We start from the raw sequence: 54,685 nt of genomic DNA on the forward strand, positions 1-54,685 counted from the left end.
AGATGCCGGGATCCCGCCCCTTGGCAAGGTGTTGCTGCAGACGCTGGCTGCGTTGGTGGTGGTAGCGCTGGCGGCCCAGCTGTTTGTCCATCAGCTGGAGAGCATGGGCGAGCTGTTTGGTCTCTCGCCGGTGCTGGCAGCCCTGCTGTTGAGTCCGGTGGCGACCGAGATGCCGGAGCTGATGAACGTGCTGATCTGGGTGCGGCAGGGCAAGAACCGGCTGGCGCTGGCCAATATCTCCGGGGCCATGATGATCCAGGGCACTATCCCCAAGGCGTTCTGCTTGCTCTTTACCCCCTGGTTGCTGGATGGCGCCATGATGGCTTCCTCGCTGGTGACGTTGCTGGCGGTCGGGTTGCTCTGGTGGGGGTTCAGAAAGGGAACCATGACCGCCGGGCGGTTGGCACTGGTGGGCTTGCTCTATCTCGGTTTTTGCGGCTGGCTGCTGGTGAGCTGAAACGGGAAGCGCGGATATGAAAAAGCCCCCTTGGCAGGGGGCTTTGTTGTATCGGTTGGGGCGGTGCTTACAGCGCGGCGATTTCGGCCTGCTGGGCTTCCAGCTTGGTCAGCTGGAGACGGTAATCTTCCAGCTTCTCGCGCTCTTTGGTGATGACCGCTTCCGGCGCCTTGGCGACGAAGGCTTCGTTGCCGAGTTTGCCTTCGATACGGCCGCACTCGCCCACCAGACGGGCAACCTCTTTGGCCAGACGGGCCAGTTCGGCATCCTTGTCGATGAGACCGGCCATCGGGATCATCAGCTCGGTGGCACCGATCAGCTTCTTCACTGACAGCGGGGCGGTTTCACCGTCCGCCAGTACGCGGATAGATTCCAGACGGGCCAGCGACTTGAGGAAGGCCTCGTTGTCAGCGGCGCGCTGGGCATCCTTGGCATCGCACTGGAGCAGCACGTTGAGAGGTACGCTCGGGGCCACGTTCATCTCGGCGCGGATGTTGCGGATGCTGACGATGAACTCCTTCACCCACTCCTGATCCGCCATCGCGGCTTCGTCCACCTTGGCGGCGTCGAACTCCGGGAAGGCCTGAATCATGATGGTGTCGGCGTGTACGCCAGCCAGCGGGGCGACCGATTTCCAGATGGTCTCGGTGATGAACGGGATGATCGGGTGCGCCAGACGCAACAGGGTTTCCAGCACGGTCACGAGGGTGTGGCGGGCAGCGCGCTGCTCGGCCTCGGAACCCTTGGTCAGCACCGGCTTGGTCAGCTCCAGATACCAGTCACAGAACTGGTTCCAGATAAATTCGTACAGCACGCCAGCCGCGATGTCGAAGCGGTAGGTATCGAGGGCGGTACGGAAGTCACGGATGGCCACTTGCAGCTGGGACTGGATCCAGCGATCCGCCAGACTGAACTGCATTTCGCCGTCGGCAAAACCGCAATCCTGATCTTCGGTGTTCATCAGCACATAGCGGGAGGCGTTCCACAACTTGTTGCAGAAGTTGTTGTAGCCATCCAGGCGCTTCATGTCCCAGTTGATGTCACGACCGGTAGAGGCCAGCGCGGCCAGAGTGAAGCGCAGGGCGTCGGTACCGTGGGCATCGATCCCTTCCGGGAACTGCTTGGCGGTACGCTTGGCGATCTTCTCGGCCATCTGCGGCTGCATCATGTTGCCGGTGCGCTTCTCCAGCAGATCTTCCAGCGAGATGCCGTCGATCATGTCGAGCGGGTCCAGCACGTTGCCCTTGGACTTGGACATCTTCTGGCCCTCTTCGTCACGGATAAGGCCAGTGATGTAGACGGTCTTGAACGGGACTTGCGGCTGGCCGTTTTCGTCCTTGATGAAGTGCATGGTCATCATGATCATCCGGGCAATCCAGAAGAAGATGATGTCGAAGCCGCTCATCAGCACGTCGGTCGGGTGGAAGGTCTTGAGTGCCTCGGTGTTGTTCGGCCAGCCCAGAGTGGAGAAGGTCCACAGAGCGGAGCTGAACCAGGTGTCGAGCACGTCTTCGTCCTGACGCAGTAAGGTTACGGACGGGATGCTGTGCTTGGCGCGCACTTCATCTTCGCTGCGGCCAACGTAGACGTTGCCGGCATCGTCATACCATGCCGGGATGCGGTGACCCCACCACAGCTGGCGGGAGACGCACCAGTCCTGAATGTCGCGCATCCAGGAGAAGTACATGTTTTCGTACTGCTTCGGCACGAACTGGATGCGGCCATCTTCCACTGCTTCGATAGCGGTCTTGGCCATCGGCGCCACGCGCACGTACCACTGGTCGGTCAGCATCGGCTCGATGGGCACGCCACCGCGATCGCCGTAAGGCTGTTGCAGCACGTGATCCTTGATCTCGTCCAGCAGACCCAGCTCTTCCAGCTTGGCCAGAATCGCTTTACGGGCGGCGAAGCGCTCCAGACCGGCGAACTCGGCCGGCAGGGCAGCGTCGTAGGCTGTGCTCGGGTTGCCGTTGGTGTCGACCACTTCGGCCTCGGCACGCACGTGGGCATCCAGAGTGAAAATGTTGATCATCGGCAGGCTGTGGCGCTTGCCCACTTCGTTATCGTTGAAGTCGTGGGCCGGAGTGATCTTCACGCAACCGGTGCCCTTCTCCATGTCGGCGTGTTCGTCGGCAACGATGGGGATCAGACGGTTCACCAGCGGCAGCAGGATGTGCTGGCCGATCAGCGCCTTGTAGCGCGGGTCTTCCGGGTTCACGGCCACGGCGGTATCGCCCAGCATGGTCTCCGGACGGGTGGTGGCGACGATCAGGTAATCCTTGCCTTCGGCAGTCTTGGCGCCGTTGGCCAGCGGATAGCGAAGGTGCCACATGTGGCCCTTGATCTCGCGGTTCTCCACTTCCAGATCGGAGATGGCGGTGTTGAGTTTCGGATCCCAGTTCACCAGACGCTTGCCGCGGTACATCAGACCATCTTCGTAGAGACGGACAAACACTTCCTGCACGGCGGCGGAGAGACCCTCATCCATGGTGAAGCGCTCGCGCTCCCAATCCACTGAGTCGCCCAGACGGCGCATCTGGCGGGTGATGGTGCCACCGGACTCTTCCTTCCACTGCCAAATCTTGTCGATGAAGGCATCACGGCCGTAATCGTGGCGAGTCTTGCCCTCTTCTGCGGCGATCTTGCGCTCAACCACCATCTGGGTGGCGATACCTGCGTGGTCGGTACCTGCCTGCCACAGGGTGTTTTTGCCCTGCATGCGGTTGTAGCGGATCAGGGTATCCATCAGGGTTTGCTGGAAGGCGTGACCCATGTGCAGGCTGCCGGTGACGTTCGGCGGCGGGATCATGATGCAGAAGGAGTCTTTGCTGGTGTCGCCGTGGGGCTTGAAGTAACCCTGGGCTTCCCAGTGCTGATAGAGCGCCTGTTCGATGGCGTTGTGATTAAAAGTCTTTTCCATGGTCTCGCCGTAATCTGGATGGATGGAGTCTGGTGTTGATTCTTTATGGATCAATTGGTTGCAGTCAGGGCTGCGCCGGATCCGGTGCGGCAAGGACGGGCTGATCCCTCATTTCGAGGGTATGGCCTGCCTGGCGATAGTGCTTGTAGCGCTCGCGGGCTTGCTGCTTTTGTGTTTCGTCAGTGGGGACAAAATCTACCACTTGAGCGAAGTGTCCTGCAAACAAAGGTGTCGCAGTGGCCAGATTGATGAGGCGGGCGTAGCGCCGTTTCGGTGGCTGATAGCCGATCTCCACCGGGGCCATGCCGCTTTCGCCCTGCAACTGGTGCGGCACGAAGCGCTCCGGCGGCAGTTGCCACAACAGCTCGTCCAGACGCAGGGCCTGCGCTTCATCGTCGCAGAACAGGTAGATATGGCCCGCGCCCCACGACTCGGCCGCAAGAGTGCAGGCCAGTCGCTCGACCGCAGAGGCCTGCGCGTCATCCTGTTCGCTCATCAGGTAAAAGGTCACTTGGCTCATCAGGTTGATCCCGTTTTGCGGTGACGGACTGTTGACCGCCTCATGAGGCTGACGGGGCGTTTCCCGTCCGCAGCTCACTGATTCAAGAATGAAACAAGGAAGAGGCGGGCCTCTTCCTTGTGGTTCAGGGTAACGCCAACCCTTCCGATGTAGCCATCGGCAGGGGCCGGAGAGTTACTCCTTCTCTTCGATATCCACGCCAGCCCGGTTCAGCAGGAACTGGGTCAGCAGGGGTACCGGACGACCGGTGGAGCCTTTATCCTTGCCACTCTTCCAGGCGGTCCCGGCGATATCCAGGTGGGCCCAGTTGTACTTCTTGGTGAAGCGTGACAGGAAGGCGGCTGCGGTGATGGTGCCGGCCGGGCGACCGCCGATGTTGGCCATGTCGGCGAACGGGCTGTCGATCTGCTCCTGATACTCGTCAAACAGCGGCAGACGCCATGCGCGATCACCCGCCTGCTCGGAGGCGTTGAGCAGCTCGTGGGCCAGAGGGTTGTGGTTGGCCAACAGACCCGAGGTGTGGTGGCCCAGCGCGATAACGCAGGCACCGGTCAGGGTCGCCACGTCGATCACGGTTTCCGGATCGAAGCGGTCCACATAGGTCAGCGCATCACACAGCACCAGACGACCTTCCGCATCGGTGTTGAGCACTTCGATGGTCTGGCCGGACATGGAGGTGAGGATGTCACCCGGACGATAGGCGTTGCCACCAGGCATGTTCTCGCAGCCAGCCAGCACGCCGATGACGTTGATCGGCAGTTGCAGCTGGGCCAGCGCATGCATGGTACCGAGCACGGAGGCGGCGCCACCCATGTCGTACTTCATCTCGTCCATACCATCGGCCGGTTTGATGGAGATGCCGCCGGAGTCGAAGGTCAGACCCTTGCCGACCAGCACGATGGGCTTGGCATCCGGATGACCCTTGTATTCGATGATGGCCATCATGGCTTCGTTGTCGGAGCCGCGGGCCACTGCCAGATAGGAGTTCATGCCGAGCTCGGCCATCTCCTGCTCGCCCACCACCTTGGTGGTGATGTTGTCGTAGGCATCGGCCAGACGACGGGCCTGGGAGGCCAGATAGGCCGGGTTGCAGACGTTGGGCGGCATGTTCGCCACGTCGCGGCAGACCCGCACACCCTTGGCCACGGCCAGACCGTGAGCGATGGCTTTTTCACCAATGGTCAGTTCCCGACGCGTCGGCACGTTGAATACCAGCTTGCGCAGCGGGCGACGTGGCTCGGCCTTGTTGGTCTTGAACTGATCAAAGCTGTAGAGGCCCGCCTTGGTGGTTTCCACCGCCTGGCGCACCTTCCAATAGGTATCCCGACCCTTGACGTGCAGCTCAGTGAGGAAGCAGACCGCTTCCATGGAGCCGGTTTCGTTCAGGGTGGTGATGGTCTTGTTGATGATCTGCTTGTACTGGCGTTCGTCGAGTTCCCGCTCCTTGCCGCATCCGACCAGCAGTACGCGCTCGCTGAGCACGCCCGGTACTTGATGCAGCAGCAGCATCTGGCCTGGTTTCCCTTCCAGGTCGCCACGGCGCAGCAGCGAACTGATATAGCCATCGCTGATCTTGTCCAGTTGTTCGGCAACCGGAGAGAGGCGACGAGGCTCAAATACGCCGACTACGACGCAGGCGCTCCGTTGCTTCTCTGGACTGCCACTCTTTACACTGAACTCCATGGAATCTCCTACATCCTAAAGACAAAAGGCACCTTTTATTGAATAATGCGGTGCTTGTTGGGGTATCAGAGGCGGAGCGAACAGCCACAGGCTCCGCAGTTCAAACTGGTAAAAATCCAATATACGGCCCTATTTTTCAGGCATTCGACTAAAAACACAAGTTTACTTGGGAATGACTGTGATCGTTTTCCGATATTTGTTCAGGGAAACCCTGAAAACCCAGCTGGCAGTGTTATTCGTATTGCTGCTTATCTTTGTCAGCCAACAATTTATCAAGATCATCGGTGACGCCGCCGATGGCGAGGTGCCGACACGTCTGGTCTCCACCCTGCTGCTACTCAACTTGCCCAATATGGCGTTGTTGATGCTGCCTATCAGTCTCTTTTTAGCCATTTTGTTTGCCCATGGTCGCCTTTACGCCGAAAGCGAGATGACGGTGATGCATGCGGTCGGCTTCAGCCACCGTTTCGTGATGCGCAGCGCCATGTTGCTGGCCTTGCTGACGGCGGTGGTTGCGGCGTTCAACACCGGCTGGATCGCCCCGCAGGCCAAGGAGCGCGAGTCGCAGGTGATCGACCAGTTCAAAGCCGATCCGGGTATCTCCTTCCTGCAGCCTGGCCGCTTTATGGAGCTCGACAAGGGGCGTCTGGTTGCCTATATCCAGGATTTGAACGACAACGGCTCAAAACTGCAAAAGATCTTCGTGCTGCAGCGGGCGGAGGGGAACAGTCCTCCCTCGGTGGTGGTGGCGACCGAAGGGGTGGTGACGGTCGATGAGAACGGTCTGCAGTGGCTGACCCTGATGGATGGCTCCCGCTACGAGGGGAACTTCTCCGGCAAGCAGTTCCAGATCTCCGATTTTCGCGAATATGGTCTGGTGATCCGCCAGCAAGAGATGGAGCGTTCCAACCGCAAGGCGGCGGCCAAGCCGACCATGGAACTGTTCGGTACCCAGGACAACGCCATGATGGCGGAATTGCAGTGGCGTATCTCGCTGCCCCTCTCCATTCCGGTGCTGACCCTGCTGGTGGTACCGCTGGCGCGGGTCAACCCCCGTCAGGGGCGCTACGCCAAGCTGTTGCCGGCCATCATGCTCTATCTCTCCTACTTCCTGCTGCTCAGCGCCGCCCGTTCGGCCATCGACAGCGGTCGGCTGCCCTACTGGCCGGGGATGTTCCTGGTGCCGCTCGGTTACCTGCTGTTTATCGGCCTGCCCCTCAATCTGCAGGGCACCAGCTGGTGGAACGGGGTGAAAGGGCGCTATTTCAACAGAAAATCAGCATGATGCTGCAACATAGGAACTTCTGCTGATGTTTGGCATTCTCGATAGATATGACGACCGGGTCATTTTGATGCCGACCCGGTGTATCGCTCTTCAGGAGGAAATCAGCATGAAGCTGCAAGATAGGAGTCTCGGCTGATGTTCGGCATTCTCGATAGATATATCGGTCGGGTCATTTTCATGTCGATCCTGCTGTGTGAAATCACGCTGGTTGGTCTGGCGGCGCTCATCAAGTATGTGGAGCAGCTCAAGTCGGTCGGTGACGGCAACTACGACATGATCAATGCCCTCTACTATGTGCTGCTCTCCATGCCCAAGGAGGCGGTGCTCTTCTTCCCGCTGGCCGCGCTGCTGGGTGGCCTGATTGGTCTGGGTCAGCTGGCGACCAGCTCCGAGCTGGTGGTGATGCAGGCGGCGGGTCGCTCCAAGATCAGTATCGTGATGGCGGCGCTCAAGACGGCGATCCCGCTGATGATCATGGTGGGGCTGATGGGGGAATATGTGGCCCCCGCCGCCAAGCGGATAGCTGATGACATCAAGGCGGGCGCGCTGTCCGAAGGTCGTCTGACGGTTTCCGCCTACGGGGTGTGGGCTCGCGATGGCAACAACTTCGTCAATATCAACGGGGTGCGCAACGATGGCGCCCTCACCGGCATCACCCTCTATCGCTTCACCCCCGAGCGCAAGCTGATCGACGTGGTGCAGGCGCAGGAGGGGGTGTTCGAGCGCCACCACTGGCTGCTCAAGCAGACCCAGGTTACCCGCTTCGACGATCCCGCGCAGATCCGCAGCGAGCAGCATGACAAGATGGAGTGGAGCTCGGAGCTGACGCCCAAACAGCTGGGGGTGGTGAGTATCGACCCCGAGAACCTCTCGGTCTCCGGTCTGCTCGACTACATCGGCTATCTCGATGCCAACAAGCAGGATGCCGGTCGCTACAAGCTGGAGATGTGGCGCAAATTGCTGTCACCACTCTCGGTGGTGGCGATGATCCTGCTGGCCTCCTCCTTCATCTTTGGCCCGCTACGCTCGGTGAGCATGGGGGCGCGGATGCTGATGGGGATCATGACCGGCTTCGCCGTCTACGTGAGTGATCGGGTGTTTGGCCCCATCAGTCTGGTCTATGCGGTACCGCCCATTCTGGCGGCTATCGCGCCCAGCCTGCTGTTTGGCGGTATCTCCTTCTACATCCTCAGCCGCAAGCAGTAATCCGCACGAGGTTATGAGGAAATGCAAAGAGGGCACCTGTTGGTGCCCTCTTTCGTTATTGCATTGATCCGGGATTACTTGTTCAACAATTCCAGATTTGCCTGCTTGCTCAGCACGATCACTTCGCACTCGGCCCAGATATCCTGAAACGCCCGCGGGCGCTGGCGGTTGAACAGGCACATCAGGTTGCCCAGACCAAAGGCGGCAGTGGCGAGACGGATCAGCGCCTGGGTAACGCGGATGTGGCTGCCATCCTCGTTCTGAATGCGCAGCCGCCAGGCGCGCATACCGACGGTCTGGCCAGCGCGGGTCCAGAACCAGGTGTAGAAACCACAGATGACGAAGGCGAGCCACAGGGTGTAGATCAGGCTCAGGTGGTGGCGGGTCAGCAACCAGACGGTATCTTCACCCGCCGGTACGCTGGCCATGCCGGTGACCAGCAACAGCTTGGCGACACCCATGCCGATAAAGCCGGCGATGATCAGCAGCGAAGTCACCACCAGCGCATCATAGATCAGGGCGCTGAGGCGACGCAGCAGACCCGCTGACGGGTATGGCTGAGTGGCGGGAGAGGGGGATTTTTGTTGGACTTTTTTAGGCTTGGCCATCGTTTTTATTCCATTAAGATGATGGCGGCATTCTATGTAACTGGCCCCGCATCGGCAAGGCGTTGAATAAATGAACAAACGGGAGTGTTCAATCGAAAAACACCTTGCATGACATCGCGCCATTCGTATAATCCCTCGCAGTTGCCCGGGTGGCGAAATCGGTAGACGCAGCGGATTCAAAATCCGCCGGTGAATAACCGTGTCGGTTCGAGTCCGACCCCGGGCACCATCAAATTCATGACAAAAGGCCATCAGCAATGATGGCCTTTTGTTTTTTGGCGTTCCTGCGCATTGGTGCGTTGCTGCTGAGCAGGCAGTACTTCCCGTTACCTCTTGGTATCCCTTCTCTTTTTCCGCTCTCCGTTATTTCCTTTTCTTGATGTGGCCGCTGACGACATCACCGCCAGCGGCCTGTTTCTATTGCGGTTTTCTTTCCAAACCTTGCTGCATCAGATCATGATTGCTGCGTTACCCCAGCAGGGCAAACAGCAGGGTGCCGAGGGTGCCAGCGAGTGTCAGCGCTATGATGGCTCTGGGTGTGCCGTGCAGCTTGGTCCACATAAACAGGCTGGTGAGGGCGAGCAGCAGCAGGGCCAGGGCGGCGATATCGCCAAACAGCTGCCAGCCGAGGCCGGTGCCCATACCGCGGTGCAGCCGGTTGAGGCTGGCGGCAAAGTTGGCCAGTTGCAGGTCGGTACGTACCAGCAAGGTGCCCTCAACATAGCTGGCGGCCACGCTCTGGCTGAGGGTAACGCCGCGCATCTCCCACTTGGCGGGCAGGGTGAGCGGGCCGTTCGGGGTGGGCAGGGTCTGGGCCGGGGTGATCATGGTTCGCCCGTCGGCAAAGGTATCGGGATAGCGCTGTTGCAGCAGGCTTTTCAGCTGCTCCGGGCTGGCGAGCGGCGCCTCCAGCACTATCTCTTCACTCGATTTGTCGGTGTGGGGGCCGGGGATGGGCAACACGGCACGGTGTTGCAGCCAGAGGCCGGTGATGCCGTACATCAGCATCAGGGCGAGGGTAAAAAAACCGGCCCAGGCATGGAGGCGGCGTACCCATTTGTTGTTGTGAAGGGGAACTCTTCTGCGTTTCATCGTGGTTGCTTCATAAAAAAACTGGCCAGCAAGGGCTGGCCAGTCGGGGTGGTTGTCACAGAGATCAGAAGCGGTAGGTTCCGGTCAGGCTCAGCTGACGGGGCGTACCCGGCATGATCTGGGTGGCACTGGTGGCGCTGACGAAGTACTCGTGGTCGGTCAGGTTTTCGGCGCTCAGTTCGGCTTCCCACTGCTGCCAGCGATAACCGGCGCGCGCATCGAAGCGAGCGTAACCGGGCAGAGTGGTGGTGTTGGCGTTGTCGGCAAAGCGATCGCCCACTGCCGTCACGCCGGTTTCGCCGAACCAGCCCTGCTCGCCACTCTTGTAGCCGAGATAGAACTGGCCATTCTGGCGGGAGACGTTCATCGGGCGCTTGCCCTGCAGATCCGCATCCGCCTTGACCTGCTCCGCATCCTGAATGGCGAAGCCGCCACGCAGGTAGATCTCGTCGGTCAGCTCGGCACGGGCGCTCAGCTCGACACCCTCGGTACGCTGCAGGCCGGTGAGGCTCACCTTGGTGGGATCCAGCGGATCCTTGGTGCGCTTGTTGTACATCTCCAGTCGATAGAGGGAGAGAGTGGTCGCCAGCTTGCCGTTCAGCCAGTCACTCTTCACACCTCCTTCGTAGAGGCGGGTGTGCTGGGGTTCCAGCCCGTTGTTCTTGTCACCCGGGGTGATGCCGATCAGCTCGCCTCCCACCGGAGTGAAGGTCTTGCTGTAAGAGGTGTAGAAGGCGTGATCCTCGAGGGGGTTCCACACCAGACCGAGGCGCGGGCTCAGGCTGTTGACCGAGACGCTCTCCTCCTTGTTGAGGTCGTAGCGGCGACTGGTGACAGTGAAGTCGTCACGGCGCAGCCCGCCCACCAGATGCCAGTCACCCAGGCTGAGCTGATCCTGCAGATAGAGGCCATTGCCGCGCACCTTGTGTTTGGCGTCGCTGGAGAGCTTCATGGCGCCATTGTAGGTAGGCAGTGAGCCCGGATCGTAGAGATTGCCAGACGGGATGGCGGTGGCGTTCTGGTAGAGCTTGGGTGTGCGCTCCTGCCAGTTCTGCTCGAAGCCAACCAGCAGGCGATGTTCCACCGGGCCGGTCTGGAACAGACCTTCTGCCTCGGTGTTGCTGATGAGGTTCTTCGCTTTGAGATCCTGCTGCCAGCGGGAGCGGGTCACCTTATCCCCTTTGACGCTGGTGACATAGGTGTTGTCAAACTGGCTGTCGAGGGTGGAGTAACCGAGCTGCTGGCGCAACTGCCACTGATCGTTGATATCCCAGGAGAGGCGGGAGCGGGTGGATTGCGCCACGTCATCGATGAAGTCGCGGCTGGTATCGCTGTAAACATACTCCCTCGGCACATCGGCCGGACGGCCATTGACCCCGGGAATGCCGCGATCCGGGGTGCGGTCATGCTCGTTGCGCTCGTACTGTACCAGCCAGTTGAGGTTGTCGCTGATCTCCCAGTTGGCGGAAGGCGCCAGCAGGGTGCGCTTGCTCTTCACGCCGTTGCGGAAGCTATCTTTGTCCTCTTGCGCCATGTTGAGGCGCAGTTGCACCTGCTCACTCGCCTCGCCATTGAGGTCGGCGGTTAGCCGCTGGCTGTCAAAGCTGCCAACCCGGGCGGTGACGCTGGACTCCTGCCCTTTTTGCGGCTTCTTGCTGACCCGGTTGACGATGCCCCCCGTGCTACCGCGGCCGTAGAGCACGGCAGCCGGGCCCTTGAGCACTTCCACCCGCTCGATGTTGCCGAGATCCCGGGTGTACTGCATGTCGTCGCGGAATCCGTCGAGATAGAAGTCGTTGCTGGCGCTGAAGCCGCGGATATTGACCCCGTCGAAGCGGGTATCACCGCTTGCGTTGACCCCGGGAATGCCGCTCAGGGCTTCACTCAGCGTAGGTTGGCCGAAGGCGGTCAGCTCGCTGACCTTGACGCTGTCGATGGTCTGGGGAACCAGCTTGGCTGGCGTATTGGTACGGGTTGCGGTGGCAACTTCTTGATGCTGAGAGCGTTTGCCAACCACTGTCATGGTTTCATCGGTGGCCTGGGCAGTGAAGCCGGTGCCCAGCAGTGCCAGCGAGACCAGCGTTCTGCGAAAGTGAGGGTGCTGCATATTCAATATTGACTCTTTGGATGTCGACCTGACGGCTCGAACATATTGATTTAATTATAATTAGCCTGACCCGATTAAACGGGGTGCTAATGATATTGATTTTCATTTGTCTGGCAAGGTGAAAATGGAGGAGGGCATTGGAGGCGGGTTGTGCGGTCGGGGGAGCTCGGCTGAAAAGCAGAGCCATTGCAGCAAACCGCGAGAACGAAGCGAGGGAAAAAGGGCGTAGCGGAAGAGAAAGAGACGAAACGTGAAGAGGTATCCGGCCCGGTAGGACGGGTCGGATACCGGACTCAGTGGGTGCGCAGCAGTCGATGAGTGAGGGGTAGGGCCGCCAGCAGGCGATAGACCAGCAGAGATGATCCCAGCAGCAGCGGCACCTTGGCGATCTCCCACAGGATGGATGCGCCCTGCGGGCCGAACACGAAGAGCCAGACCACCAGCATCATGTGCAGGCAGTAGATCCCGAGCACTTTGGGGGCCTGGCGCTCAAGCCAGCTGCCCTTGCCCCACTCGGGGTTGGCCAGCAGCAGGCCAAACAGGCCGATAGCCCAGGGAAGGGAGCCGAGCAGGAAGTCGTGGCGGGTGAGCGGCACTGCGGCAAAGTGCTGCAGCGCCCAGGCTTCACAGCCATAGAGCGCCACGCCCGCCAGCAGCAGTTGCCAGCCGATGCGGGCATCGGGCTGCCACTGACGCTGGCGCAACAGGGCCCCGAGCGCCACAAACAGCAGGGAGAAGAAGGGGCCGTTACGGGTGAGCAGTGGCCACTCGGCGCCCAGCAGCGGCTTGGCATAGGAGCCCCCCAGCAGCGCCAGGAGGTAGAGGCCAAGACCCAGCCAGAGGGCGAGCGCTGGTCTGCCAAGCCGGTAGCAGAGTGCCAGCAGGGTCACCGCCATGATCAGGGCTGGCAGGAACCAGAGGTGGATCATGCCGCCCACCAGCCAGCCATTGAGGGGGTCGCCGAGCTGGAATTGGCACTGCCCGCGCAGGGAGGCCAGATAGCCTTGCTGCACGGCATCCAGCGGATTGAACGGCACCAGCAGGTAGACCAGACTCCACACCAGCCAGAGCAGCAGCAAGGGGTGGCAGTAGCGCCAGGCAATGGTCAGCGGCGCCTCGCGACTCAGTCTCGGCTGCAGAAAATAACCGGCACAGAGGAAAAACAGCGGCACGGCAAAGCGGCATAGCTGGTTGATGGTGCCGCTCAGCCAGAACCAGGATCCGCCTCCCCACAGGGCGGGGTTGAAGGGGTTTGCGAAGGGGGATACGTGAATGGTCATCACGGCCAGAATGGCCAGTACCCGCCCGCACTCGATACTGGAAATACGCATGGTGGCTCGTCGTTACAGGGGTTGTGATGGCACGCTAAAATTCTTGCTGCCAGGTTACAACCAATTGATTCTATTAGTGTGAATCACGCTGTTGAGAAGTTACGTTTTGTAACTGGATGGCGGAAGGTGTTACCTGTAGCGGGAGCTGGCTCCCATTTTTTGGGTGCGCTCATACAGATAAAAAAAGCGAGGCGGGCGCCTCGCTTGGTCGGGGATGTCGAGCTTACTGATGAGTCAGCATGCTGCTCTGGTTGGCTGCCAGGGTGGTTCTGCCCGAGCTCTCCAGCCAGGTTTTGATCCGCTTGGCATCGGCGACCCGATCGTTGGTGGTTTCGGCATTGAGCAGCACCATGATCACCGGCTCACGATTGACCTTGGTGCCCAGCACCAGACAGCGGCCCGCTTCGCGGATATAGCCGGTCTTGGAGAGAGTGAACTCCCATTGCCCTTCGCGGATCAGCCGGTTGGAGTTGAGGTAGTGCAGCTGACGCTTGTTGGTGCGCACATAACTCTGCTCGTCGGTGGAGTACTGGCGGATCAGCGGATAGGAGGCCGCTGCGGCGGCGAGTTTGGCCAGATCCTGCGCGGTGGAGACATTGCGTGGGTTGAGCCCTGTGCTGTCGGCGTAGCGGGTATTCCACATCCCCAGCATGCGGGCTTTGGCGTTCATCGCCTCGACAAAGGCACGCTGGCCGCCGGGATAGTGGCGGGCCAGCGCCGAGGCGGCACGGTTTTCAGAGGACATCAGGGCGATATGGAGCATTTCGGCGCGACTGAGCCTGGAACCTATGGCCAGGCGCGAGCCGGTTCCCTTGATGCGGTCGATGTCGGCATTGGTCACGGTGAGCATTTCGTTGAGGCGCAGGTTGGCATCCAGCACCACCAGCGCCGTCATCAGCTTGGTGAGTGAGGCGATGGGCATTACCCGGTTGCCGTTGCGCTCGGAGATCACCTCGCCGGTTCTGTGGTTGGCTACCACGAAGGCAGCCGAGCTGAGGTTGGGCACATCCCGTCGCTCGAGAAAGCCGCTGCTGCTCTTGCTGCTGGCGGAAAAGGGGTTGGCATGGGCACTGTCCATAGTGGCCGGCAGCATTACTGCGCCAAGCAACAGGGGAAGGAGGGAACGCATCATCATGATCAGCTCTACCGGACGAAATACAGGGATATCTCGCTAAGTTATATGTCGTGAACTGGCGCTTCACAATCATTCTCACCTTGATATTGATAATTTACGGCGTTGAGCGTGCTCTGACGGCGAGGAGAGCGTAAAAGAGGTCTCCATGGAGTCTTTTTTTTATGCATTGAAACTATGGGCTGGCCGTGATGGCGAGCGGAAGCCGGCGCTAAAAAAAATCGGGACCAGAACGGTCCCGATTGGCATGGAGCATTGCCTACCGTTTAGTGGGTATCTTCCTGCTTGATCTTGAAGCGCATGGCGATCACCACGAACAGCAGCGGGCCAATGATGGTCCAGACGCCGGTGGAGATATCGCCGGAGATAAAGGGGGCCACCACGGTAAAGACGTTGCCGAAGGCGACCAGGATCAGGCTGATGATGGTAGCCAGCAGCACGGCACCTGAGCTCTTGAAGAAGATCAGGTCCTTGCCCAGCGCCGGGTTGTTGCGATAGCGATACCAGGCGTAGATGAGGAACATGTAGGGCAGGGTCATGCCGACGTTGGTCATGGTGATGATCAGCTCATAGAGGGCGGCGGCCCCTTCCGGGTTGATCAGGGTAAAGATGGACTTGGCGGCAATGAACAGACAGACCACCCAGGCTTGCACCTTGAGGGCTTCAATCCGCACGCCATTCTCGTTCTCGCGCTGGAAACGCTCCGGCCAGAAGTAACTCGGGGTGCCGGTGATGAACTGGCGCAGTGGCGCGTATGAGAGGGCGATAAAGGCACCCAGATAGCTCAGGAACATGCCCAATCCGGCAAAGCGCATGAACACCTGTCCCAGCCACTCGCCACCCAGATGGCGCCCCAGCTCCAGCATGATGATGAAGAGGGCGGAGAGAGAGGTGATCCCCTCGGCCGGGAAGTCGCTCCAGCGCATGATGGATCCGACCGCCAGAAAGCCGATGATGTAGCAGAGCACGATGAAGGCGCCGGAGAGGAAGATGCCGCGCTTGAGGTCGCGCTCGGGATCTTCCAGCTCGTCAGCCACCCCGGCCATCGCCTCGACCCCGCCGTAGGCGAAGATGGCGAACACCATAAAGCCGAGGAAGGGGATGATGTCGTTGAACGCGGCATTGGGAGAAGCCGTCAGCGATGCCTGGGTGAAGGGCTCCTGCAGAGTCATGCCGCTCACTGCGAAGGTGAAGACGCCGCCGACCAGCAGCAACACGTTGAGTGCCACCACGGAGAGACCGCCGATGGCCGCCACTTTGGCGAAGCGGGCGCTACCCAGGGTGATGAGCTTGGTGACGGTGGCAACCAGCGCGATGGCGACCACACCCAGAATAAAGGGGCCAAAGTCGATACCGCTGCCCAGGGTGACCGGGATGACGGTGATGTCGCGGCCAAACAGCATGAAGGAGAGGGGCACCCACATGGAGAGCGCCTTGCCAAACATCCAGATGACGTAGGAGGCGAACCACATGGTCAGACCGATAAAGGCGAATCGGGTCGAGACCGAGTGGCGCATCCAGGTAAAGATACCGCCCGCCTCTTTGCGAAAGCCGGTGCCGAATTCGATCATCATCAAAATGAACGGGATGAAGAAAAACAGACCGCCGATCACGAACATCGGAATGGCGGCATATCCCATTCGGTAAAAACCGATCCCGATATTAGTGACGCCAAATACCGATGTTAATATCATCAATATAAAGGCGCCCAACTTCAGCTTTTTTGCTGACATATTAAAAACTCCCTGATGGTGCTGGATTTAAAATAATCAAAAATTAAACAGACGAAACCGGACCCATTAATAACGCGGTAGCGCCATGCCATCCTGCTGTGGCGGGCGCGATCGGGTCATCTCTGACCGGGCTGGCTTACCCGTCAGGCGGTCAATGAATGTATGGGCGGAGCGGCATGGTCTGTGCCATGCGCGGTATTGGTCAGCGTTGCCGAAAATTAACTGTGAACGATTTTATCATTAATGTTGCTGGGCAGGTAAGTTTCTCGAATGAAGCTGTGGTTGAAATAAACAGACCTGCCAGTTAATTGATACGTTGCGGATGTAAACATTTACGCCCGGGCCGACACTTATTTCCATTATTGGTATTCGGCATATTTGGCGGAGTGAATTACGCCATCCTGCCTGATAAATCCGCACCAATGGCGACAGCGCTTATCCTCCAAGCCGGGTCAGCAGCACGCCGCCGGTAATAATGGCCGCCGCCGTCAGCCGCATGCTCCCGAGCGGCTCTTTCAGCAGCCAGACCGAGAGCAGCATGGCAAACAGCACACTGCTTTCGCGCAGAGCCGCGACCACGCCAATGGGGGCTTGGGTCATGGCCCAGATAACAATCCCGTAGGCGAGTAGTGACATGGCACCTCCGGTGGCGCCAACCAGTGCATATTGGCGGATCTGGCGCCATGCGTTGCGTTTCTGGTGGACGAGCAACACCAGCAGCATCGCCAGCCCGGTACAGGCAAAGAGCCAGAGGGTGTAGCGTACCGGTTCACCCCCTGCGCGGGCGCCGGCACCATCCGAGAGGGTATAGGTCGCCGTGAACATGGCCGTGATCAGTGCTGCCCGAACCGCTTTGCTGTCAAGGCGCTGCTGCCCGCCTCGCCAGGCCATCAGCAAGACCCCCATGATCAGCACGCAGGCGCCGATGATGCCGCCGTAACCGGGGTAGTCCCCCAGCAGCAGGGCACTTAACGCCATGGCGAGCAGCGGGGCACTGCCACGGGCCAGCGGATAGATCTGGCCAAAATCGCCCTGATTGTAGGCATGGCTGAGAAACAGGCAGTAACCGATATGGAGCAGGACTGAGAGGCCGAGCCAGGGCAGCTCGGCAGCAGAGGGAAGCCCCATTGGCAGCAGCGCCACGGCGGCGATAAGCCCTGAGAAGATCGCCACCAGTGATACCCCCACCAGCCGCTCTTCGCCAATTTTGACCAGCGCATTCCAGCTGGCGTGAAGCAGGGCTGCCAGCAGAACGGCAAAAAAGACGGTGGTGCTCATGGGAAAGGGCTCTCGGGCGATGGGGGTCAACAGCATACCCGCCCGGAGCCTGATTGGCCGAGATCTTTATCAAGGCTTCGGCTTTTCGGGGCTCGCCTCCTGCGTGGTGGCGTTACCCAGTTTCCCCAACACCAGTTTGGGATGGGGGTCGGTCTGCAGCGGAATAGCTTGCAGCTCGGTTCCCTGCTGGTGGCGATGGATGATCCCGGCGGCCATCTTGCCCAGTGCCTCGTAGCTGCTGATGGTGCCAACGCTGCAGCCGTGTTCGACGAACAGCTCGGCACTGCAGATGGTAGGGATGGCCGCTTCGTTGAGTGCATTCAGCAAATGGGGGGCGATGGAGAGCAGATAGCTGTCTGCGGCCAGAAAGACGATGTCGTTTTTGGCATCCTGTTGCAGCCGCTTCAGTTCGTTGTCCAGCCGCCGTGGGTCAGGGGCCATTCGCCAGGTGACCATCTGCCACTGATAGCGTTTCGCTTCATTGAGCAGCATATCGGCCACCAGCAGGGTGTTCTGCTCACGGGGGTTGAAGGGTAGCAGCAGCCGTTTTCCGGTGGCCAGATGCTCGCTGGCGTTAGCCAGTTGCAGTGCCATCGGCACCATGTTGCTTACCCCGGCTACCATGCTGTTTTGGGCTTTGTCTTCCGAGAGGATGTCTGCCCCGACAGGATCGGAAACCACATTGAAAATCAGAGGCTTGCGGTTGGCCACCAGACTCTTGGTCATGGTGGTGGCGGTGGTGCCAAAGGTGTAGATGTAGTCGTATTCGGCCAGTTTCGGCAGCATCTGCTGGCGCAGCATGGTTGCCAGCGCCGTACGATCCTGATCGGCGTTATAGGTGGTGATGGTGGCCTGATAGCCAAGGCGGGTCAGCTCTGCCCGAAAGCCCGCTTCGGCTGCGGTTTCACCGCGCCACAGCACCATGGCGATAGAGAGGGCGTGAGCGGGAAGAGCCAGCAGCAACAGCAGGACGAAAGGCAGCCTGACCATGATCATCTCTCCGGCGATACATCTACTGTTGAGCCTAGGCTACTTTATCCGGTCGTGAACGACGCCCAGCAAAAAGCGCGATGGCAAGCCATCGCGCTTTGGGGATCCGCAAAACCTCGATTAGAAGTCGTAGCGGGCAGCCAGCTGGAAGTCATCCTTGTTGGCAGTCGCTTTGCCGGCAACGCTGTCCAGATTGTTGATGCGGTACTCGCCAATCACCCGCAGGTTCTTGTTGAATTTGTACTGGGCACCCAGGGTGTAGTAGTCAATGGCATCGGTTTTCTTGCCGCCAGTGACTTCCTGCTCCTGTTTGTTCCACAGGGCCATCAGACCGAAGCCGTTTTCGAAGTTGTAGCCCAGCGCCGCTTCCCAGCCGGTATGGTCGGTGCCACTTTGGACAAAGTCAGAGCCATCGGCATAGCTCAGAGCTGCATAGGCCGCCTTGTTGTCGAACTTGGCAGAGATCAGCCACAGTTTGGCGTCTTCGGTATTCTTTTCCTGACGTTGGCCAACGTTGTAGGCGGTACCCAAAGACAGATTGAACGGGAAGGTGTAAGCCACGGCTGCACCATAGGCTGGGTCAGCTGCGGAGGTCTTGTTGCTGCTCTTGTCTTCTTCTTGGCCGCCATCAAATTTGTAGCTGGCATCAAACTGGAAGCCATTGAACAGGCCGGAATACTTCAACACGGAACCTGCGCGGTTGGTGGCGAAGGTGTCAGTCTTGGCGCCCAGCGCTTCGTTGCCGTAGCCGTCGGAGAGGGAGACATCAGTCCAGTCGGCCAGGAAGCCCGGGGCCCCTTTCTGGCGACCGAAAGTCACAGTCCCCCAGTCAGCGCCGACACCGGCAAAGGCCAGACGGGTGCGCAGGTTGTCTGTGCTTCCATCTTTACCCAAGGTCTTTTCGCTGTCGTTGATGTACATCTGCACTTCGTACTGGGCCAGCGCCTTCAGACCGCTCTGGATCTGGGTCTCGGCCTTGGCACCGAAACGGACAAACTGGTTTGCCCCTTGCTTGGCGCTGTAATCCTTGGTGCCATTCGGATTGGCAGTATCGACGTTTTCTTTCTTGTCGCCGAAGAATTGGCCAGCGTAGATACGGCCATAGAGATCCAGCATGGAGGTGTCATTTTTGTACACTTCAACGGCTTGAGCCTGGAAGGCTGCGGTGAGAGCCAGTGCCACTACAGTCAGCTTTTTCATCTTAATCCCTTGTGGTGTTGCAAGCTTTTGTTTTGAAAACGGGCTCATGCTAGGCAGCGGGGATGACAGCGGGGTGACAGTTGGATGAAGAGTCGATGGCAATTGGGTTGCAATTGGATGAATTGGCTACATTCTTGCTCGCAGCGGCTACTTTTGTGCGCAAAGGTTTGCCCTTGTGGTAGAATGCCGCCCGTTTTCGAGCTCCATAGGTTGGATATGCGATGAGACGTGAACTGGCAATCGAGTTTTCCCGAGTGACGGAAGCGGCTGCACTGGCTGGCTACAAGTGGCTCGGACGTGGTGACAAGAATATCGCTGATGGGGCGGCCGTAGCGGCCATGCGCCACATTCTCAACCAGATCGAGATCGATGGTGAGATTGTGATCGGCGAAGGTGAAATTGATGAAGCGCCGATGCTCTATATCGGCGAGAAGGTCGGTACCGGACACGGCGACGCGGTGGATATCGCGGTCGATCCCATCGAGGGTACCCGCATGACAGCCATGGGTCAGGCCAACGCGCTGGCCGTGCTGGCGGTGGGCGACAAGGGTTCTTTCCTGAAAGCGCCTGACATGTACATGGAAAAGCTGATCGTCGGGCCCAAGGCCAAAGGCGCCATCGACCTGGATCAGGCTCTCGAGCTGAACCTGAAGTCCGTGGCCAAGGCGCTGGGCAAGCCGCTCTCCCGTCTGACCGTCATTACCCTGGCCAAGCCGCGCCATGACAAGGCGATCAAGGAGATGCAGGGGCTGGGCGTGCGGGTGTTCGCCATTCCTGATGGTGACGTTGCCGCCTCCATCCTCACCTGTCTGCCGGACAGCGAAGTCGACATGCTGTATGGCATCGGCGGCGCACCGGAAGGGGTGATCTCCGCGGCGGTGATCCGCGCGCTGGATGGCGACATGCAGGCCCGTTTGGTGCCGCGTCACCGCGTCAAGGGCGACAGCCCGGAAGTGCGTGCGCTGGGCGAGCAGGAAATTGCCCGCTGCGAAGCGCTGGGCATCGATGTCAACAAGGTGCTCAAGCTGGAAGACATGGCGAAGAATGACAACGTCATCTTCTCCGCCACCGGCATCACCAAGGGTGATCTGCTGGATGGCATCACCAGCGATGGCGTGATGGCGACCACCGAGACTCTGTTGATCCGTGGTAAATCCCGTACCATTCGTCGTATCAAGTCGATCCATTATCTTGAGCGCAAAGACAGCGTGGTTCGCGATATCATCCTGTGATGATGGCTCGCTGAACCGGCTGTGTCTGAAGCCCGATCGCCCGTGCGGTCGGGCTTTTTGTTGTGCGCCAGCTACGTTTGTGCCGTCGCTTCGGCTATGGTGGCTCAGACCGTCCCAAAGGAGTGGAGTCTATGGAGTGTCGTAGCGGCTGCGCTGCCTGTTGCATCGCCCCCAGTATCAGCAGTGCCATTCCCGGTATGCCAGATGGCAAGCCGGCTGGCGTCCCCTGTATCCAGCTCGATAGCGCCCTCGGCTGCAAGATTTTCGGTCAACCGGAGCGGCCGGCGGTGTGTGGCGGTTTTCGCCCCATGATGGATGTGTGCGGCAGCCACCGCGCCGAGGCCATCTGGCTGATCGGCGAGCTGGAGCGGCTCACCACCTGACGAGGGCAGGGCGAAGCGATAAAAAAAGAGGCCGCATCATGCGGCCTCTCGCGTTTCTGTTTGCCGGGGATCAGACTCCCGCCAGCTCCAGTGCCTGACGATAGTACTCGTTGGCCTTGTTCGTAAGGCGGCGTTTGTCCATCAGCTGGCCGAGGGCGTGGTAGGCAGCGGCGCTCGGCGCCCGCTCCACCTCCTGCTCCAGCAGCTTCTGGGCATCGTCCAGTTGGCCTGCCAGCAGATAGAGCTGGGCCAGTGCGGTGTCTACTTCCGGTTGCCCCTGCTGCTTTTGCAGCAGCGCCAGCAGCGGCTGGTAGCTGTCGAGTTTCAGCTTGGGCAGGCGAGCCAGCAGCTGCGGCATCGGCTGTTTGCGCAGCGCCTCCTGCCACAGGGTGGCGGCTTCGCCGTCGGCACCCAGCTGGCGCAGCAGATCGCCGTAGCAGGCCAGCAGTTCCGGCTCGAGGCGCAGCTTGCGCGGCAGATCCTGCCATACCGCCTTGAGGGTCTCGAGGCTGCCGGCAGCCTGTTGCAGGCGACCACACCAGGCCTGTTGCAGCAGATCTTCTTCCTGTTTCGGGGTCAGCTTGCCCACCTTGTGCAGCGCCGGGATCAGGTCGCACAAGGAGCTCCAGTCCTGACGGGCCAGATGTACCTGACGCAGCTGATCCAGCACCATGGGGTGGCGCGGGTTGAGGGCGTAGACCGACTCCAGCATCGCCAGCGCGGTATCGTACTGGCCCTGCTCGATCTGCAACTGGGTCTGGGTCAGGGTGAGCGCCAGCTCGGCTTTGGGGTTCTCCTCCTGCGCTTTTTGCAGGTATTGATCCCGGCGGGCGTCGTCACCACGGGCCTGTGCCGCCTTGGCGGCGCTCAGGTAGTTGAGCAGCGGGGTGTCGCTGTTGCTGGCCCCCTTGATCATCAGCTTTTCAGCCTGACTGTAGTGCCCTTCGGCCATTGCCAGGGTGGCGGCGACGGTCTGTTGATTGGCCTTGCGGCGGCGGCGCGAGCCGTACCAGCCGAGGGTCTTGCGGCGCAGGCCGAATACCCGACCCAGCAGCCACTCGACGATCAGCAGGGCGCCGTAGAACAGCACGGCCAGGATCACCGCGCTGGTGACGGAAGATTCGATGGTGTAATTGCCAAGGGCAATCAGCACATAGCCCTTGTTACCGGAGGCTTGCGGGCCAAAGATCAGCCCTGCGACCATCACGGCAACCAGAATGATTATACGGATCATGGTGCCCTCCTCAGCTGCTGGCCAGAATGCGTTGCAGGCGTTCGGTCAGCACCTGCTCCAGCATCGCCTGGGTCTTGAACTGGGCCGGATAGTCGATCTGGATCTGCTCACCCTTGAGCTTGTCGATCTCGCCCTGCATGTAGCGGGTGGCGCTGTTGTCGGTGTCGAAATACTGGGTCAGCCAGCGCTGGGCCTTGTCCAGGCTGTCTTCGTAGAGCGCCTGCTGCTCGCGATAGACGGAGAGCTGGGCCTGCAACAGCTTGGTCTTGAGGTTTTCACGCAGGAAGATCTCCTGCTGCGGCGAGAGCAGCGCCTCGACCGCGCCATCGCGGCGACGGATGGTGACGAAGTTCTCGGTGAACTTGACCCAGTTCTTCTTCAGGTTGCTCTCCCACTCGTCGGGATTGGCGCTGACAGCCTGATCCGGCTCGGCCTTGGCTTCCGGCATGCTGACGGTGGAGAGGGGCAGCAGCTCGATCTGGTCGGACAGCGCCGCCAGCTTGAGGGTCAGCCCCTCGCGGTCGATGCGCGGCATCCCCTTGAGCTTGGCGATATCTTCGGCCAGTGCCTTGCGGATCGGCATCAGGCTGGGGTCGTTGAGGGCGGCGATCCGCTCGTCGGCATTGCCGAGCAGGGTGATGGCGGAGACAAGGTCATGCTCCAGCCACAGTTTGCGGCCCGCCATCCGTACCAGATATTCGGATTCGGCCAGCATCCAGTCGTTGGGGCGCTTGTCATTCAGGTCCAGTACCCGGTTCTGCAGACCCTGCATCTCCCCCTGCAGCCGCTGCTGGGTTTGATCCAGCGCAGCCAGCTGCTCGGCATCCTTGCTGCTGGTCTGGTCGATCTTGCTCAGGGCGTTCGCCAGCTGTTGCTTGAGCTGGGTCAGTTCGGCCTGCTGGGCCACGGCATTCTTGTGACCGTGCAGATAGAGACCGCCGGTCAGGCCAAGGGCCAGCAGGATGGCAACCCCTCCCAGTACGGCACCGGAGCGGCTCTTGCTGCCATTGACCGCAGCGGTCGGCTGGGGTTTGACCTGGGATTCTTGTTGTTCTGTCATTCCATCTTCCTCAGTTCCAGTGCGGCCGTCAGGGCCTGGTTGGATGCACCTTGGGCAATCGTGATATGGATAAAGCCCGCGGAGTGGGCCATCTCGGCCACGCGCGGGCTGGGGACCACCAGCAGGCGGTCAAAAAGCCAGGGCTGCTGGCTGGTGGGAACCAGCTCCAGCAGCCGTTGCAGCAGTTCACCACTGGTAATGAGCAGGCTGTCCAGCCCCGCTGCCTGCCAGTGGCGGGTCAATGTCTCCCCGTCTAGATCGGGGTAGTGGCGCTCATAGGCCGCACAATAGTGCACCAGAGCACCGCGTGAGGCCAGCGTGGTGGCGATGAGATCCCGCCCGCCATTGCCGCGCAGGATCAGTACCCGTTTGCCTGCTACCTGCTGCAGGGCGGGCAGGGCCAGCAGCCCTTCGCTGCGCGGGTCATCCGGGCAGCTTGCCGTGATGCCTATGGCTGCAAACGCATCTGCGCTGGCCTGACCCACCGCAAAGTACTCAATATGTGGCCAGGTCTGACCAGTTTGCAACAGAAAATCGTGTGCAAAATGAACGGCATGAATGCTGACGGCAATAACCGCGTCAGCACTGCGCAGCAGGTCGGGCAGGAGAGGGAGTTCGCTGCCCGCCACGGTTTCCAGCAGCGGGCAGCAGAGTGGTGCATGGCCGTGCTGGCGCAACAACTGCACCAGATCGGCGGCCTGAATGGCCGGACGCACCACCAGCGGGGTCATGCGCGGTAGACCTCGGCCAGGATCTCGTCGGCACCGGCGGCCAGCAGGCGCTGGGCCAACTGCTCGCCGAGGGCCTCACCATCGGCCAGCGGGCCGCGGATCTCGTCACGGATTACCTGGCTGCCATCCGGGCTGCCCACCAGACCGCGCAGCCAGATCTGCTCGCCTTCGACCAGTGCGTAGGCACCGATAGGCACCTGACATCCCCCTTGCAGAGCGCGGTTCATGGCTCGCTCGGTCAACACCCTGGCGCGGGTCTCGGCGTGCTCCAGCGGCGCCAGCAGAGCGTGCAGCTCAACGTCGTCGAGGCGGCATTCTATACCGACGGCGCCCTGACCGTTGGCTGGCAGGCTCTGTTCCGGCTCGATAAAGGCGGTGATGCGGTGCGCCATCTCCAGTCGTTTCAGACCAGCGGCGGCGAGGATGATGGCGTCGTATTCACCGGCATCCAGCTTGGCGAGGCGAGTGTTGACGTTGCCACGCAGGTCGCGGATCACCAGATCCGGGCGGGCGGCGCGCAGCTGGCACTGGCGGCGCAGGCTGGAGGTGCCGACAACGGCCCCTTGCGGCAGTTCGGCAATGGCCTTGAAACGATTGGAGACGAAGGCATCGCGGGGATCTTCCCGTTCGCAGATGGTGTGCAGGCCGAGCCCCTCGGGGAACTCCACCGGCACGTCTTTCATGGAGTGAACGGCGATATCGGCCCGCCCTTCCAGCATGGCGGTCTCCAGCTCCTTGACGAACAACCCCTTGCCACCAACCTTGGCCAGCGGGGTATCGAGGATCTTGTCACCCTGAGTGCTCATGGGCACCAGTTCGACCTGCAACTGCGGGTGCAGGGCTTCGAGCCGGTCTTTGACAAAGTTGGCCTGCCACAGGGCCAGCGGGCTCTTGCGAGTGGCAATTTTCAGGGTTCGGGCTGCCATATCAATCAGTTGTTTCATTTTTAGAAGGAAATCGATATTACCACCCTTTGCTCGGGCTTTCATGGCGGAGCCGGCAAAAGCGGGGCCAAGCTCAAAAATGCATGCTGAAAATGATTTTCATTAAGCAAGAGGTGTTGATTAATTCATTGAATGTATTGGAATTTAATGATTTCCCCTGATACTTGATGTGGTCATACCAGAAATAATCTGGCGTTTAGCTGAAGGCTTGTTTACCACCGCTGTTTGCATTGTTAACATGATCACACTTTTTTGACGTATCCCCCTTTTGGTGCGTCATTTTCACTTAGGTGATAGGCAGGGCATTGCAGGAACACATCGATACGCTGGTTGCGCGTTATGACGACATTACCCGTCTCAAGACGCAACGGGCGTTAGGCCTCATGAGTCGCTATGGGCAGCAGGTATTCCAACTGCTGCCTGTCATGCTGCACTTCAATCATCCCCTGCTGCCCGGTTATGTCTCCGGTGATGTCCCTCATGGCATCTGGAGCTTCAGCGCCACCGCCGAGCAGCAAGCCTTTATCGATGACCTCTGTCGCAACGCCAACTGTCAGAGTGGTCTTGCCACCCATGATCGGGCCATTCAGGGGCTCTACTCCATGGGCAGCACCTCCTCCATCGGTCAATGCTGTCACTCTGATCTCGATATCTGGGTCTGCCACGTGGCCGGTTTGTCGCAGGAGCGGCTCGATCTGCTGGAGCTGAAATGCCAGCAACTCTCCAAGTGGGCCGAACAGCGCGGGGTCGATCTCAACTTCTTCCTTATTCCGGAAGACAAGTTCCGCCAGACCAACGATGCCCAGATGCAGGGGGAGAGCTGCGGCAGTGCCCAGCACCTGCTGCTGCTCGACGAGTTCTACCGCAGTGCCATGCGTATCGCGGGCAAACGCTTGATCTGGTATCTGGTGCCCACCGAGTGTGATGATCACTACGATGCGTATGTGAACGAGCTGTTCGAGAGTGGCAAGCTCAATCAGGACGACTGGCTCGATCTCGGCAGTTTTGACCGTATTCCGGCCGAAGAGTATTTCGGCTCCGCCCTGTGGCAGCTCTACAAGGGGATCGACTCCCCCTACAAGGCGGTGCTCAAGTCGGTGCTGATGGAGGCCTACTCCCACGAGTATCCCAACACCCGCCTGCTGTCGATGATTGGTCGCGACTGGTTCCAGCACAACGAGGGGATGCACTACCGGCTCGACAACTACTGTCTGATGCTGGACAAGGTGACCAACTACCTCAAGTCCATCGGCGACATGGCGCGGCTCGATCTGGTGCGCCGCTGCTTCTACCTCAAGGTGTGCGACGGTCTCAGCCATCCCAAGGATGATCACTCCCCCGAATGGCGTCGCGAGCAGATGAGCCAGCTGGTCTCCTACTGGGGCTGGAGTCAGGACAAACTTTATCAACTCGATCATCGCCATGAGTGGAAGATCGAAGAGGTGAAGATCGCTCACGCCGAGCTGCTGGAAGCCCTGATGCAGAGCTACCGCAACCTGATCCAGTTCGCCCGCCGCAACAACATCAGCGAGTCGATCAACCCGGAAGATATCGGCATTCTGTCGCGCAAACTCTACGCCGCGTTCGAGAGCCTGCCGGGCAAGGTGCAGCGGGTGAACCTCAAGATCGCGCCGGATCTGAGCGAGCCGGATCTCAGCTTCGTGCAGGTGCCGCATGGTCGCCTCAACCGCGCCGGCTGGTATCTCTACAAACATTCGCTGGAGCCGGTGGACATCATTGGCCGCGCGCCGCTGGAGTTCAACGGCTACATCAGCAAGCTGGTCTCCTGGGCCTACTTCAACGATCTGCTGACGCCCCAGTCGCGGGTGCACCTGTTCAATCAGGGCTCGGATCTGCACATCGACAATCTGCACCAGTTCTGCCGCGATCTCTCCGGCTGCTTCCCCGAGAAGTACCCGCTCGCTACCAACCTGGCCCTCAGTCGGCCGTGCGAGATACGCCAGCTCTCCATCTTCCTCAATCTGGAGATGGACCCGACCAGCCATTGGGTCGGTCAGGTGATCGAATTCGACGCCAATACCGTGGATGTATTTTCGTTTGGTCGCAATCAGGAGTGTCTGGTCGGTTCGGTGGATCTGGTCTATCGCAACTCCTGGAGCGAGATCCGCACCCTCCATTTTCAGGGGGACGAGGCCGTGGTCGATGCCCTCACCACCATCCTCGGAAAGATGCATCAGGATGCCGCCGCCCCCGAGATGATCGAGGTGTTCTGCTACAGCCAGCACTTCCGCTCTCTGGTGCGCTCCCGCTTCCAGACGCTGGTGGCGGAGTGTATCGATCTGCGCCTGGCCCGCGACAAGCAGCAGCTGGTCAAGACCATGGCGCTCGGTAAGGAGAAGTACGGCATCTTCTTTGAGCGGCGCGGGGTGTCGGTGAAGAAGCTGGAGAACGCCATCGATTTTTACCGCCACATCTCCCACAACAAGCTGGATCACCTGCCGCTGCGGCTCGACAAGACCCACAGCCAGCATCTGCCGAGTATCGTCGATGCCTACGCCAGCGAAGGGCTGGTGCAGTTCTTCTTCGATACCCGGGATGCGGGCACCAACATCTATATCCTCGATGAGGCGAACCGGGTCGAGATCTACCAGCACTTTGCCGGCAACAAGGATGAGCTGGTGGCGGGGGTCAACCGCTTCTACACCTCCAATCACGAGCGGTTCAGCGATGATGGGCAGTTCATCAACTTCAACCTGCCGCAGTACTACGAGATAGTACAAGTGAATGGTGAGCTGGATGTGATCCCCTATCGCAGTCAGGGCACTCTGCGCGAACAGGTGCCGCCCGCTCGAGAAGTGGGCTGACCCGTCAGTTGGTATCGCCATAAAAAACGGCCTGCAGATGCAGGCCGTTTGCTTTGCCGGAAGGGCTCACGCGCCGAGGCGGGCCAGCAGCCAGCTGCGAATGTCGCCGAGCTGCGGACGGCAGATCTCGTGGCGCATCGGGTACTCGTGCCACTCGGGGGCGAGCCCGGCAGCTTCAAGCCGGTTCTTGGCATCCCAACCGAGCGACAGGCTCACCACATCGTCATAGATGCCGTGCATGTAGCAGATGGGCAGGGTGCGAGCAGCCTCGCTCATCTCGCCGAGCAATTTGTCGGGGGCCGCTAGATAGGTGGACATGCAGAGCAGGCCCGCCAGCGTTGCCTGATAGCGCAGCGCGGTGAAGGAGGCAATTACCCCGCCCTGAGAGAAGCCCGCCAGCACGATATGCTCGGGGGCAAACCCCTCGGCCACCAGCTGATCGAGCAATGCGGCAATCTGGTCGGCCGATTCCCGCACATGGGGCTCCACGGCCCGCTCGGCGGGATCCTCGAAGCTCTTGATGTCGTACCAGCCGCGCATCTTGTAGCCCATGTTGATGGTGATGGGGCGCTCGGGGGCATCCGGCAGCAGGTGACGCACCGGCAGCTCGGCGGGCAGATCCAGCGCGTCCACCAGTGGGGCGAGACCTGCGCCGGAATCACCCAGCCCGTGTAGCCAGATCACCGCGTGACGGGCGCCCTGCGGGTGCAGGTCGATCATGGGAACACCACCTCTTCGCCCGCCTGGGCGGAGCAGGATTGGCTCAGCAGCGCCTTGAGCTCGTGGCCGAAGCGGTTGTCGATCCAGGTGTCACCCTGCAGTTCGAAGTGGAAGCCGTTCTCGCGGGTGGCGACCCAAATCTGGTGCAGTGGCTCCTGCTTGTTGATGATGACCTTGGTCTTGTTCTCGAAAGAGAGGGTCAATACGCCGCCGCTGCGTTCGCAGTCGATATCCGGATACCCCTCGTCGAGCGTGTCTTCCACATATTGGAAAAAGGCGTCTGTCAGGGCGTGATACTCGTGATCCTTCATCGGTTTATCCTGTTGCTTTTAACAATGTGAGTGCGATTATAGAGGGCCAAAAATTTTTTCGCAGCGAACCATTATGATCACTCAGTTCACCAAGTGTCTGCTTGCCACTCTTCTGTCCCTCGGGTTGGCCGCGTGCGGTCTGAAGGGGCCTCTCTATATGCCGCCCCCCGAGCAGCCACAGAGCCAGAGTACACCGCAAGCAGCACCGCCTGCGACCACTGAGGCTGCCACCGAGGCCGCGCCGCACTAATGCCGCACCCATTCTAGGAAGGAACCGCCCCCTTGGATCACTTTAACTACGACGCCGACGGCCAGCTTCAGGCCGAGCAAACCCCGCTGCAACAGCTTGCCGAGCAGTACGGTACCCCGCTTTACGTCTACTCCCGTGCGACCCTCGAACGTCACTGGCACGCCTTCGACAAGGCCGCTGGCGATATTCCCCATCTGATCTGCTATGCGGTGAAGGCCAACTCCAATCTGGCGCTGCTCAACCTGCTGGCCCGTCTGGGCTCGGGGTTTGACATCGTCTCCGGTGGCGAGCTGTCGCGGGTACTGGCAGCGGGCGGTGATCCGGCCAAAGTGGTCTTCTCCGGGGTGGCCAAGAGCGAGGCCGAGATGCGCCTCGCGCTGGATAAAGAGATCCTCTGTTTCAATCTGGAGTCGGAAGCCGAGCTGGAGCGCCTCAATCGGGTGGCGGGCAGCATGGGCAAGAAGGCTCGCGTCTCGGTGCGGGTCAATCCGGATATCGATGCCGGTACTCACCCCTATATCTCCACTGGCCTCAAGCAGAACAAGTTCGGCATTCCCATTGAGCTGGCGCCCGCCATCTATCGCAAGGCGGCCGCGATGGCGAACATCGAGATCGTCGGGGTGGATTGCCATATCGGCTCGCAACTCACTGAATTGAATCCCTTTATGGAAGCGGCTGACAAGTTGCTGCGGCTGATCGACGGTCTGGCGGCGGAAGGGATTCATATCCACCATCTGGACGTGGGCGGTGGCCTTGGGGTCAACTACGGTTCCGAGCAGCCACCCCATCCGACCGAGTATGCCGAAGCGCTGAAGCAGAAGCTGGCGGGCCGGGATCTGACCCTGCTGTTCGAGCCGGGCCGCGCCATCGTCGCCAATGCCGGCGTGCTGCTGACCCGGGTCGAGTACCTGAAGCCGGGCGAGACCCGCAACTTCGCGCTGATCGATGCCGGCATGAACGACATGCTGCGCCCTTCGCTCTACGGCGCCTGGATGAACATCATCGAGGTGGATAGCCGTGCCGGTCATGCTCCCGCGCTCTATGACGTGGTGGGCCCGGTGTGCGAGACCGGCGACTTCCTCGGCAAGGAGCGCACCCTGGCCATTGCCGAGGGCTCCCTGCTGGCGGTGCGTTCGGCCGGAGCCTACGGCTTTACCATGTCATCCAACTACAACACCCGTCCCCGTGCCGCCGAAGTGCTGGTGGATGGTGCCGAGGCGCACCTGATCCGCGAGCGGGAGCAGTTGGCCGATCTCTGGCGCGGTGAGCACCTGCTGCCCTGATGGCGCAGGCTGAGACAATGATTTCATAACGGTTGACGGTGAGTTTTTACAGCCCTAACAGCACAGGAATGCACGATGTTGACAGATTGTTTCAGGATGCATGGGGCTTTGGACAACGACTTCATGGCGCTTGGCGACCCTTGGTTCGGTGAATTTTTACAGCCCTAACAGCACAGGAATGCACGATGTTGATAGATTTTTCCAAGATGCATGGCTTGGGCAACGACTTCATGGTGGTGGATGGCGTCACCCAGAAGGTATTTTTCAGCAATGACGTCATCAAGAAGCTGGCAGATCGCCACTTCGGGATCGGGTTTGACCAGCTGCTGCTGGTGGAGCCGCCCTATGACCCTGAACTCGACTTTCACTATCGCATTTTCAATGCCGATGGCAGCGAGGTGGAGCAGTGTGGCAACGGTGCCCGCTGTTTTGCCCGTTTCGTGCGTCTCAAGGGGCTGATCAACCGGGATCGCATCGCGGTCAGTACCGCCCGGGGTCGCATCGTGTTGCAGCTGGAGGGGGAGAATCAGGTCACGGTCAACATGGGTGTTCCCCAGTTTGAGCCGGGCAAAATCCCGTTCCGGGCCCAGAAGGCAGAGAAAACTTATCTGCTGCGGGCGCAGGAGCATACCGTGATGTGTGGCGTGGTCTCCATGGGCAATCCCCACTGCGTCATCGAGGTGCCTTCGGTCGCCGATGCACCGGTCGAGACGCTCGGAGCCATCATGGAGCGCCACGAGCGTTTCCCCGAGCGGGTCAATGTCGGTTTCATGGAGATGGTCAATGCCACCGAGATCAAGCTGCGGGTGTTCGAGCGGGGCTGTGGCGAGACCCTGGCCTGCGGCACCGGTGCCTGTGCGGCGGCAGTGATTGGCATCAGTCAGGGCAAGTTCAAGGAGCGGGTCACCGTCAGTCTGCCGGGCGGCAAGCTGACCATCGCCTGGAAGGGGCCGGGTCAGCCGGTCTATATGACAGGTCCCGCCGAGCATGTGTTTGACGGCCAGATAGAGGTTTAGCCGATAAAAGTTCAGGTACGGGGGGCGTTGGCCCCCTTTGCCCATGATGTCGGGGCAGCGAGCCCCATTTCTCTTATGGATCAACCAATTTATGAGCGAACTCAAACGGCAGGAGCAATCGGTGGATGAAGCCACTGTGCTGGAGTACCTGGCCCGTTATCCCGAGTTTTTCCAACGCCATGCCGCCGTGCTGGACCGGATCCGCATTCCCCATGAACGCAAAGGGTCGGTCTCGCTGGTCGAGCGCCAGCTGGAGCGCCAGCGCGAGCGGATCGAACAGCTGGAGCAGGAGATCACCGAATTGATGGGGATCGCCAGCGAGAACGAGCGGATCTTCAGGGTCTATGCCGATCTCTACGGCGAGCTGTACGGTTGCCAGACCCTGTTCGAGGTGAGTGCCGTGATGGGCAAGGCCTTTGTCCAGCGACTGCGCCTGACCGGGCTGCGACTCTGGCTCAATCCCAAGAAGTTTGCCCTGAGCGGGCCCGAGCAGCGTTTTCTGGCGCAGGGCAAGCAGCTCGAATCCCTGCTGGGTCAGCGTTTGCCGGGGCAGGATTACTACTTTGGCCGCCTGAGCCAGAGCGAGAAGCAGGCACTGTTTGGCCACGATGTGCTAGTCAACTCGGTGGCCCTGATGCGGCTCGGCGATCTCGGTGTGCTGGCCTTCGCCAGCTCGGATCCCGGCCACTTTACTCCCCATAACGACACCCTGCTGCTGGGCCAACTGGGGCGCCTGCTGCAACTGCGTCTGCCCGAGTTGACTCATGGCTAGAACATCGGCCAGGGCACCCGCCAAAGCTCCCGTCGTCGCACCGCCACTGCCTGCGGCACTGGCGGACGAGCTGGCGGCCTTTATCGAATACCTGAGGGTCGAGCGTCAGCTCAGCCCTCATACCCGCAATAACTATCAAGCCCATCTGGAGGCGATGACCGCCGAGCTGGTGGCCCTCGGGCTCACTGATTGGGGTCGGCTCGAGGCGAGTCAGGTGCGCACTCTGGTGACCCGGATGCACAAGGGGGGCCTTGCTCCTCGTTCCCTTTCCACCAAGGTCTCGGCCCTGCGCAGCTTTTGCGACTGGCAGGTGCGGCAGGGGCGGCTGACCGCCAATCCGGCCCGTGGCATCGTCACCCCCAAACAGGGGCGGCCGCTGCCGAAAAACCTCGATGTGGACGAGATGCACCAGCTGCTCAACATCACCGACGAGCAGGATCCGCTGGCGGTGCGGGATCGCGCCATCATGGAGCTGATGTACTCCTCAGGGCTGCGTCTGGCCGAGCTGGTGGGGATCAATCTGGTGGATCTGAAGCTCGACGACCGTCAGCTCAAGGTGACCGGCAAGGGCTCACGGGAGCGGGTGCTGCCCATCGGCCGGATGGCGGTCGAGTGGCTGCAGAAGTGGCTCAAGGTGCGCCCGCTGCTGGCTGGGGATGAGAGCGAGGCGCTGTTTGTCTCCAGCCGCAAGCAGCGGCTGTCGGCCCGCTCGGTGCAGGCCCGCCTCGATGGCTGGGGCAACAAGCAGGCGCTCAACTCCCACGTCCATCCCCACAAGCTGCGCCACAGCTTCGCCACCCATATGCTGGAGTCTTCCGGCGATCTCCGGGCGGTGCAGGAGCTGCTGGGACATGCCGACCTCTCTACCACCCAGATTTATACCCACCTCGACTTCCAGCATCTGGCCAAGGTTTACGACAGTGCCCACCCCAGGGCCAAGCGTGACCCGGATGCGCAGGACGATGAATAACGGGCCCTGAGCCCCGTTGCAGAGGAGAGTCCATGCACTTCTATCGCCGCTGGCAGCCGGTTGCTGCCATCTCGTTTGACCTCGATGACACCCTCTATGACAACGGCCCCGCCATCGTACGGGCCGAGCAGTGGATGCTGAGCCATCTGCGCAGCGAATATCTGGCTACCGCCATGCTCGACAAGCCGCGCTGGCTGGAACTCAAGCGCAGTGTGCTGAACGGTTCCCCCGAGCTGCGCCACGATGTCAGCCTGGCGCGCCAGCAGACCATCCGCGCCGCTATGGTGGCGGGGGGCATGGCCGACCAGCAGGCCAGTCGCGAGGCGGAGCAGGTATTTGCTGCGTTTCTGGCAGAGCGCTCGAAGATCGAGGTGAGCGAGTCCACTCATCAGCTGCTGGCCAGACTGGCCGAACGCTACCCGCTGGTGGTCATCACCAACGGCAATCTGGATCTGGCGCAGGCAGGGCTGGATCGCTACTTCACGCTGGTCTGCAAGGCGGGGGCGGGCGCCAGGATGAAACCGGCGCCGGATATGTTTGAGCAGACCCGCAGCGCCCTCAAGCTGCCAGCGGGGCGGATCCTCCATGTGGGGGATCATCCCGAGACCGATGTACTGGGTGCCCGTCTGCATGGCTTTCGCGCCGCCTGGCTCAACGAACGGCAGCAACCGTGGCAACAGCTGCAACTGTTGCCGGACGTGGAGCTGACGGCACTGGAGGAGCTGGCCGAGCTGCTGCTCTGATAGCGCTGGCGGGTGGCCACGCTCAGGCGGTAATGGCTGTCAGCGAATAGCGATATATGGCAAGGGGTTACGCCCGCTATTTGCGACAAACCAACCCGAGCAGGGTGTAGCGATCGCGCTGGTTGACGCGGCAGTAGCTGATGCCGACGGGCAGCGCCTGCTGCAGGGTGATGGCGCTGTTCTGATAGCGGCAGACCAGATAGAGCGGGCGCAGGCTGCTATCGAGCTGGCTCCAGTAGTGGGTCTCGTCGCTGTCGCCATTATCCGGTTTGAGTTGGGCCAGCTCGGCAGGATCTCCGTCGAACAGGGCCAGATTATCGAGCCGGTGACTGAGGGTTTCGTCCGGTTTGCCATCGTCATTGCGGGTGAACGCCTGCCAGCCCTGCTGCGGGGTCAGCAGCTGCTGTCGAGTCTCGATGGTGGCGGGACAATCAAATTGCAGGCTGGTGGCAAGGGCCAGGGTAGTCAGTAACATGGCTGCGGTTCTCTCTTCACGTCCTCAATACGATGCCATGCTACGTCATCTTCCGCCGAACAGCTTCATCAGCTTATCAAGCAGATCAAGCTGTTGTGGTGGTTGCTTCATGGCTTCCGCCTCCCGCTCCAGCAGCGCCTGCTGCTCCTGCTGGCGGTCGCTCAGCACCCGGTAGAGGGGCTCGACCAGCGCCTCACGCTGCATCACCAGTTCCTGAAACATTGCCTGATTGATGCGATAGGTTTCGACGGTGGCCACCGCCCGTACCGTGAAGGAGCTGGGCTCGCCGGTGAGCAGGCTCAGTTCGCCAAAGAAGTCTCCCGCGTTGAGCGTACCAAGCTTCAGCTCTCGTCCCTCGACATTGACCACCATCTCGGCTTCCCCTTTGACCAGCACGAACAGCCAGCTGGAGACATCTCCCTGCTCCAGCATGATGTCGCCGCTGACGAAGGGGGCGAACTTCACCTGATCGGCCAGCTGAAGCAGCTCATTCTCCTGCAACATGGCAAACAGCGGCAGCTTGCGCAGGGTATCGGTTCGTTCGGCGGTGTGGCGCTTGTGGCGGGCATCCAGATGCTGCTTCTCCTTGGCCATAAAGACGTTGAAGATCGGCGGGGTGAGGCGGCGATCGTTGCGACGCAGGGCGGCATCGATCAGGCTGCGCACCATGGAGTCGGTCGGATCGTCGCGAGCCAGGTCAGTGAGCCAGTAGCGCACCGCATAGCGGGCAATCCCTCCTTCGACGTTCATCAGCAGGCAGTCCGGTTGTGGATGCTTGGCGACGCAGGGGAGCTTGGTCTCCCGCAGGGATTTCTCGATCAGCGCGATGATCTGGGTCGGCAGGGTATCCAGGGTCAGATCGAACCAGACCCAGCGCCGCCACTGCAAGGGTTCGCCACGGCGACGCCCGAGCACGGTGAAGCGCTGTTTAAGCAGGTGGCTGTTGGGGATGACGACTGTCTCCCAGTTGCGGGTCTCGATGGTGGTAGCACGCCAGTTGATCTCCACCACCCGGCCCTGGGTGGTGTCGACTTGCAGCCAGTCACCGATGGCGATGGAGTTGTCGAGCTGAATGGAGACCCCGGCCAGCAGGTTGCCCAGGGTGTCCTGCATGGCGAAGGCGATGACCGCTGTGATCACCGCCGAGGTGGTGACTATCTCTCCGAGCGCCATGCCGGAGGCGTAGAGGCGAAACAGACCCCAGCCGATATAGCCGATGGTGATGACGATATCGGCGATGATCCGCGGGATCCGCACATGGCAGAGGGGGAGCAGAAACTCGAACAGCAGGATCCCCCATATCTTGACCAGTATCAGGCCAGCCAGCAGGGTGGAGATCTCGATCAGCAATTGATGGGGCAGCGGCAGTTTGAACCAGCCCCCTTCCAGCTGGATCAGCAGGATCACCACCGCGCTAATCATCACGAAACTGAGCTCGGAGAGCAGCTCCCGTCGCTGTCCCGGACGGCGCCAGAAGTGGAGCAGCATCAGGGATAGGGTGAGCAGGGTCCAGAACGGGTGTTCGCCAATCCAGATCAGCGTCGGTAGCGCGGTGAGGTTTTCGCCAGCCATAGCAGCACCTTATTGTGGTTTTATTTCCAGCATAGCTGCTACGGCGCGGGGAAATGGTGCGTTGGGGCGGCAATTTATTTATCCTGTGCAGAACCGGGCAAAGGAGTGCGATTGAGTGAAATTTTCAAAGAAAATCATCTGTTTGATGGCCCTGTTGCCATTGGCTGGCTGCGACCTGCTGGCCGAGAAGTATCGGGTCGAATTCCGGGATGGCTCCTGGCGTGAAATAGCCATTACCCCCTTCTCCAGCGAGGCACGCTGGCGCGAGGGGTGTGCCACCGGCGAGGTGCTGAGCGACATGAAGGTGCCCATCAAGCGGGGTGACACGGTCAATGGCCGCGAGCAGTTGCTGATTGGCGGCGAGAAGTTCGAGCTGGATGACAACAACCTCTACCGCAGCAACGGTATGGTGTTTGGCCATTCGCCTGACCATATCCAGCGCGGGCTCAAGGGGATGGATATCTGCCGCACCTTGCGCCCCGAGCGGGGCGGACTGCCCAAGCTCAAGGCGCGCGGGTTTGGCGACTGAATCGATGAGGGATTAACTAGCCGCCATCAATGCACAACGCTGGCGGCAGGCATCGCCAAAGGCTTGAAAGATCTTGATGGAGTGGGGGTTTTCATTGGCTTTCCACTCCGGATGCCACTGCACTGCCAGCAAAAAGGGTGACAGTGCGGGAGCATGAAGTGCCTCGATCAGCCCATCTTCTGCGTGGGCCAACGGCTCCAGACCCTTCCCCAACCGGTTGATGCCCTGCCCATGCAGGGAGTTGACCGGAATCTGTTCTTCCCCCATCAGTTCGGCAAACCAGCTGCCCGGTAGCAGTTTGATCTGATGGCTCGGCCCATACTGCTCGTCGACCGGATCGTCGGCATCCTCCCGGTGATCGTCATAACCCGGCTCGTTATAGACCTTCTGATGGATGTCTCCCCCCAGCGCCACGTTGATCTCCTGCATGCCGCGGCAGATACCGAGGATCGGCAAGCCACGGGCGAGCGCCCCCTTGATGAGGGGCAGATCGAACAAATCGCGATCCCTGTCTTGCTGTTTTTCTGGCGTGAGGTTCTCCTGGCCGTAGAGGGCCGGATCGATGTTGGAACCGGCGCCGCTCAGATAGATGCCGTCAGCCAGATCCAGATACTGCTCCAGATCGGTGGTGCCGCAGCAGGTGGGAACCAGCAGCGGGACGCAGCCGCTTATCTCCACCAGCGGCATGATGTATTTGTGGGTCATCACCTGATAGGCGTGGCCGTTGCGGGGCTGGGCGCCCATGGTCATCAGCACGACAGGTTTACGGGTGGCGGGAGGCTGGGGATTTGGCATAGGGCACCTTGATTATCCTTGGCGTTGAAGTCTCATCCTGCGCCTTGGGCAGGCCCTTGCAAACCGTCAGGGCAAGGGCATGCCTCAAGGCATGGTCATGGGATCCCACGTCGGGCCGGGTGACAGAATCGTTGGTCAGCCTGGGCAGCGACAGCCTGGATCCTCTCTTCAGTCTGCCAAGGCCGTTCAATATGTCAAACAAAATGATACCAAATTGTTAACGTGTCTGTTTTGGTCTGCTCTGAAGCGGCGATTTAACGGGGCTGTTGAGATGGGCCGTTATAGCTGGGGTAGCAAAATGGTGGATATATTAAACGCGCAGGGATGGCGGGGGATGTGGAGAGGAAAAGGCATCAATAGAAGCACGCCTCCCCGAGGGGAGGCGTGTTTCGGGGATCACAGCAGGTCTTCGATCTCGCCGCGCAGATACTGGTACATCTCGCGGTAGGCGACCGGCGGCTTGTTCAGCTCCCGCTCCTTGTTGGCGGAGCGGATCAGCTGGCGCAGCTTCTGGCGATCCAGCTCGTGGAACTGGGACATCAGCTCGTTGAGGGCGCTGTCACCTTCGGTGATCAGGCGCTCGCGCCACTGCTCCAGGCGATGCAGGCGCGCATTCACGGTGGAGTGACGGTTCTTGATGATGGAGAGCGCTTCGGCAATCGGCTCGATATCGCGGCTGCGCATCAGGCGGCCGATGAACTGCAGATGGCGACGGAAGGACTCATCCTTCTTCGGCTTGAGTTTGCGCCCCAGCTCTACCGCTTCGGCCAGCTCTTCATCCAGCGGGATCTTCTCCAGCTCGCTGTGGCTGAGGGAGACGATCTCTTCCCCCATTTTCTGCAATGCTTCGGCATCGCGCTTGAGCTGGCTCTTGCTGGGGCCCCAGTCTTCGAACTCGTTGTCGTCTTGATATTGACTCATCGGTCTCTTGATTCCTGTCATTCACGTTTGGCGGATATGTTACCAGCTTCTCCCGCTGGGCGCAGGGGTCTGATATGCTTACCCCCCTTTCCTTCTTTCATACAGATGTGAGTTATGGATCAGCAAGACCAAATCCGCCAGGATCAAGCCCATCTCGAGGCCGTGGTTGCCGAAGCCCTGGAGATAGCCAAAGGACTGGGCGCCTCGCTGGCCGAAGTCTCCATCAGCAAGCAGACCGGGTTGTCGGTGAACACCCGGGGTTGTGAACTGGAAAGCATTGAATTCAATAAGGATGGCGCCCTCGGTATCGCCGTCTATCGCGATGGTTGCAAGGGATCTTCCTCGACCACCGATCTGAGCAAACCCGCCATTCGTGCCGCCGTTGAAGCGGCCATCGAGATTGCCCGCCACACCTCGGCCGATGATTGCGCCGGTCTGGCGGACGCCGAGCTGCTGGCCTGGGATGCCCCCGATCTGCAACTGTGCCACCAAATCGAACTGGATCCCCAGCGCGGCATCGAACTGGCCATCGAGTGCGAGCGGCTGGCGCTTGGTCGCGATGCCCGTATCAAGCACTCCGACGGCGCCGGTTTCTCCAGCCATCTTGGCATCAAGGTTTATGGCAACAGCCACGGCTTCGTCAAAGGCTACGCGGCGTCGCGCAACTCACTGAGCTGCGTGCTGATCGGCGAGCAGGATGGCGATATGCAGCGTGATTACGGCTACTCCTCCAGCCGTACCCTCGACGGGCTCTGGAGCCCGCAGCGCATCGCCGACGAAGCCGTTGAGCGTACCGTCTCCCGCCTCGGCGCCCGCAAGATCTCTACCCGCCATGCCCCTGTGCTGTTCCACCCGGACACTGCCTCCGGCCTGTGGGGCCATCTGGTAATGGCCATCAGTGGTGGCAACCTCTATCGCAAGTCGAGCTTCCTGCTCGACAAGTTGGGCAAGCAGATCCTGCCCGAGTGGCTCACTATTCAGGAGTTCCCCCACCTGTTGGGCGGGCTCGCCAGTACCCCGTTCGATGGGGAAGGGGTGCGTACCCGCGACATGGATATCATCCGCAACGGCGAGCTGATGAGCTGGCTGCTTACCTCCTACTCTGCGCGCAAGCTGGGGTTGACCACCACGGGTCACGCCGGTGGCATCCACAACTGGCAGGTCTCCAATACCGGCCAGGATTTTCCGGGCATGCTGAGAGAGATGGGCACCGGCCTGCTGGTGACAGAGCTGATGGGGCAGGGGGTCAATATCGTCAATGGCGACTACTCCCGCGGCGCCGCCGGTTTCTGGGTCGAGAATGGCGAAATAGCCTATCCGGTCGAGGAGATCACCATCGCCGGCAATCTGGCCGAGATGTTCAGCCATATCGTGGCGGTAGGTCGTGACGAGGATGAGCGATCCAGTCTCAAGACTGGCTCGGTGCTGGTGGAGAATATGAAGCTGGCGGGCCACTGATCCCGGTTTCAATAGAACCGAAACCATGAAAAAGGCCCCCTCGCCAACGCGAGGGGGCCTTTTTATCGGCCAGCGATCAGGGGGCTATCAGCCCTTGATGCGCTCGATGCGGCCACCCAGACCCTGCAGCTTCTGTTCAATGTCTTCGTAGCCACGGTCGATGTGATAGATACGGTCGACGATGGTGGAGCCTTCGGCCACGAAGCCGGCCAGCACCAGACTGGCGGAGGCGCGCAGATCGGTCGCCATCACCTGGGCACCCTTGAGTTGCTCGGTGTCACGGCAGATGGCTACGTTGCCCTGCAGTTCGATGTCTGCGCCCATCCGTACCAGCTCGGGAACGTGCATGAAGCGGTTCTCGAAGATGGTCTCGGTGACCATGCCGGTGCCTTTGGCGACAGCGTTCAGCACAGTGAACTGTGCCTGCATGTCGGTCGGGAAGGCCGGGTAGGGGGCAGTCTTGATGGTGACTGGCTTGAGGGTGCGGCCAGTCATGTCGAGGGTGATCCAGTCTTCACCCTTCTCAATCAGGGCGCCAGCCTCCTCCAGTTTGACCAGAACCGCTTCCAGCAGGGTCGGGTCGGTCTTGCGGCAGGTGATCTTGCCGCCGGTGACCGCTGCGCCCACCAGGAAGGTACCGGTTTCGATGCGGTCAGGCTGCACACTGTAGTTGCCGCCGTGCAGACGCTCGACACCGTCGATGGTCAGGGTGTCGGTGCCCGCGCCCTGGATCTTGGCGCCCAGGGTGTTGAGGAAGTTGGCCAGATCGACCACTTCCGGCTCGCGCGCGGCGTTTTCGATCACGGTGCGGCCATCAGCCAGGGTGGCGGCCATCATCAGGTTTTCGGTACCGGTCACGGAGACCATATCCATCAGGATGTGGGCGCCTTTCAGGCGACCATCGACACGGGCCTTGATGTAACCATCTTCGATGGTGATCTTGGCACCCATCAGCTCCAGGCCGTGGACGTGCAGGTTGACAGGACGGGCACCGATAGCGCAACCGCCTGGCAGGGAGACATCAGCCGCGCCGAAACGGGCGGCCAGCGGGCCCAGCGCCAGAATGGAGGCGCGCATGGTCTTCACCAGCTCGTAGGGGGCGACATGGTTGTTCACCGCACCGGTCAGCACGGTGACGTTGCCGTTGACCTTGGTGGTGGCGCCCAGCATCTCCAGCAGCTTGATGGTGGTGCCCACATCTTTCAGGCGCGGCACGTTGGAGAGGTGTACCTCTTCATCACAGAGCAGGGTCGCGAACAGGATCGGCAGCGCGGCGTTTTTGGCGCCGGAGATGGTCACTTCGCCGTTGAGAGTACAACGACCATCGATTTTGAATTTGTCCATTTTTTACTTCGTTACCAAATCAGGAGGGCAATAGGAATTTACGTTCGCGTTTCCACTCGGCGTCGGTGAACGCCTTGATGGAGAGGGCGTGAATGGCGTTGCTGGCGATCTTGTCCATCAGCGGGGCATAGATGGCCTGCTGCTTCTTGACCCTGCTCATGCCGTCAAACATGTCACCGACGGCGATCACTTGGTAGTGACTACCGTCCCCTTTGACATGGACTTCGGACAATGGCAGAGCCTCAAGGAGTATCGCTTCAATTTCAGAGACTTGCATTATGCGTCCTCAGTTGTGAGCGGGGTTGATTGAAACAGCCCGGCCACCCCGTAGAGGTTGGCCAGGGTATAGAAATCACTGGAGGCGCCCACCAGTTGCGGTGTGGCGCCTCGCGCTAATACGGCTTTGGCCCATTTGACCAGCAGGGCCAGTCCGGCGGAGTCGAGGGTGGTGACGCCGCCGAGCTCGAGCTGGTCGTCCTGCCACCATTCGGCGCGGCGTTGCCACAGGTCATTGACCTGTGGCGCCTGCAGCTCACCGCTGAGAGTCATGGTTTGAGTACCAGCGGCTTGGCGTTGTGTTCGCGCAACTGGGCGATCACCGCATCAATGCCGTTCTGGCGAATGAGGCCGCCCAGCTCGCTCTGCTTGGCGGAGAGCAGGCTGATCCCCTCGGCTACCATGTCAAAGGCTTTCCACTCGCCGGTCTTGTTGTTCTTGCGCAGTTTGAACTCGAGGAAGATGTCCGGCTTGCCGGCCTCTTTCACGCTGACGTTGACGGCGGTGATGTTGCCGCTGGGGGCTTTGCCCGGCTCGACCTTGACGGTCTGCTTGTCAAAATGGGCCAGCGCATCGGCGTAGGAGCTCACCATGTACTCGGTGAACACCTCGACGAAGGCATTGCGCTGCGCTTCGGTGGTCTCTTTAATCTGGTTGCCAAGCACCTTGTAGGCGGCGAAGCGGTTGTCCACATAGGGCAGCAGCTCTTCGCGGATGATCACCCGCAGGTGATCCGGATTGCTCTTCACCTGGGCCTGATCGGCTTTCAGGCGGGCAAAGGTCTGCTTGGCAGCCTGATCCACCAGCGCGTTGGGGTCGGTGGCATCGACTGCGGCCTGGGCAGACAGGGAAAAGAGCATGCTGGTCATCAGACCCAGCAGCAGGGCGATTTTCTTGAACATGGTTACTCCTTCTTGCTGTCTGATTTGCTGTCGGAGGATTGGCTGTAGAGGAACTTGCCAATCAGATCTTCCAGCACGATGGCGGATTTGGTGTCTTCAATCAGGTCGCCATCCTTGAGCATCTCGGTGCCCATCTCCTCATCGCTGAAACCGGGGGCCAGACCGATGTATTGCTCGCCGAGCAGACCGGAGGTGAGGATGGAGAGGGAGCTGGTATCGGCGAACTCGCCAGCGCTCTTTTGCATCATCAGGGTGACTTCGGGCACTTGGGTTTTCGGGTCCAGTACGATGTCGCTGACCCGACCGACCACCACGCCGCCGACCTTGACCGGCGAACGGACTTTCAGGCCGCCGATATTATCGAAATGCGCGCGCAGGGTATAGGTTTCTCCTTCCGGTTTGAAGCTCAAACCGGCCACTTGCAGGGCCAGTGCCAGAATGGCACCGATGCCAGCCAGCATGAAGGTGCCGACCAGGAATTCTACTTTGCTGAACTTCATCTTTACCTTATCCAAACATGACTGCAGTGAGTATAAAATCCAGGCCGAGCACGGCGAGGGATGAGTGGACCACGGTACGGGTCGTGGCCTGACTGATCCCGGCCGAGGTCGGCTTGGCATCATAGCCGTTAAAGAGCGCAATCCAGGTGACCACCAGGGCGAAAATCAGGCTCTTGATGGCGCCCTGCATGATGTCTTCATGCCAGTCGACGGAGGCCTGCATGGCAGACCAGAAGCCCCCTTCGTCCACGCCGAGCCAGTCCACACCGACCAGCTTGCCGCCGAAGATGCCGATCAGGCTGAACATAAAGGCCAGCAGCGGCATGCTGATGACGCCAGCCCAGAAGCGGGGAGCAACCACCCGGCGTAGCGGGTCGACCGCCATCATCTCGAGGCTTGAAAGCTGCTCTGTGGCCTTCATCAGGCCGATTTCAGCGGTCAGGGCCGAACCGGCACGGCCGGCAAACAGCAGCGCCGTGACCACAGGGCCCAGCTCCCGAAGCAGGGAGAGGGAAACCAGCGGCCCCAGACTCTGCTCGGCGCCGAAATCCTTCAATACGTTGTAACCCTGCAGCGAGAGCACCATGCCGATGAACAGGCCTGAGACCAGAATGATGGCCACCGACTGTACGCCCACCACATACAACTGCTGGACAAGCAGCGGGAAGTGCTTGCGCGGCTCGGGTTTGCCCGCCAGCGCATGGAACAACATGATGGTGGCGCGACCGACGGAGCTGATAAACCGCACTCCGACCCGCCCCAGCTTGCTTATTTGACTTATCAACATCAGAGATCCTGTAGCAGATCGCCTGCCGGAAAATGAAACGGAACAGGACCATCGGGCAATCCTTTGAGGAACTGCTCGACTTCGGGATTGTGCTCCTCGCGCAACTGGTCCGGCGTGCCGTGCGCCACCACCTTGCGATTGGCAATGATGTAGGCGTAATCGGCGATGCTCAGCACCTCTTTCACGTCGTGGGTGACGATGACGGAGGTGATACCGAGGGCATCGTTCAGCTCCTTGATCAGCTTGACCAGCACCGCCATGGTGATGGGGTCCTGCCCGACGAACGGCTCGTCATACATGATGAGGTCGGGGTCAAGGGCAATGGCCCGTGCCAGCGCCGCCCGGCGCGCCATGCCGCCGGAGAGCTCGGAGGGCATCAGTTTCGCCGCGCCGCGCAAGCCCACTGCCTGCAGCTTCATCATGACGATGGTGTGGATCAGCTCCTCCGGCAGGCCGGAGTGTTCCCGCAGCGGGAAGGCCACGTTGTCGTAGACCGTCATGCCGGTAAACAGGGCGCCGCTCTGGAACAGCATGCTCATCCGCTTGCGCACTTCATAGAGGCGCGAACGGGAGAGGGTGGGGATATCTTCCCCGTCAAACAGAATGTGACCGGACTCCGGCTTGAGCTGGCCACCGATCAGCCGCAGCAGGGTGGTTTTACCGATGCCGCTCGGGCCCATGACGGCGGTTACCTTGCCACGAGGAATGGTTAGGTTGATCCCGTCATACAACAGCCGATCTCCGTGACTGAAGGTCAGGTCGGAGATGGTGATCAGGTCATTGTTCAAACAATTGTCCATCCGGTGTAAATGAGGTGCGAATTTTATGGGGTAGTCTAGGTCTAAGCAACAGCAAGGAACAACTATTGAACAGGCTGCAAGCCCATTTGCACGACAGTTTTCTGTAACAAAGTGCGTCATTGAGAGCGGGACTTGCCATCCGATTCGCTTATCCGGACAGACTTTTTTATAATCCCGCAGCTAATTTCGGCCCGGAGCTGTGTCTTTATGTCTGTAAAGCCTGAGAAAGTGTCTGAACTGTTCGATTTTCGTCGCAGTGCCCGCGCGGTGCTGGACACAGAAAAGCAAGCCATTGATGGACTCTATCAGTATCTGAACGACGCCTTCGACAAGGCGTGCGAAATGGTGCTGCGCTGCGGTGGCAAGATAGTGGTCACCGGCATGGGCAAATCGGGCCATATCGGCAGCAAGATCGCCGCCACCCTCGCCAGCACCGGCACACCGGCCTTCTTCCTTCACCCGGGAGAAGCGAGTCACGGCGATCTGGGGATGATCTCCAGTGGCGACCTTATCATCGCCATCTCCAACTCCGGTGAGAGCGACGAAATCCTGGCTCTGCTGCCGGTACTCAAGCGCCGCGGCATTCCGCTCATCTGCATGACTGGCAATCCCGCCTCCACCATGGCCAAAGAGGCCAACGTGCACCTGTGCATCAAGGTGGAGAAAGAGGCTTGCCCGCTGGGTCTGGCACCCACTTCCAGTACCACTGCAACCCTGGTGATGGGTGATGCCCTGGCAGTGGCTCTGTTGGAAGCGCGCGGTTTTACCGCCGATGACTTCGCCCTCTCTCACCCGGGCGGTTCCCTTGGCAAGCGTCTGTTGCTGCGGGTTGGCGACCTGATGCACAGCGGTGAGCTGTTGCCCCGGGTGGGGATAGATGCCACCATCAGCCAGGCGCTGCTGGAAGTGAGCCGCAAGGGGCTCGGTATGACGGCTGTGGTCGATGGCAATGGCCTGCTGGCCGGGCTCTTTACCGATGGCGATCTGCGCCGCATTCTTGACCAGCAGATCGATATCCATCACACCCCAATCAGCCGTGTGATGACGGCCAACTGTGTTACCGTAGGTCCAGAGATGATGGCTGCAGAAGCCGTCAAGCTGATGGAAACGAGAAAAATCAATGGATTACTGGTCGTGGATGAAGAGAAACGCCCGCTCGGCGCCTTCAACATGCACGACCTGCTGAAAGCCGGAGTAATTTGATGCAAAACGTATCGACCCTCTATGGTCCGGTGACGCGCAGCCAGTTCGACAAGGCGGCGCAAATCCGCCTGCTGGTGTGCGATGTGGACGGGGTGCTCTCCAACGGCCTCATCTACATGGGAAACAACGGCGAAGAGCTGAAAACCTTCTGCACCCGCGATGGTGCGGGCATGCGAGCGTTGCTCAATGCAGGGATCGAGATCGCCATTATCACCGGGCGCAACTCCCGTATCGTCAGCGATCGGATGAAAAGCCTGGGGGTGGCTCATGTGGTGCAGGGGGCTGATAAAAAGCTGCCTCACTTCGAAGCGCTGCTGGCCAAGCTGGGGCTGACTGCTGAACAGGCCGCCTATATGGGCGATGACACCATCGATCTGCCGGTGATGGCCGCCTGCGGCCTGGGTATCGCGGTGGCCGATGCCCATCCGCTGGTGCTTAGTCGTGCCGATATGGTGACCCGGCTTGGCGGTGGCATGGGCGCGGTGCGCGAGGTGTGTGACCTCATTTTGCAGGCGCAGGGCCACGACGATTATCAGCCCGAGGCCTCGGTATGAGCAGACAGACCCTGTTGTTTGCCCTGCTGTTTCTGGTCGCGCTGGTTGCCTGGCAGTTGGGCAAGGTTGAGCTGGTGCCTGAGAGCGCCGTCAAAATCGAAAACTATCAGCCGGATTTTGTCGCCAAAGATCTGGTGACCACCCGTTTTGATATCAACGGCAAACGCACCGAGCGGCTGGAGTCGACCTACGCCGAGTATTATCAAATCCTCGAGCAGGCCACCTTCGACAAGCCGGTGGTCTACATGTATGACGATCAGGGTGCTGCCGAGTGGAAGGTGACCGCCGAAACCGGCGTGCTCAACACGGGCGACAACGTCATCCTGCGGGACAAGGTGCATCTGGATGGTCTGCTACCTACCTCTTTCATCTCCACACTGGATACATCCTATCTGGAGCTGGATCTGGTGACACAGGATGTGCGCAGCAACCGGGAAGTGAACATTCTGGGTCGGGATTTCCAGACCCAAGGGGTTGGCCTCAAGGGCCATCTGGACCGCAAATATTTTGAGTTACTGGATCAAGGCCATGCCATCTATTTCAATGAAAAACGCTAATCTGGCCCTCGCAGCCCTGTTGTTGTGTGGTGCGGTGACCGCCAAAGAGTCCGACTTTGCCGAGAAGGTCTACGTCGATGCCGTCAAACAGGTGGCCGAGATGCAGGACAACCGCATCACCTTCGAAGAGGATGTGACCATCAATCAGGGCACCATCCGGATCAAGGCTGACAAGGTGGTAGTGACCCGTTCCGGCGAGAAAGGGGCCGAGGTGATGACTGCCTACGGCAAGCCCGCCACCTTCTTCCAGATCCTGGATAACGGCAAGCCGGTCAATGCCCACGGCAATACCATCCGCTACGAGCTGAAGAACCGTCTGGTGACCATCACCGGCAACGGTCAGCTCAAGCAGGAAGATAGCCAGGTCAATGGCGATCTGATCCGCTACGACATCGTCAAACAGAAGATGATTGCCGAGAGCAAGAGCCCGAGCCAGCGGGTCAAAACCGTGTTCCTGCCGGATCAGGTAGAGAATTTCGACAAGCCCGCCGACCAGAAGAAGCAGGGAAAATAAGCCATGGCAGTGTTGAAAGCAGTGGGCCTGCAGAAGAGCTACAAGCGCCGCATGGTGGTGAGTGACGTCAGCCTTGAAGTGGGCACCGGCCAGATTGTCGGCCTACTCGGCCCCAACGGGGCGGGCAAGACCACCTCCTTCTACATGATCGTGGGGCTGGTGCAGCGCGATGCCGGTCTCATCACTATCGACGATCAGGACATCAGCCTGCAGCCCATGCATGTGCGGGCCCGTAACGGCATCGGTTACCTGCCGCAGGAGGCCTCCATCTTCCGTCGCCTGTCGGTGTTCGACAACCTGATGGGAGTGATGCAGACCCGCAAAGGGTTGAGCCGTGAGGAGCGTGAGGACAAGGTTCAGCAACTGCTGGAAGAGTTCAACATCACCCACATTCGCGACAACCTGGGTCAGAGCCTCTCCGGCGGTGAGCGCCGTCGGGTCGAGATCGCCCGTGCGCTGGCGGCCGAGCCGCGTTTTATTCTGCTGGATGAACCCTTTGCAGGGGTTGACCCGATTTCTGTGATAGACATCAAGAAGATCATTCAGCATCTGAAAGATAGAGGCCTTGGCGTCTTGATTACCGACCACAACGTCAGAGAGACTCTGGACGTATGTGAGAAGGCCTATATCGTCAGCCACGGCAAGATGATTGCCGAAGGTGCACCGGCTGACATCCTTGCCGATGAGCAGGTCAAGCGCGTCTATTTGGGCGATCAATTCAGTCTATAGTAAGGGGGCATGCCTTCATTTCCTTTGACGAGTGCCTCGCTGAACATAAGGATATCCCGACGTAGATGAAGCCGACATTACAGTTGCGTCTCGGTCAGTCCCTGACCATGACGCCGCAATTACAACAAGCGATTCGTCTGCTCCAGCTCTCCACTCTGGAACTTCAGCAGGAAATTCAGCAAGCGCTCGAAAACAACCCTCTGCTGGAGCAGGAAGAGAGCGAGGCGCAAGAGACCAGTCCGGAAGCGCCGGTCGATGCCAGCCAGCTGGATTCCAGCGATGCCATGGCCCAAGAGCAGATGCCGGATGAGTTGCCGGTGGATACCACCTGGGACGAGGTTTACTCTGCCGGCACCGCCCAGAGCGCGGGCCCCATCCACGATGGGGAAGATAGCGTCTATCAGGGAGAGACCACCGAAAACCTGCAGGATTATCTGTTGTGGCAGATGCGGCTCACACCGTTCAGCGATGTGGATGCCGCCATCGCGCTCGCCATCATCGATGCCATCGACGAATCCGGTTATCTGACCGTTGCGCTGGAGGATATCCAGGCTGCCGTCACCAGCGATGACGTAGAGGTGGAACTCGATGAGGTCGAGGCGGTACTCAAGCGGGTGCAGCACTTCGATCCGGTCGGCATTGCTGCCCGTTCGGTGCAGGAGTGTTTGCTGATCCAGCTGGATCAATATGACCCGCAGACCCCCTGGCTCAACGAGGCCAAGGAGGTGATCCTCGAGCACATGGAGCTGCTCGGCAACCGGGATTACCGCACCCTCGCCCGCAAGACAAAACTCAAGGAGAGCGACCTCAAGGAGGTGCTGGATCTGATCCAGCTGCTGGAGCCGCGCCCCGGCAACGGCATCATCCAGAGCGACTCCCAGTACGTGATCCCCGACGTCTCCGTGGTCAAGAAGGGCAGCAAGTGGGTGGTCGAGCTCAATCCCGATTCCGCCCCGCGCATCCGGGTCAACGAGACCTATGCCGCCATGGCCCGCAACGCCCGCAGCAGCACGGATACCCAATTCATCCGCTCCCACCTGCAGGAGGCCAAGTGGTTCATCAAGAGCCTTGAGAGCCGCAACGATACCCTGTTGAAAGTAGCCAGCTGTATTGTCGAGCAGCAGCAGGGCTTTTTCGAGTATGGTGAAGAGGCGATGAAGCCGATGGTGCTCAATGACATCGCCGAAGCGGTAGAGATGCATGAGTCGACCATCTCCCGGGTGACGACCCAGAAGTACATGCATACCCCCCGTGGTATCTTCGAATTGAAGTTTTTTTTCTCCAGCCATGTGAACACCGAAGGAGGAGGAGAGTGCTCATCGACCGCAATTCGCGCGCTCATCAAGAAGCTGGTCACGGCAGAGAATCCTGCCAAGCCGTTAAGTGATAGCAAGATCGCGGATTTGCTGGCCGAACAGGGTATTATGGTGGCGAGACGCACGATCGCTAAGTATCGCGAATCCTTGTTTATCCCACCTTCCAATCAGCGCAAACGCCTGGTTTAGGCAAACAAAAGGATGATGTTATGCAAATTAACCTGACCGGACACCATGTCGAGATCACCGAAGCTCTGCGTGATTATGTGAATAACAAATTTGCCAAACTCGAGCGTCACTTCGACCACATCAACAATGTTCATGTGGTGCTTAGCGTGGAAAAACTGAACCAGATAGCGGAAGCCAAATTGCACGTCAGCGGTGGCGAAGTGTTTGCCAACTCTGAACATGCCGATATGTATGCTGCGATAGACACCTTGCTCGACAAGCTGGACAGGCAGATCATCAAGCACAAAGATAAGTTAAATAAAAAATAACCATGCAACTTGAACACATACTGAGTCGGGACTGCACCAAGAGTGCAGTCCCTTGTACCAGCAAGAAACGCGCCCTCGAAATCATCAGCGAGCTGGCCGCCGAACGCCTTGGCACCTCCCGTCAGGCACTGTTCGAATGCTTGCTGGCCCGCGAAAAAATGGGTAGTACCGGGATCGGTGCCGGTATTGCGATCCCCCACGGTCGCATTGTCGATGAGTTCCCGCCAACCGCGATCCTGATGACCTTTGCCGACCCTATTCCTTTCGACTCCATCGACAATCAACCGGTTGACCTGCTGTTTGCCTTGCTGGTGCCGGAGAGCGAGTGCAAGCAGCATCTCAAGACCCTTTCTCTGATGGCTTCCAAGCTGGGTGACAAGGCGGTTTGCCGCCAGTTGCGTCAGGCAACCAGTGACGAAGAGCTCTATCAGATCATGACCTCGGCCTGACAGCAGGCCAAGGATGAGACACCCGTTTTGGCGTGAGGGAACAAGATGCAGTTAATCGTGGTAAGTGGACGTTCGGGCTCCGGTAAAACGGTAGCCCTGCGAGTGCTGGAAGATCTGGGTTACTACTGTGTGGACAACCTGCCGGTCAATCTGCTGCCCCAGCTGATTGTCTCGGTGGAGAGCCAGTACGACAAGCTGGCGGTCAGTATCGATGTGCGCAACCTGCCGAGCGATCCGGAGAAACTGGAAAATCTGCTGGCTCAGGTGCGCAATGAGGGGCGGGTAGAGTTCTCCAGCTTTTTCTTCGATGCCGACAACGGCACCCTGCTCAAGCGCTATGGCGAGAGCCGTCGCTTGCACCCCCTCTCGCGCAACAAGCTGTCGCTGGATGAGGCGATTCGGGAGGAGACCCACCTGCTGGCGCCTATCTCCTCGACCGCTGACCTGCGCATCGACACCACCACCCTCAGCATTCACGACCTGAGCGAGCTCATCAAGACCCGGGTACTCGGCAAGAAAGAGAACGAGCTGGTGCTGGTGTTCGAGTCGTTCGGCTTCAAGTACGGCATTCCGAAGGATGCCGACTTCGTGTTCGATGCCCGCTTCCTGCCCAACCCGCACTGGATCCCCGAGCTCAAGCCGTTCACCGGCAAGGATGAGCCGGTTGCCAACTACCTCTCGGCGCAGGCCGACGTGATGCTGTTTACCCAGCAGATCGAGAACATGCTGGTGACCTGGTTGCCCCATCTGGAGCGCAACAATCGCAGCTACCTCACGGTCGGCATCGGTTGCACCGGCGGTCAGCACCGCTCGGTCTTTATTGCAGAACGGCTGGCCAGTGCATTCCGTTTGCTTGGCAAGAACGTACAGATCCGCCACCGCACTCTCGACAAGAGTGCCCCCCAATCTTGACGGACCAATAGGACGACCCGATGACTGTTTCCGCCTCGGTTGAAGTAAAAAACAAGCTGGGTATTCATGCCAGACCAGCCATGATGCTGTTCGAGCTGGTGCAGGGTTTCGATGCTCACGTGCTGCTGCGCAATGAAGATGGTGTGGAGGCCGATGCTGACAGCATCATCGGCCTGCTGATGCTGGATTCGGCGCAAGGGCGGCAGGTGGAAGTACAGGTTGAGGGCCCCGAAGAGGTCGAGGCCCTGGCTGCCGTGGTGGAGCTGTTCACCTCCGGCTTTAACGAGGAGTAGTCACTCCTCGTTTCATGTTATGAACCGGTGCGCGCCAGCGCTTTGAAGCTGGCAAAATCCCGACAAGCCAGCAGATTCCTGCTGGCTTTTTCGTTCATCAGTGCCAGAAACAGGTCGTAGAGACCCATCGCCTCCTCGTAATCGGCCTTGCTGATGGCCAGCACGAAGATGAGCGTTGCGATTTCCCCGTTGCCCCAGTCGATCCCCTGCGGGGCCAGTACGGTGTACACCAGAGTGCGGCGCGCCAGCAGACCGAGAGAGTGGGGCAGGGCGATCCCTTCTCCCAGCATGGTGGAGACGATCCGCTCCCGCTCCTGCAGTGAGGCTCTGAAGCCGCTCTCCACCAGATCTTCCGCTTCCAACTGATCACAGATGCGGGAAAACAGTTCGGCCTGGGTAAGGGGTTCTTTGACCACCATGAAGTGGTCGGCATCGAAATATTTGTCGAGCATGTAGGGGCGGGTGCGGTCGATCAGCACCAGCTTGCCAAGCTGCTCCAGCTGGTATTGGGTCGGGAAGGGGGCAACGAGTACCACGGGAGCGTTTTTTTCGTTCACCTTAACGGTACTGATGACAAAGTCCTGCGCGATCTGCGCCAGACCTTCGTAATCCCGCACCGATTCAAGCGTGGTCAGCTGCAACTGGGGATACTCCCGCTTGATGCGTGCTTCCAGTACCCGGAAGGTGGCGTTGCCTGCATCGCAAAGCAATAGCGCCTGCGGGCGGCGGGTGTAGCCGATGTCGTAATGGCGCTCCAGCCCGACCCCGATATGGATCACCAGATAGCCGATCTCGTGATGGGTCAGTCGGTAGGGGGTCTGCTTGATCCACTCCGAAATGGCCGCCAGCGTGATGTCGTAGGCGAGGGGGTAGTACTGCTTGATGTGATCTGCCAGCGGGTTGTGGTTGCCAATCTGGTATTTGACCCGTAGCAGCATGGCGCTGATATGGGTTTGCAGGTCGGCCCGCAGCTGTTGGTCGCCTCGCAGGTCGTAAGGGTAGTGTTGATGAATGTAGGTCAGCAGATGTTCCACCAGCTGTTCGCTCTCGGCGGCCATTGCCGGGCTGAGCTGGGGAGTATCGGCAATCAGGCGCGCCTGGATCTGGATGGCGAGACCGGCGATCTCGTCCTCTAAGGGGGGCGTCAGGGTGGGCAATACCGCATATATATCGCGAGATACTGCCAGCAGCGGCAGAGTCAGATCCTCGCTGGCGAAGTGGCGCAACTCGTGACCGGATGCCTGACGCAGCAGGGCAACGGCGCAGTAGATGGTGAGCTGCTGCAGGCTCTCGTCAGCGAGACGCAGCTGATGTCGGGCAAGCTGGGCATGGATATGATTGCCCACTACCTCCATCGTCTTGCTGGGGCAGAGGTTGGGTAGCAGGGTTTGCAACTGGTTGTTGTGCAGCAACTCCTGATAGAGCAGCTGGGTCAAACAGGCACGGATCGCCGTCTCCTCCCCCTGAATGCGCATCCCCAGGCGGGGTTTGCTCTCAACGCTGAGCCTGAAGTGGCTGAGTTGCTCACGGACTTCCGCCATATCCCCCTGCAGTGCCGCCCGGCTCAGATACCAGGTATCAGCCAGCTCATCGAGCTTGATCCCCTGCTCTGCCGTCAATAGCAGGATCTGCAGGTGCAGCACCCGCTCCCGGCTGGTGCGTGGCAGGCCGCTATCCTGACCCTGGGCCGCCAGCAGAGCGTCAAACAGTCCCTGATTGTAGATTTTCAGCTGGTAGCCGCTGCCACGCTGGTGGATCAGGTGAGCGCCGTGCGTGGCAATCAGTTCATTGAGGGTCGCCACATCGGTGCGCACCGTGCGGGTGGAGACATTGAGGCGGCGAGCCAGCTCCTCCTGTGGCAGTGGTTCGGCATGGAGCTGGATCAGCAGTTGATGGAGCCTGGGGTGTGGCAGCTTGATCATAGGGGGTATGCAAGACTCCTGTTGCGAGATAAAGGGTCGATGTTAACAAGTGGGTCATCAACAAGCCAGGCACCGGTCAGTGATTAAACCGGCGCCCGTGACTGCCATCAGGCAAACAGTCGTTTCACTATGGCCAGCAGAGTGCGAACATCCTCGGGGCGAGTGTGCCCGCTCGCGCTGTCGATGATGGAGCTGTAGACGTGAGGGATCACCTTCTCGACACCGGCGTCCAGCGTAATCCGCACAATCTCTTCAAAGTTGTCCAGATCGATGCCGCCGGTGGGCTCCAGCCAGAAGCCGTGGCGGGCACAAGCCTCGGCCACTGCCTGATACTCGTCGCGGCAGGCCAGCCCACCCATGGGGAAGAACTTGACCGAGCTGCCGCCCATGTCCTTGAGCAGGGCGATGGCGGTATCGATGGGCACTATGCCATCGGGCTGCCCGGCGCTGAGTGGACCGGTGGAGATCTTCACCATGCCCGGCATGCCGGTAGGGGAGATCAACCCATTCACCAGCGTTTGTGATTGGCCGAGCAGCGCCCGGCTGGCGCCGACACCGGTGAACACCTGATTGACGTGCTGGGGCTGCAGCTGGCAGGCCAGCTCGGCCACCATGGCGGATTGGCGCGGATCCCCGGCGCCCAGCCCGATGGAGAGGGCGTTGTCGATAAGCTTGGCGTACTCCTTCATATCGGCAACTGCGGAGCGGATATCCGGGTAGTTTTTGGAGAGCACACCGACCAGCACGTGGCCTTCGGCTGCATCGTACACCTCGACGGCATTCTCTTTGGAACCGGCCAGCACGTTGAGACAGACCCGATCACGGTAGTAGTTGGGGGTAAGGGACATCAGCGATTCTCCTGAACGAGGTTGGCAATGGCAGAGTGGATTTGGTCGAGCTGGGGCACGGAGACGCTGCGCACATCGATCTCGATATGCCCCTCGTTGGCCTTGTAGCCACGACAGTAGATGGCAGGCGTGCCCTGTTGCAGACGGGTGACGACCTGCACTGTGGTCATGCCGAGCTGCTGGTGGTCGAAGGCGATATCGGTGCGGGCGATGTCGCGCCCTGCGCTGTCCCATACCACCTTGGCGGTGACGCCGGGCAGCTGGTTGAGGCGCTCGATGAAGGGGCTCATCTTGGCGACCATGGCGGCGCCGCTCTCTTTCTCTTTGGCCAGATAGCGCTCGATGGCGTGGGTCAGGCCGAGGATACCCTCCTTGCCCACCTTCATGGCGCGACCGATGCCATTGGCCTGCTGTTTGACCCACTCCACGTACTGACGCTTGCCGAGCACCAGCCCGCTGGTGGGCCCTTCAATGGCCTTGGCGCCGCTGTAGATGACCAGGTCCGCACCCTGGTTG

Annotated in this window: 56 protein-coding genes and 1 tRNA gene (2 of these 57 cut by a window edge); 25 read left to right on the top strand and 32 right to left on the bottom strand. The window is 60.0% G+C overall.

The window, feature by feature from the left end; genetic code table 11:
* Window positions 1–457, top strand: the end of a protein-coding gene (locus AB5Y73_RS16830) for a sodium:calcium antiporter (protein ID WP_181294944.1). The gene continues 530 nt to the left of window position 1, outside the view; 457 of the gene's 987 nt are visible here — the last part of the coding sequence; its start codon lies off the left edge, out of view; it ends in the stop codon at window positions 455–457.
* Between the two features lie 67 nt (window positions 458–524).
* Here the strand turns inward: AB5Y73_RS16830 and AB5Y73_RS16835 are convergent, their stop codons facing one another.
* From AB5Y73_RS16835 to pepA, 3 genes are all read right to left on the bottom strand, one after another.
* Window positions 525–3,377, bottom strand: a complete 2,853-nt coding sequence (locus tag AB5Y73_RS16835) for a valine--tRNA ligase (RefSeq protein WP_107684380.1) — start codon at window positions 3,375–3,377, stop codon at window positions 525–527.
* Window positions 3,378–3,441: 64 nt separating this feature from the next.
* Window positions 3,442–3,897 carry a DNA polymerase III subunit chi gene (locus AB5Y73_RS16840; RefSeq protein ID WP_005336425.1) on the bottom strand — a complete coding sequence of 152 codons (456 nt, stop codon included), beginning with the start codon at window positions 3,895–3,897 and terminating at the stop codon, window positions 3,442–3,444.
* A gap of 174 nt (window positions 3,898–4,071) precedes the next feature.
* On the bottom strand, window positions 4,072–5,580 hold the full coding sequence (pepA, locus tag AB5Y73_RS16845; protein ID WP_005336423.1) for a leucyl aminopeptidase: 1,509 nt from the start codon (window positions 5,578–5,580) through the stop codon (window positions 4,072–4,074).
* 172 nt (window positions 5,581–5,752) lie between these two features.
* Here pepA and lptF point away from each other — a divergent pair, with 172 nt between their 5' ends.
* Window positions 5,753–6,865: an LPS export ABC transporter permease LptF gene (gene lptF / locus AB5Y73_RS16850; RefSeq protein WP_064335214.1), complete on the top strand. Its 1,113-nt coding sequence runs from the start codon at window positions 5,753–5,755 to the stop codon at window positions 6,863–6,865.
* A gap of 135 nt (window positions 6,866–7,000) precedes the next feature.
* Window positions 7,001–8,071, top strand: a complete 1,071-nt coding sequence (gene lptG, locus AB5Y73_RS16855) for an LPS export ABC transporter permease LptG (RefSeq protein ID WP_005336421.1) — start codon at window positions 7,001–7,003, stop codon at window positions 8,069–8,071.
* Window positions 8,072–8,145: 74 nt separating this feature from the next.
* Here the strand turns inward: lptG and AB5Y73_RS16860 are convergent, their stop codons facing one another.
* The gene (locus AB5Y73_RS16860) at window positions 8,146–8,679 is read right to left on the bottom strand and encodes an RDD family protein (RefSeq protein ID WP_279499380.1); all 534 of its coding nucleotides are present in this window, start codon (window positions 8,677–8,679) and stop codon (window positions 8,146–8,148) included.
* Between the two features lie 143 nt (window positions 8,680–8,822).
* On the opposite strand from AB5Y73_RS16860, the gene AB5Y73_RS16865 reads away from it, so the two are divergent.
* Window positions 8,823–8,908 (top strand) — tRNA-Leu (locus AB5Y73_RS16865).
* 239 nt (window positions 8,909–9,147) lie between these two features.
* Here the strand turns inward: AB5Y73_RS16865 and AB5Y73_RS16870 are convergent.
* The 8 genes from AB5Y73_RS16870 to AB5Y73_RS16905 form a co-directional block, all read right to left on the bottom strand.
* Window positions 9,148–9,771: a PepSY-associated TM helix domain-containing protein gene (locus AB5Y73_RS16870; protein WP_064335250.1), complete on the bottom strand. Its 624-nt coding sequence runs from the start codon at window positions 9,769–9,771 to the stop codon at window positions 9,148–9,150.
* Between the two features lie 64 nt (window positions 9,772–9,835).
* Complete coding sequence (locus tag AB5Y73_RS16875) at window positions 9,836–11,878, bottom strand: TonB-dependent siderophore receptor (RefSeq protein WP_107684372.1); 2,043 nt, start codon at window positions 11,876–11,878, stop codon at window positions 9,836–9,838.
* 293 nt (window positions 11,879–12,171) lie between these two features.
* Window positions 12,172–13,209: an acyltransferase gene (locus AB5Y73_RS16880; protein WP_107684371.1), complete on the bottom strand. Its 1,038-nt coding sequence runs from the start codon at window positions 13,207–13,209 to the stop codon at window positions 12,172–12,174.
* Window positions 13,210–13,432: 223 nt separating this feature from the next.
* Complete coding sequence (pbpG, locus tag AB5Y73_RS16885) at window positions 13,433–14,344, bottom strand: D-alanyl-D-alanine endopeptidase (protein ID WP_005336410.1); 912 nt, start codon at window positions 14,342–14,344, stop codon at window positions 13,433–13,435.
* A gap of 263 nt (window positions 14,345–14,607) precedes the next feature.
* Window positions 14,608–16,074: a glutamate/gamma-aminobutyrate family transporter YjeM gene (yjeM, locus tag AB5Y73_RS16890; protein ID WP_118854495.1), complete on the bottom strand. Its 1,467-nt coding sequence runs from the start codon at window positions 16,072–16,074 to the stop codon at window positions 14,608–14,610.
* Between the two features lie 435 nt (window positions 16,075–16,509).
* Window positions 16,510–17,388: a DMT family transporter gene (locus AB5Y73_RS16895; RefSeq protein WP_118854496.1), complete on the bottom strand. Its 879-nt coding sequence runs from the start codon at window positions 17,386–17,388 to the stop codon at window positions 16,510–16,512.
* 33 nt (window positions 17,389–17,421) lie between these two features.
* Window positions 17,422–18,342, bottom strand: a complete 921-nt coding sequence (locus AB5Y73_RS16900; RefSeq protein ID WP_118854805.1) for an ABC transporter substrate-binding protein — start codon at window positions 18,340–18,342, stop codon at window positions 17,422–17,424.
* A 120-nt stretch (window positions 18,343–18,462) separates the two neighbouring features.
* A complete protein-coding gene (locus AB5Y73_RS16905) occupies window positions 18,463–19,542 on the bottom strand; it encodes a porin (RefSeq protein ID WP_005355196.1) in 1,080 nt (359 codons plus the stop codon).
* A 221-nt stretch (window positions 19,543–19,763) separates the two neighbouring features.
* On the opposite strand from AB5Y73_RS16905, the gene glpX reads away from it, so the two are divergent.
* Window positions 19,764–20,774 carry a class II fructose-bisphosphatase gene (gene glpX, locus AB5Y73_RS16910; RefSeq protein WP_005336386.1) on the top strand — a complete coding sequence of 337 codons (1,011 nt, stop codon included), beginning with the start codon at window positions 19,764–19,766 and terminating at the stop codon, window positions 20,772–20,774.
* A 131-nt stretch (window positions 20,775–20,905) separates the two neighbouring features.
* Window positions 20,906–21,157, top strand: a complete 252-nt coding sequence (locus tag AB5Y73_RS16915; protein ID WP_005336384.1) for a YkgJ family cysteine cluster protein — start codon at window positions 20,906–20,908, stop codon at window positions 21,155–21,157.
* Between the two features lie 70 nt (window positions 21,158–21,227).
* On the opposite strand, the gene AB5Y73_RS16920 is transcribed toward AB5Y73_RS16915, so the two are convergent.
* Genes AB5Y73_RS16920 through hemC form a run of 4 tightly spaced genes read right to left on the bottom strand, consistent with a single transcriptional unit; the run spans window position 21,228 to window position 25,108 of the window.
* Complete coding sequence (locus AB5Y73_RS16920) at window positions 21,228–22,391, bottom strand: heme biosynthesis HemY N-terminal domain-containing protein (protein WP_107684368.1); 1,164 nt, start codon at window positions 22,389–22,391, stop codon at window positions 21,228–21,230.
* Window positions 22,392–22,401: 10 nt separating this feature from the next.
* The gene (locus tag AB5Y73_RS16925; RefSeq protein WP_107684367.1) at window positions 22,402–23,451 is read right to left on the bottom strand and encodes a uroporphyrinogen-III C-methyltransferase; all 1,050 of its coding nucleotides are present in this window, start codon (window positions 23,449–23,451) and stop codon (window positions 22,402–22,404) included.
* Entirely contained in the window at window positions 23,448–24,182 is a 735-nt protein-coding gene (locus AB5Y73_RS16930) for a uroporphyrinogen-III synthase (RefSeq protein WP_107684366.1), read from the bottom strand. Before AB5Y73_RS16930 ends, AB5Y73_RS16925 begins: the two co-directional genes overlap by 4 nt.
* Complete coding sequence (hemC, locus tag AB5Y73_RS16935; RefSeq protein ID WP_139740585.1) at window positions 24,179–25,108, bottom strand: hydroxymethylbilane synthase; 930 nt, start codon at window positions 25,106–25,108, stop codon at window positions 24,179–24,181. Before hemC ends, AB5Y73_RS16930 begins: the two co-directional genes overlap by 4 nt.
* 323 nt (window positions 25,109–25,431) lie before the next feature.
* Here hemC and AB5Y73_RS16940 point away from each other — a divergent pair, with 323 nt between their 5' ends.
* Window positions 25,432–27,951, top strand: a complete 2,520-nt coding sequence (locus tag AB5Y73_RS16940; RefSeq protein WP_107684365.1) for a class I adenylate cyclase — start codon at window positions 25,432–25,434, stop codon at window positions 27,949–27,951.
* A gap of 66 nt (window positions 27,952–28,017) precedes the next feature.
* Here AB5Y73_RS16940 and AB5Y73_RS16945 read toward each other — a convergent pair whose 3' ends face one another.
* Window positions 28,018–28,671: an alpha/beta hydrolase gene (locus tag AB5Y73_RS16945; protein ID WP_107684364.1), complete on the bottom strand. Its 654-nt coding sequence runs from the start codon at window positions 28,669–28,671 to the stop codon at window positions 28,018–28,020.
* Complete coding sequence (gene cyaY / locus AB5Y73_RS16950; protein ID WP_040068798.1) at window positions 28,668–28,982, bottom strand: iron donor protein CyaY; 315 nt, start codon at window positions 28,980–28,982, stop codon at window positions 28,668–28,670. The genes AB5Y73_RS16945 and cyaY overlap by 4 nt, the downstream gene beginning before the upstream one ends.
* Window positions 28,983–29,055: 73 nt before the next feature.
* On the opposite strand from cyaY, the gene AB5Y73_RS16955 reads away from it, so the two are divergent.
* The 6 genes from AB5Y73_RS16955 to AB5Y73_RS16980 all read left to right on the top strand — a co-directional run bounded on the left by AB5Y73_RS16955 (window position 29,056) and on the right by AB5Y73_RS16980 (window position 34,016).
* Window positions 29,056–29,232: a lipoprotein gene (locus AB5Y73_RS16955; protein WP_019444858.1), complete on the top strand. Its 177-nt coding sequence runs from the start codon at window positions 29,056–29,058 to the stop codon at window positions 29,230–29,232.
* Window positions 29,233–29,264: 32 nt separating this feature from the next.
* Entirely contained in the window at window positions 29,265–30,515 is a 1,251-nt protein-coding gene (gene lysA / locus AB5Y73_RS16960) for a diaminopimelate decarboxylase (RefSeq protein ID WP_107684363.1), read from the top strand.
* Between the two features lie 185 nt (window positions 30,516–30,700).
* Window positions 30,701–31,531 (top strand): diaminopimelate epimerase, encoded by an 831-nt coding sequence (gene dapF / locus AB5Y73_RS16965; protein ID WP_181497018.1) that lies wholly within the window; start codon window positions 30,701–30,703, stop codon window positions 31,529–31,531.
* Between the two features lie 91 nt (window positions 31,532–31,622).
* Complete coding sequence (locus AB5Y73_RS16970; protein ID WP_005336370.1) at window positions 31,623–32,303, top strand: DUF484 family protein; 681 nt, start codon at window positions 31,623–31,625, stop codon at window positions 32,301–32,303.
* Window positions 32,296–33,273, top strand: a complete 978-nt coding sequence (xerC, locus tag AB5Y73_RS16975) for a tyrosine recombinase XerC (RefSeq protein ID WP_107684362.1) — start codon at window positions 32,296–32,298, stop codon at window positions 33,271–33,273. The genes AB5Y73_RS16970 and xerC overlap by 8 nt, the downstream gene beginning before the upstream one ends.
* 32 nt (window positions 33,274–33,305) lie before the next feature.
* Window positions 33,306–34,016 (top strand): HAD-IA family hydrolase, encoded by a 711-nt coding sequence (locus tag AB5Y73_RS16980; RefSeq protein WP_107684361.1) that lies wholly within the window; start codon window positions 33,306–33,308, stop codon window positions 34,014–34,016.
* Between the two features lie 76 nt (window positions 34,017–34,092).
* Here the strand turns inward: AB5Y73_RS16980 and AB5Y73_RS16985 are convergent, their stop codons facing one another.
* Together AB5Y73_RS16985 and AB5Y73_RS16990 are read right to left on the bottom strand one after the other, a co-directional pair.
* Window positions 34,093–34,491, bottom strand: a complete 399-nt coding sequence (locus tag AB5Y73_RS16985) for an STY0301 family protein (protein WP_181497019.1) — start codon at window positions 34,489–34,491, stop codon at window positions 34,093–34,095.
* Between the two features lie 45 nt (window positions 34,492–34,536).
* Entirely contained in the window at window positions 34,537–36,063 is a 1,527-nt protein-coding gene (locus AB5Y73_RS16990) for a mechanosensitive ion channel family protein (protein WP_064339228.1), read from the bottom strand.
* Window positions 36,064–36,208: 145 nt separating this feature from the next.
* Between AB5Y73_RS16990 and AB5Y73_RS16995 the strand changes: the two genes are divergently transcribed.
* On the top strand, window positions 36,209–36,592 hold the full coding sequence (locus tag AB5Y73_RS16995) for a hypothetical protein (protein WP_040069030.1): 384 nt from the start codon (window positions 36,209–36,211) through the stop codon (window positions 36,590–36,592).
* A gap of 12 nt (window positions 36,593–36,604) precedes the next feature.
* On the opposite strand, the gene AB5Y73_RS17000 is transcribed toward AB5Y73_RS16995, so the two are convergent.
* Window positions 36,605–37,387: a gamma-glutamyl-gamma-aminobutyrate hydrolase family protein gene (locus tag AB5Y73_RS17000; RefSeq protein WP_107684360.1), complete on the bottom strand. Its 783-nt coding sequence runs from the start codon at window positions 37,385–37,387 to the stop codon at window positions 36,605–36,607.
* A gap of 396 nt (window positions 37,388–37,783) precedes the next feature.
* Window positions 37,784–38,308 (bottom strand): ribosome biogenesis factor YjgA, encoded by a 525-nt coding sequence (yjgA, locus tag AB5Y73_RS17005; protein WP_005336359.1) that lies wholly within the window; start codon window positions 38,306–38,308, stop codon window positions 37,784–37,786.
* A 114-nt stretch (window positions 38,309–38,422) separates the two neighbouring features.
* Between yjgA and pmbA the strand changes: the two genes are divergently transcribed.
* Entirely contained in the window at window positions 38,423–39,766 is a 1,344-nt protein-coding gene (gene pmbA / locus AB5Y73_RS17010) for a metalloprotease PmbA (protein ID WP_107684359.1), read from the top strand.
* Between the two features lie 87 nt (window positions 39,767–39,853).
* Here the strand turns inward: pmbA and murA are convergent, their stop codons facing one another.
* The 7 genes from murA to mlaF are packed head-to-tail and all read right to left on the bottom strand — an operon-like array spanning window position 39,854 to window position 44,375.
* Window positions 39,854–41,110 (bottom strand): UDP-N-acetylglucosamine 1-carboxyvinyltransferase, encoded by a 1,257-nt coding sequence (gene murA, locus AB5Y73_RS17015; protein WP_005336355.1) that lies wholly within the window; start codon window positions 41,108–41,110, stop codon window positions 39,854–39,856.
* A gap of 19 nt (window positions 41,111–41,129) precedes the next feature.
* Window positions 41,130–41,387 carry a BolA family iron metabolism protein IbaG gene (gene ibaG, locus AB5Y73_RS17020; RefSeq protein ID WP_005306001.1) on the bottom strand — a complete coding sequence of 86 codons (258 nt, stop codon included), beginning with the start codon at window positions 41,385–41,387 and terminating at the stop codon, window positions 41,130–41,132.
* Window positions 41,387–41,659: a lipid asymmetry maintenance protein MlaB gene (locus tag AB5Y73_RS17025; protein ID WP_005336352.1), complete on the bottom strand. Its 273-nt coding sequence runs from the start codon at window positions 41,657–41,659 to the stop codon at window positions 41,387–41,389. The genes ibaG and AB5Y73_RS17025 overlap by 1 nt, the downstream gene beginning before the upstream one ends.
* Window positions 41,656–42,288 carry a phospholipid-binding protein MlaC gene (locus AB5Y73_RS17030; RefSeq protein WP_005336350.1) on the bottom strand — a complete coding sequence of 211 codons (633 nt, stop codon included), beginning with the start codon at window positions 42,286–42,288 and terminating at the stop codon, window positions 41,656–41,658. The genes AB5Y73_RS17025 and AB5Y73_RS17030 overlap by 4 nt, the downstream gene beginning before the upstream one ends.
* A 2-nt stretch (window positions 42,289–42,290) precedes the next feature.
* On the bottom strand, window positions 42,291–42,788 hold the full coding sequence (mlaD, locus tag AB5Y73_RS17035; RefSeq protein ID WP_005336348.1) for an outer membrane lipid asymmetry maintenance protein MlaD: 498 nt from the start codon (window positions 42,786–42,788) through the stop codon (window positions 42,291–42,293).
* A gap of 7 nt (window positions 42,789–42,795) precedes the next feature.
* Window positions 42,796–43,575 carry a lipid asymmetry maintenance ABC transporter permease subunit MlaE gene (mlaE, locus tag AB5Y73_RS17040; protein WP_005336345.1) on the bottom strand — a complete coding sequence of 260 codons (780 nt, stop codon included), beginning with the start codon at window positions 43,573–43,575 and terminating at the stop codon, window positions 42,796–42,798.
* On the bottom strand, window positions 43,575–44,375 hold the full coding sequence (gene mlaF, locus AB5Y73_RS17045; RefSeq protein ID WP_005336343.1) for a phospholipid ABC transporter ATP-binding protein MlaF: 801 nt from the start codon (window positions 44,373–44,375) through the stop codon (window positions 43,575–43,577). Before mlaF ends, mlaE begins: the two co-directional genes overlap by 1 nt.
* Window positions 44,376–44,582: 207 nt before the next feature.
* Between mlaF and AB5Y73_RS17050 the strand changes: the two genes are divergently transcribed.
* The 10 genes from AB5Y73_RS17050 to npr all read left to right on the top strand — a co-directional run bounded on the left by AB5Y73_RS17050 (window position 44,583) and on the right by npr (window position 51,399).
* Entirely contained in the window at window positions 44,583–45,578 is a 996-nt protein-coding gene (locus tag AB5Y73_RS17050) for a KpsF/GutQ family sugar-phosphate isomerase (protein WP_058057518.1), read from the top strand.
* Entirely contained in the window at window positions 45,578–46,132 is a 555-nt protein-coding gene (kdsC, locus tag AB5Y73_RS17055; RefSeq protein WP_107684358.1) for a 3-deoxy-manno-octulosonate-8-phosphatase KdsC, read from the top strand. The genes AB5Y73_RS17050 and kdsC overlap by 1 nt, the downstream gene beginning before the upstream one ends.
* Window positions 46,129–46,689, top strand: a complete 561-nt coding sequence (gene lptC / locus AB5Y73_RS17060; RefSeq protein WP_047438732.1) for an LPS export ABC transporter periplasmic protein LptC — start codon at window positions 46,129–46,131, stop codon at window positions 46,687–46,689. Before kdsC ends, lptC begins: the two co-directional genes overlap by 4 nt.
* Entirely contained in the window at window positions 46,676–47,203 is a 528-nt protein-coding gene (gene lptA / locus AB5Y73_RS17065; protein WP_040068817.1) for a lipopolysaccharide transport periplasmic protein LptA, read from the top strand. The genes lptC and lptA overlap by 14 nt, the downstream gene beginning before the upstream one ends.
* Window positions 47,204–47,206: 3 nt before the next feature.
* The gene (lptB, locus tag AB5Y73_RS17070; RefSeq protein ID WP_005336333.1) at window positions 47,207–47,932 is read left to right on the top strand and encodes an LPS export ABC transporter ATP-binding protein; all 726 of its coding nucleotides are present in this window, start codon (window positions 47,207–47,209) and stop codon (window positions 47,930–47,932) included.
* 65 nt (window positions 47,933–47,997) lie between these two features.
* Complete coding sequence (locus tag AB5Y73_RS17075) at window positions 47,998–49,437, top strand: RNA polymerase factor sigma-54 (RefSeq protein WP_005336331.1); 1,440 nt, start codon at window positions 47,998–48,000, stop codon at window positions 49,435–49,437.
* A 20-nt stretch (window positions 49,438–49,457) separates the two neighbouring features.
* Window positions 49,458–49,745 carry a ribosome hibernation promoting factor gene (gene hpf / locus AB5Y73_RS17080; protein ID WP_005336323.1) on the top strand — a complete coding sequence of 96 codons (288 nt, stop codon included), beginning with the start codon at window positions 49,458–49,460 and terminating at the stop codon, window positions 49,743–49,745.
* Between the two features lie 2 nt (window positions 49,746–49,747).
* Window positions 49,748–50,194: a PTS IIA-like nitrogen regulatory protein PtsN gene (gene ptsN / locus AB5Y73_RS17085; RefSeq protein ID WP_107684357.1), complete on the top strand. Its 447-nt coding sequence runs from the start codon at window positions 49,748–49,750 to the stop codon at window positions 50,192–50,194.
* A 45-nt stretch (window positions 50,195–50,239) separates the two neighbouring features.
* Entirely contained in the window at window positions 50,240–51,106 is an 867-nt protein-coding gene (gene rapZ, locus AB5Y73_RS17090) for an RNase adapter RapZ (protein WP_021231839.1), read from the top strand.
* A gap of 20 nt (window positions 51,107–51,126) precedes the next feature.
* Complete coding sequence (gene npr / locus AB5Y73_RS17095) at window positions 51,127–51,399, top strand: PTS phosphocarrier protein NPr (RefSeq protein WP_005336318.1); 273 nt, start codon at window positions 51,127–51,129, stop codon at window positions 51,397–51,399.
* 17 nt (window positions 51,400–51,416) lie between these two features.
* Here npr and AB5Y73_RS17100 read toward each other — a convergent pair whose 3' ends face one another.
* From AB5Y73_RS17100 to AB5Y73_RS17110, 3 genes are all read right to left on the bottom strand, one after another.
* On the bottom strand, window positions 51,417–53,321 hold the full coding sequence (locus AB5Y73_RS17100; RefSeq protein ID WP_118854500.1) for a transcription antiterminator: 1,905 nt from the start codon (window positions 53,319–53,321) through the stop codon (window positions 51,417–51,419).
* Between the two features lie 107 nt (window positions 53,322–53,428).
* The gene (locus AB5Y73_RS17105; protein ID WP_107684355.1) at window positions 53,429–54,169 is read right to left on the bottom strand and encodes a KDGP aldolase family protein; all 741 of its coding nucleotides are present in this window, start codon (window positions 54,167–54,169) and stop codon (window positions 53,429–53,431) included.
* Window positions 54,169–54,685, bottom strand: partial view of a DgaE family pyridoxal phosphate-dependent ammonia lyase gene (locus AB5Y73_RS17110; RefSeq protein ID WP_118854502.1) — the 3' end only. It continues 599 nt past the right edge of the window; only the last 517 of its 1,116 coding nucleotides appear in the window; its start codon lies beyond the right edge, outside the window — the gene reads right to left on this strand; it ends in the stop codon at window positions 54,169–54,171. Before AB5Y73_RS17110 ends, AB5Y73_RS17105 begins: the two co-directional genes overlap by 1 nt.

It is taken from the genome of Aeromonas sp. s7(2024) (assembly GCF_040907825.1).
GTDB classification, from domain to species: domain Bacteria; phylum Pseudomonadota; class Gammaproteobacteria; order Enterobacterales; family Aeromonadaceae; genus Aeromonas; species Aeromonas veronii.

What these genes read in the sequence shown, in the direction of transcription:
- AB5Y73_RS16905 (WP_005355196.1), bottom strand. Translation starts at nt 19,542, where the DNA reads ATGAAAAAGCTGACTGTAGTGGCACTGGCTCTCACCGCAGCCTTCCAG.
- AB5Y73_RS17025 (WP_005336352.1), bottom strand. Translation starts at nt 41,659, where the DNA reads ATGACTCTCAGCGGTGAGCTGCAGGCGCCACAGGTCAATGACCTGTGG.
- pepA (WP_005336423.1), bottom strand. Translation starts at nt 5,580, where the DNA reads ATGGAGTTCAGTGTAAAGAGTGGCAGTCCAGAGAAGCAACGGAGCGCC.
- npr (WP_005336318.1), top strand. Translation starts at nt 51,127, where the DNA reads ATGACTGTTTCCGCCTCGGTTGAAGTAAAAAACAAGCTGGGTATTCAT.
- AB5Y73_RS17030 (WP_005336350.1), bottom strand. Translation starts at nt 42,288, where the DNA reads ATGTTCAAGAAAATCGCCCTGCTGCTGGGTCTGATGACCAGCATGCTC.
- pmbA (WP_107684359.1), top strand. Translation starts at nt 38,423, where the DNA reads ATGGATCAGCAAGACCAAATCCGCCAGGATCAAGCCCATCTCGAGGCC.
- AB5Y73_RS16995 (WP_040069030.1), top strand. Translation starts at nt 36,209, where the DNA reads ATGGCCCTGTTGCCATTGGCTGGCTGCGACCTGCTGGCCGAGAAGTAT.
- AB5Y73_RS16915 (WP_005336384.1), top strand. Translation starts at nt 20,906, where the DNA reads ATGGAGTGTCGTAGCGGCTGCGCTGCCTGTTGCATCGCCCCCAGTATC.
- hemC (WP_139740585.1), bottom strand. Translation starts at nt 25,108, where the DNA reads ATGGCAGCCCGAACCCTGAAAATTGCCACTCGCAAGAGCCCGCTGGCC.
- AB5Y73_RS16955 (WP_019444858.1), top strand. Translation starts at nt 29,056, where the DNA reads ATGATCACTCAGTTCACCAAGTGTCTGCTTGCCACTCTTCTGTCCCTC.
- AB5Y73_RS17075 (WP_005336331.1), top strand. Translation starts at nt 47,998, where the DNA reads ATGAAGCCGACATTACAGTTGCGTCTCGGTCAGTCCCTGACCATGACG.
- kdsC (WP_107684358.1), top strand. Translation starts at nt 45,578, where the DNA reads ATGCAAAACGTATCGACCCTCTATGGTCCGGTGACGCGCAGCCAGTTC.
- yjgA (WP_005336359.1), bottom strand. Translation starts at nt 38,308, where the DNA reads ATGAGTCAATATCAAGACGACAACGAGTTCGAAGACTGGGGCCCCAGC.
- AB5Y73_RS16920 (WP_107684368.1), bottom strand. Translation starts at nt 22,391, where the DNA reads ATGATCCGTATAATCATTCTGGTTGCCGTGATGGTCGCAGGGCTGATC.
- lptA (WP_040068817.1), top strand. Translation starts at nt 46,676, where the DNA reads ATGAAAAACGCTAATCTGGCCCTCGCAGCCCTGTTGTTGTGTGGTGCG.
- AB5Y73_RS16900 (WP_118854805.1), bottom strand. Translation starts at nt 18,342, where the DNA reads ATGGTCAGGCTGCCTTTCGTCCTGCTGTTGCTGCTGGCTCTTCCCGCT.
- AB5Y73_RS16875 (WP_107684372.1), bottom strand. Translation starts at nt 11,878, where the DNA reads ATGCAGCACCCTCACTTTCGCAGAACGCTGGTCTCGCTGGCACTGCTG.
- mlaE (WP_005336345.1), bottom strand. Translation starts at nt 43,575, where the DNA reads ATGTTGATAAGTCAAATAAGCAAGCTGGGGCGGGTCGGAGTGCGGTTT.
- mlaF (WP_005336343.1), bottom strand. Translation starts at nt 44,375, where the DNA reads ATGGACAATTGTTTGAACAATGACCTGATCACCATCTCCGACCTGACC.
- AB5Y73_RS16945 (WP_107684364.1), bottom strand. Translation starts at nt 28,671, where the DNA reads ATGATCGACCTGCACCCGCAGGGCGCCCGTCACGCGGTGATCTGGCTA.
- AB5Y73_RS16860 (WP_279499380.1), bottom strand. Translation starts at nt 8,679, where the DNA reads ATGGCCAAGCCTAAAAAAGTCCAACAAAAATCCCCCTCTCCCGCCACT.
- xerC (WP_107684362.1), top strand. Translation starts at nt 32,296, where the DNA reads ATGGCTAGAACATCGGCCAGGGCACCCGCCAAAGCTCCCGTCGTCGCA.
- AB5Y73_RS16835 (WP_107684380.1), bottom strand. Translation starts at nt 3,377, where the DNA reads ATGGAAAAGACTTTTAATCACAACGCCATCGAACAGGCGCTCTATCAG.
- AB5Y73_RS17105 (WP_107684355.1), bottom strand. Translation starts at nt 54,169, where the DNA reads ATGTCCCTTACCCCCAACTACTACCGTGATCGGGTCTGTCTCAACGTG.
- AB5Y73_RS16985 (WP_181497019.1), bottom strand. Translation starts at nt 34,491, where the DNA reads ATGTTACTGACTACCCTGGCCCTTGCCACCAGCCTGCAATTTGATTGT.
- AB5Y73_RS17100 (WP_118854500.1), bottom strand. Translation starts at nt 53,321, where the DNA reads ATGATCAAGCTGCCACACCCCAGGCTCCATCAACTGCTGATCCAGCTC.
- rapZ (WP_021231839.1), top strand. Translation starts at nt 50,240, where the DNA reads ATGCAGTTAATCGTGGTAAGTGGACGTTCGGGCTCCGGTAAAACGGTA.
- hpf (WP_005336323.1), top strand. Translation starts at nt 49,458, where the DNA reads ATGCAAATTAACCTGACCGGACACCATGTCGAGATCACCGAAGCTCTG.
- pbpG (WP_005336410.1), bottom strand. Translation starts at nt 14,344, where the DNA reads ATGATGATGCGTTCCCTCCTTCCCCTGTTGCTTGGCGCAGTAATGCTG.
- lptF (WP_064335214.1), top strand. Translation starts at nt 5,753, where the DNA reads ATGACTGTGATCGTTTTCCGATATTTGTTCAGGGAAACCCTGAAAACC.
- lptG (WP_005336421.1), top strand. Translation starts at nt 7,001, where the DNA reads ATGTTCGGCATTCTCGATAGATATATCGGTCGGGTCATTTTCATGTCG.
- ibaG (WP_005306001.1), bottom strand. Translation starts at nt 41,387, where the DNA reads ATGCAAGTCTCTGAAATTGAAGCGATACTCCTTGAGGCTCTGCCATTG.
- cyaY (WP_040068798.1), bottom strand. Translation starts at nt 28,982, where the DNA reads ATGAAGGATCACGAGTATCACGCCCTGACAGACGCCTTTTTCCAATAT.
- murA (WP_005336355.1), bottom strand. Translation starts at nt 41,110, where the DNA reads ATGGACAAATTCAAAATCGATGGTCGTTGTACTCTCAACGGCGAAGTG.
- ptsN (WP_107684357.1), top strand. Translation starts at nt 49,748, where the DNA reads ATGCAACTTGAACACATACTGAGTCGGGACTGCACCAAGAGTGCAGTC.
- dapF (WP_181497018.1), top strand. Translation starts at nt 30,701, where the DNA reads ATGTTGATAGATTTTTCCAAGATGCATGGCTTGGGCAACGACTTCATG.
- AB5Y73_RS16895 (WP_118854496.1), bottom strand. Translation starts at nt 17,388, where the DNA reads ATGCTGTTGACCCCCATCGCCCGAGAGCCCTTTCCCATGAGCACCACC.
- AB5Y73_RS16880 (WP_107684371.1), bottom strand. Translation starts at nt 13,209, where the DNA reads ATGCGTATTTCCAGTATCGAGTGCGGGCGGGTACTGGCCATTCTGGCC.
- AB5Y73_RS16925 (WP_107684367.1), bottom strand. Translation starts at nt 23,451, where the DNA reads ATGACAGAACAACAAGAATCCCAGGTCAAACCCCAGCCGACCGCTGCG.
- AB5Y73_RS16870 (WP_064335250.1), bottom strand. Translation starts at nt 9,771, where the DNA reads ATGAAACGCAGAAGAGTTCCCCTTCACAACAACAAATGGGTACGCCGC.
- yjeM (WP_118854495.1), bottom strand. Translation starts at nt 16,074, where the DNA reads ATGTCAGCAAAAAAGCTGAAGTTGGGCGCCTTTATATTGATGATATTA.
- AB5Y73_RS16980 (WP_107684361.1), top strand. Translation starts at nt 33,306, where the DNA reads ATGCACTTCTATCGCCGCTGGCAGCCGGTTGCTGCCATCTCGTTTGAC.
- glpX (WP_005336386.1), top strand. Translation starts at nt 19,764, where the DNA reads ATGAGACGTGAACTGGCAATCGAGTTTTCCCGAGTGACGGAAGCGGCT.
- AB5Y73_RS16840 (WP_005336425.1), bottom strand. Translation starts at nt 3,897, where the DNA reads ATGAGCCAAGTGACCTTTTACCTGATGAGCGAACAGGATGACGCGCAG.
- AB5Y73_RS16990 (WP_064339228.1), bottom strand. Translation starts at nt 36,063, where the DNA reads ATGGCTGGCGAAAACCTCACCGCGCTACCGACGCTGATCTGGATTGGC.
- AB5Y73_RS17000 (WP_107684360.1), bottom strand. Translation starts at nt 37,387, where the DNA reads ATGCCAAATCCCCAGCCTCCCGCCACCCGTAAACCTGTCGTGCTGATG.
- AB5Y73_RS16930 (WP_107684366.1), bottom strand. Translation starts at nt 24,182, where the DNA reads ATGACCCCGCTGGTGGTGCGTCCGGCCATTCAGGCCGCCGATCTGGTG.
- AB5Y73_RS17050 (WP_058057518.1), top strand. Translation starts at nt 44,583, where the DNA reads ATGTCTGTAAAGCCTGAGAAAGTGTCTGAACTGTTCGATTTTCGTCGC.
- lptC (WP_047438732.1), top strand. Translation starts at nt 46,129, where the DNA reads ATGAGCAGACAGACCCTGTTGTTTGCCCTGCTGTTTCTGGTCGCGCTG.
- mlaD (WP_005336348.1), bottom strand. Translation starts at nt 42,788, where the DNA reads ATGAAGTTCAGCAAAGTAGAATTCCTGGTCGGCACCTTCATGCTGGCT.
- lptB (WP_005336333.1), top strand. Translation starts at nt 47,207, where the DNA reads ATGGCAGTGTTGAAAGCAGTGGGCCTGCAGAAGAGCTACAAGCGCCGC.
- AB5Y73_RS16970 (WP_005336370.1), top strand. Translation starts at nt 31,623, where the DNA reads ATGAGCGAACTCAAACGGCAGGAGCAATCGGTGGATGAAGCCACTGTG.